Annotated in this window: 55 protein-coding genes and 2 pseudogenes (1 of these 57 running past the window's edge); 37 read left to right on the top strand and 20 right to left on the bottom strand. The window is 66.4% G+C overall.

Annotation, left to right across the window (positions count from 1 at the left end):
- The 13 genes from ACFVWR_RS07550 to ACFVWR_RS07610 all read left to right on the top strand — a co-directional run.
- Nucleotides 1-1,202, top strand: partial view of an ABC transporter substrate-binding protein gene (locus ACFVWR_RS07550; protein ID WP_387209660.1) — the 3' portion only. Its footprint begins 112 nt before the window's first position; only the last 1,202 of its 1,314 coding nucleotides appear in the window; its start codon lies off the left edge, out of view; it ends in the stop codon at nt 1,200-1,202.
- Nucleotides 1,203-1,267: 65 nt separating this feature from the next.
- On the top strand, nt 1,268-2,200 hold the full coding sequence (locus ACFVWR_RS07555; protein WP_387209662.1) for a carbohydrate ABC transporter permease: 933 nt from the start codon (nt 1,268-1,270) through the stop codon (nt 2,198-2,200).
- Nucleotides 2,197-3,060 (top strand): carbohydrate ABC transporter permease, encoded by an 864-nt coding sequence (locus tag ACFVWR_RS07560; protein WP_387209664.1) that lies wholly within the window; start codon nt 2,197-2,199, stop codon nt 3,058-3,060. Before ACFVWR_RS07555 ends, ACFVWR_RS07560 begins: the two co-directional genes overlap by 4 nt.
- Nucleotides 3,057-4,016 (top strand): Gfo/Idh/MocA family protein, encoded by a 960-nt coding sequence (locus ACFVWR_RS07565; RefSeq protein ID WP_387209666.1) that lies wholly within the window; start codon nt 3,057-3,059, stop codon nt 4,014-4,016. The genes ACFVWR_RS07560 and ACFVWR_RS07565 overlap by 4 nt, the downstream gene beginning before the upstream one ends.
- Before the next feature lie 14 nt (nt 4,017-4,030).
- Entirely contained in the window at nt 4,031-5,008 is a 978-nt protein-coding gene (locus ACFVWR_RS07570; protein ID WP_387209668.1) for a Gfo/Idh/MocA family protein, read from the top strand.
- Nucleotides 5,009-5,012: 4 nt separating this feature from the next.
- Nucleotides 5,013-5,981: a LacI family DNA-binding transcriptional regulator gene (locus ACFVWR_RS07575; protein ID WP_387209670.1), complete on the top strand. Its 969-nt coding sequence runs from the start codon at nt 5,013-5,015 to the stop codon at nt 5,979-5,981.
- The gene (locus ACFVWR_RS07580; protein ID WP_387209672.1) at nt 5,978-6,529 is read left to right on the top strand and encodes a VOC family protein; all 552 of its coding nucleotides are present in this window, start codon (nt 5,978-5,980) and stop codon (nt 6,527-6,529) included. The genes ACFVWR_RS07575 and ACFVWR_RS07580 overlap by 4 nt, the downstream gene beginning before the upstream one ends.
- Nucleotides 6,526-7,416, top strand: a complete 891-nt coding sequence (locus tag ACFVWR_RS07585) for a sugar phosphate isomerase/epimerase family protein (protein WP_387209674.1) — start codon at nt 6,526-6,528, stop codon at nt 7,414-7,416. The genes ACFVWR_RS07580 and ACFVWR_RS07585 overlap by 4 nt, the downstream gene beginning before the upstream one ends.
- Nucleotides 7,413-8,399 (top strand): Gfo/Idh/MocA family protein, encoded by a 987-nt coding sequence (locus ACFVWR_RS07590; protein WP_387209676.1) that lies wholly within the window; start codon nt 7,413-7,415, stop codon nt 8,397-8,399. Before ACFVWR_RS07585 ends, ACFVWR_RS07590 begins: the two co-directional genes overlap by 4 nt.
- A gap of 23 nt (nt 8,400-8,422) precedes the next feature.
- Entirely contained in the window at nt 8,423-9,175 is a 753-nt protein-coding gene (locus ACFVWR_RS07595; protein WP_387209763.1) for an SDR family NAD(P)-dependent oxidoreductase, read from the top strand.
- 20 nt (nt 9,176-9,195) lie between these two features.
- The gene (locus ACFVWR_RS07600) at nt 9,196-10,041 is read left to right on the top strand and encodes a sugar phosphate isomerase/epimerase family protein (RefSeq protein WP_387209678.1); all 846 of its coding nucleotides are present in this window, start codon (nt 9,196-9,198) and stop codon (nt 10,039-10,041) included.
- Between the two features lie 98 nt (nt 10,042-10,139).
- Complete coding sequence (locus ACFVWR_RS07605) at nt 10,140-10,931, top strand: SDR family NAD(P)-dependent oxidoreductase (RefSeq protein ID WP_387209765.1); 792 nt, start codon at nt 10,140-10,142, stop codon at nt 10,929-10,931.
- 55 nt (nt 10,932-10,986) lie between these two features.
- Complete coding sequence (locus ACFVWR_RS07610) at nt 10,987-11,715, top strand: sulfite exporter TauE/SafE family protein (RefSeq protein ID WP_387209680.1); 729 nt, start codon at nt 10,987-10,989, stop codon at nt 11,713-11,715.
- Nucleotides 11,716-12,026: 311 nt separating this feature from the next.
- Here ACFVWR_RS07610 and ACFVWR_RS07615 read toward each other — a convergent pair whose 3' ends face one another.
- From ACFVWR_RS07615 to ACFVWR_RS07630, 4 genes are all read right to left on the bottom strand, one after another.
- The gene (locus ACFVWR_RS07615) at nt 12,027-13,244 is read right to left on the bottom strand and encodes a flavin-containing monooxygenase (RefSeq protein WP_387209682.1); all 1,218 of its coding nucleotides are present in this window, start codon (nt 13,242-13,244) and stop codon (nt 12,027-12,029) included.
- A 114-nt stretch (nt 13,245-13,358) separates the two neighbouring features.
- Nucleotides 13,359-14,195 (bottom strand): MerR family transcriptional regulator, encoded by an 837-nt coding sequence (locus ACFVWR_RS07620; RefSeq protein ID WP_387209684.1) that lies wholly within the window; start codon nt 14,193-14,195, stop codon nt 13,359-13,361.
- Between the two features lie 70 nt (nt 14,196-14,265).
- Nucleotides 14,266-15,666 carry an MFS transporter gene (locus tag ACFVWR_RS07625; protein WP_387209686.1) on the bottom strand — a complete coding sequence of 467 codons (1,401 nt, stop codon included), beginning with the start codon at nt 15,664-15,666 and terminating at the stop codon, nt 14,266-14,268.
- A gap of 254 nt (nt 15,667-15,920) precedes the next feature.
- On the bottom strand, nt 15,921-16,853 hold the full coding sequence (locus tag ACFVWR_RS07630; RefSeq protein ID WP_387209688.1) for a LysR family transcriptional regulator: 933 nt from the start codon (nt 16,851-16,853) through the stop codon (nt 15,921-15,923).
- A gap of 126 nt (nt 16,854-16,979) precedes the next feature.
- On the opposite strand from ACFVWR_RS07630, the gene ACFVWR_RS07635 reads away from it, so the two are divergent.
- The 4 genes from ACFVWR_RS07635 (at nt 16,980) to ACFVWR_RS07650 (ending at nt 19,486) form a co-directional block, all read left to right on the top strand.
- On the top strand, nt 16,980-17,456 hold the full coding sequence (locus ACFVWR_RS07635; RefSeq protein WP_387209690.1) for a carboxymuconolactone decarboxylase family protein: 477 nt from the start codon (nt 16,980-16,982) through the stop codon (nt 17,454-17,456).
- A 50-nt stretch (nt 17,457-17,506) separates the two neighbouring features.
- Nucleotides 17,507-17,797, top strand: coding sequence for a hypothetical protein (locus ACFVWR_RS07640; protein ID WP_387209692.1), 291 nt, complete (start codon nt 17,507-17,509; stop codon nt 17,795-17,797).
- A 134-nt stretch (nt 17,798-17,931) separates the two neighbouring features.
- Nucleotides 17,932-18,837, top strand: a complete 906-nt coding sequence (locus ACFVWR_RS07645) for an arginase family protein (protein WP_387209694.1) — start codon at nt 17,932-17,934, stop codon at nt 18,835-18,837.
- 46 nt (nt 18,838-18,883) lie between these two features.
- Complete coding sequence (locus ACFVWR_RS07650; RefSeq protein WP_387209696.1) at nt 18,884-19,486, top strand: hypothetical protein; 603 nt, start codon at nt 18,884-18,886, stop codon at nt 19,484-19,486.
- Between the two features lie 84 nt (nt 19,487-19,570).
- Here the strand turns inward: ACFVWR_RS07650 and ACFVWR_RS07655 are convergent, their stop codons facing one another.
- A complete protein-coding gene (locus ACFVWR_RS07655) occupies nt 19,571-19,912 on the bottom strand; it encodes a metalloregulator ArsR/SmtB family transcription factor (RefSeq protein ID WP_387209698.1) in 342 nt (113 codons plus the stop codon).
- A gap of 67 nt (nt 19,913-19,979) precedes the next feature.
- Between ACFVWR_RS07655 and ACFVWR_RS07660 the strand changes: the two genes are divergently transcribed.
- Nucleotides 19,980-20,897 (top strand): NAD(P)H-binding protein, encoded by a 918-nt coding sequence (locus tag ACFVWR_RS07660; protein ID WP_387209700.1) that lies wholly within the window; start codon nt 19,980-19,982, stop codon nt 20,895-20,897.
- Nucleotides 20,898-20,944: 47 nt separating this feature from the next.
- On the opposite strand, the gene ACFVWR_RS07665 is transcribed toward ACFVWR_RS07660, so the two are convergent.
- The 6 genes and pseudogenes from ACFVWR_RS07665 to ACFVWR_RS07690 all read right to left on the bottom strand — a co-directional run bounded on the left by ACFVWR_RS07665 (nt 20,945) and on the right by ACFVWR_RS07690 (nt 27,752).
- On the bottom strand, nt 20,945-23,449 hold the full coding sequence (locus ACFVWR_RS07665; RefSeq protein ID WP_387209702.1) for a GH32 C-terminal domain-containing protein: 2,505 nt from the start codon (nt 23,447-23,449) through the stop codon (nt 20,945-20,947).
- Nucleotides 23,450-23,491: 42 nt separating this feature from the next.
- Entirely contained in the window at nt 23,492-24,445 is a 954-nt protein-coding gene (locus ACFVWR_RS07670) for a carbohydrate kinase (protein WP_387209704.1), read from the bottom strand.
- The gene (locus ACFVWR_RS07675) at nt 24,442-24,741 is read right to left on the bottom strand and encodes a putative quinol monooxygenase (RefSeq protein ID WP_387209706.1); all 300 of its coding nucleotides are present in this window, start codon (nt 24,739-24,741) and stop codon (nt 24,442-24,444) included. Before ACFVWR_RS07675 ends, ACFVWR_RS07670 begins: the two co-directional genes overlap by 4 nt.
- A complete protein-coding gene (locus tag ACFVWR_RS07680; RefSeq protein ID WP_387209708.1) occupies nt 24,738-25,517 on the bottom strand; it encodes an ATP-binding cassette domain-containing protein in 780 nt (259 codons plus the stop codon). The genes ACFVWR_RS07675 and ACFVWR_RS07680 overlap by 4 nt, the downstream gene beginning before the upstream one ends.
- On the bottom strand, nt 25,514-26,560 hold the full coding sequence (locus ACFVWR_RS07685) for an ABC transporter permease (RefSeq protein WP_387209710.1): 1,047 nt from the start codon (nt 26,558-26,560) through the stop codon (nt 25,514-25,516). Before ACFVWR_RS07685 ends, ACFVWR_RS07680 begins: the two co-directional genes overlap by 4 nt.
- Nucleotides 26,561-26,642: 82 nt before the next feature.
- Nucleotides 26,643-27,752 (bottom strand): annotated as a pseudogene (locus tag ACFVWR_RS07690) (substrate-binding domain-containing protein).
- 113 nt (nt 27,753-27,865) lie between these two features.
- Between ACFVWR_RS07690 and ACFVWR_RS07695 the strand changes: the two are divergent.
- Both ACFVWR_RS07695 and ACFVWR_RS07700 read left to right on the top strand, forming a co-directional pair.
- Nucleotides 27,866-28,942 carry a LacI family DNA-binding transcriptional regulator gene (locus ACFVWR_RS07695; protein WP_387209712.1) on the top strand — a complete coding sequence of 359 codons (1,077 nt, stop codon included), beginning with the start codon at nt 27,866-27,868 and terminating at the stop codon, nt 28,940-28,942.
- A gap of 69 nt (nt 28,943-29,011) precedes the next feature.
- Complete coding sequence (locus ACFVWR_RS07700) at nt 29,012-29,938, top strand: NADP-dependent oxidoreductase (protein WP_387209714.1); 927 nt, start codon at nt 29,012-29,014, stop codon at nt 29,936-29,938.
- A 161-nt stretch (nt 29,939-30,099) separates the two neighbouring features.
- Here ACFVWR_RS07700 and ACFVWR_RS07705 read toward each other — a convergent pair whose 3' ends face one another.
- A complete protein-coding gene (locus tag ACFVWR_RS07705; protein ID WP_387209716.1) occupies nt 30,100-30,285 on the bottom strand; it encodes a hypothetical protein in 186 nt (61 codons plus the stop codon).
- A 64-nt stretch (nt 30,286-30,349) separates the two neighbouring features.
- Here ACFVWR_RS07705 and ACFVWR_RS07710 point away from each other — a divergent pair, with 64 nt between their 5' ends.
- The 4 genes from ACFVWR_RS07710 to ACFVWR_RS07725 all read left to right on the top strand — a co-directional run bounded on the left by ACFVWR_RS07710 (nt 30,350) and on the right by ACFVWR_RS07725 (nt 33,092).
- The gene (locus tag ACFVWR_RS07710; protein ID WP_387209718.1) at nt 30,350-30,964 is read left to right on the top strand and encodes a hypothetical protein; all 615 of its coding nucleotides are present in this window, start codon (nt 30,350-30,352) and stop codon (nt 30,962-30,964) included.
- A 179-nt stretch (nt 30,965-31,143) separates the two neighbouring features.
- On the top strand, nt 31,144-31,656 hold the full coding sequence (locus ACFVWR_RS07715) for an RNA polymerase sigma factor (protein ID WP_387209720.1): 513 nt from the start codon (nt 31,144-31,146) through the stop codon (nt 31,654-31,656).
- Nucleotides 31,653-32,468: a hypothetical protein gene (locus tag ACFVWR_RS07720; protein WP_387209722.1), complete on the top strand. Its 816-nt coding sequence runs from the start codon at nt 31,653-31,655 to the stop codon at nt 32,466-32,468. Before ACFVWR_RS07715 ends, ACFVWR_RS07720 begins: the two co-directional genes overlap by 4 nt.
- An 87-nt stretch (nt 32,469-32,555) precedes the next feature.
- Complete coding sequence (locus ACFVWR_RS07725; protein ID WP_387209724.1) at nt 32,556-33,092, top strand: hypothetical protein; 537 nt, start codon at nt 32,556-32,558, stop codon at nt 33,090-33,092.
- Between the two features lie 28 nt (nt 33,093-33,120).
- On the opposite strand, the gene ACFVWR_RS07730 is transcribed toward ACFVWR_RS07725, so the two are convergent.
- A complete protein-coding gene (locus ACFVWR_RS07730) occupies nt 33,121-33,696 on the bottom strand; it encodes a dihydrofolate reductase family protein (protein WP_387209726.1) in 576 nt (191 codons plus the stop codon).
- Between the two features lie 36 nt (nt 33,697-33,732).
- Complete coding sequence (locus ACFVWR_RS07735; protein WP_387209728.1) at nt 33,733-34,413, bottom strand: winged helix-turn-helix transcriptional regulator; 681 nt, start codon at nt 34,411-34,413, stop codon at nt 33,733-33,735.
- A gap of 78 nt (nt 34,414-34,491) precedes the next feature.
- Here ACFVWR_RS07735 and ACFVWR_RS07740 point away from each other — a divergent pair, with 78 nt between their 5' ends.
- On the top strand, nt 34,492-35,979 hold the full coding sequence (locus tag ACFVWR_RS07740) for a DHA2 family efflux MFS transporter permease subunit (RefSeq protein WP_387209730.1): 1,488 nt from the start codon (nt 34,492-34,494) through the stop codon (nt 35,977-35,979).
- A 50-nt stretch (nt 35,980-36,029) separates the two neighbouring features.
- Entirely contained in the window at nt 36,030-36,500 is a 471-nt protein-coding gene (locus tag ACFVWR_RS07745; protein WP_387209731.1) for a hypothetical protein, read from the top strand.
- 108 nt (nt 36,501-36,608) lie between these two features.
- Here the strand turns inward: ACFVWR_RS07745 and ACFVWR_RS07750 are convergent, their stop codons facing one another.
- Together ACFVWR_RS07750 and ACFVWR_RS07755 are read right to left on the bottom strand one after the other, a co-directional pair.
- The gene (locus tag ACFVWR_RS07750; RefSeq protein ID WP_387209733.1) at nt 36,609-37,073 is read right to left on the bottom strand and encodes an NUDIX domain-containing protein; all 465 of its coding nucleotides are present in this window, start codon (nt 37,071-37,073) and stop codon (nt 36,609-36,611) included.
- Between the two features lie 9 nt (nt 37,074-37,082).
- Nucleotides 37,083-37,955: a helix-turn-helix transcriptional regulator gene (locus ACFVWR_RS07755; protein ID WP_387209735.1), complete on the bottom strand. Its 873-nt coding sequence runs from the start codon at nt 37,953-37,955 to the stop codon at nt 37,083-37,085.
- A gap of 100 nt (nt 37,956-38,055) precedes the next feature.
- On the opposite strand from ACFVWR_RS07755, the gene ACFVWR_RS07760 reads away from it, so the two are divergent.
- Entirely contained in the window at nt 38,056-38,736 is a 681-nt protein-coding gene (locus ACFVWR_RS07760; protein WP_387209737.1) for an SDR family NAD(P)-dependent oxidoreductase, read from the top strand.
- Here the strand turns inward: ACFVWR_RS07760 and ACFVWR_RS07765 are convergent.
- From ACFVWR_RS07765 to ACFVWR_RS07775, 3 genes are read right to left on the bottom strand one after another with little or no spacing between them, the layout of a single operon-like run.
- On the bottom strand, nt 38,730-39,299 hold the full coding sequence (locus ACFVWR_RS07765; protein ID WP_387209739.1) for a dihydrofolate reductase family protein: 570 nt from the start codon (nt 39,297-39,299) through the stop codon (nt 38,730-38,732). The two genes, ACFVWR_RS07760 and ACFVWR_RS07765, sit on opposite strands and share 7 nt — an antisense overlap.
- Before the next feature lie 44 nt (nt 39,300-39,343).
- Nucleotides 39,344-40,003, bottom strand: coding sequence for an AraC family transcriptional regulator (locus ACFVWR_RS07770; RefSeq protein WP_387209741.1), 660 nt, complete (start codon nt 40,001-40,003; stop codon nt 39,344-39,346).
- Nucleotides 40,004-40,045: 42 nt separating this feature from the next.
- The gene (locus ACFVWR_RS07775; RefSeq protein WP_387209743.1) at nt 40,046-40,333 is read right to left on the bottom strand and encodes a hypothetical protein; all 288 of its coding nucleotides are present in this window, start codon (nt 40,331-40,333) and stop codon (nt 40,046-40,048) included.
- Between the two features lie 78 nt (nt 40,334-40,411).
- Here ACFVWR_RS07775 and ACFVWR_RS07780 point away from each other — a divergent pair, with 78 nt between their 5' ends.
- On the top strand, nt 40,412-40,996 hold the full coding sequence (locus ACFVWR_RS07780; protein ID WP_387209745.1) for a hypothetical protein: 585 nt from the start codon (nt 40,412-40,414) through the stop codon (nt 40,994-40,996).
- Between the two features lie 2 nt (nt 40,997-40,998).
- Nucleotides 40,999-41,118: pseudogene (locus ACFVWR_RS07785) on the top strand (LD-carboxypeptidase); the annotation flags it as partial.
- Here ACFVWR_RS07785 and ACFVWR_RS07790 read toward each other — a convergent pair.
- Nucleotides 41,103-41,339 (bottom strand): hypothetical protein, encoded by a 237-nt coding sequence (locus ACFVWR_RS07790; RefSeq protein WP_387209769.1) that lies wholly within the window; start codon nt 41,337-41,339, stop codon nt 41,103-41,105. The pseudogene ACFVWR_RS07785 and the gene ACFVWR_RS07790 sit on opposite strands and share 16 nt — an antisense overlap.
- A 113-nt stretch (nt 41,340-41,452) precedes the next feature.
- On the opposite strand from ACFVWR_RS07790, the gene ACFVWR_RS07795 reads away from it, so the two are divergent.
- The 8 genes from ACFVWR_RS07795 to ACFVWR_RS07830 all read left to right on the top strand — a co-directional run bounded on the left by ACFVWR_RS07795 (nt 41,453) and on the right by ACFVWR_RS07830 (nt 51,414).
- Complete coding sequence (locus tag ACFVWR_RS07795; protein ID WP_387209747.1) at nt 41,453-43,498, top strand: cell wall-binding repeat-containing protein; 2,046 nt, start codon at nt 41,453-41,455, stop codon at nt 43,496-43,498.
- A 119-nt stretch (nt 43,499-43,617) separates the two neighbouring features.
- The gene (locus tag ACFVWR_RS07800; protein ID WP_387209749.1) at nt 43,618-43,755 is read left to right on the top strand and encodes a hypothetical protein; all 138 of its coding nucleotides are present in this window, start codon (nt 43,618-43,620) and stop codon (nt 43,753-43,755) included.
- 148 nt (nt 43,756-43,903) lie between these two features.
- Entirely contained in the window at nt 43,904-44,077 is a 174-nt protein-coding gene (locus tag ACFVWR_RS07805; protein ID WP_387209751.1) for a hypothetical protein, read from the top strand.
- An 87-nt stretch (nt 44,078-44,164) separates the two neighbouring features.
- Nucleotides 44,165-44,986, top strand: coding sequence for an ABC transporter ATP-binding protein (locus ACFVWR_RS07810; protein ID WP_387209767.1), 822 nt, complete (start codon nt 44,165-44,167; stop codon nt 44,984-44,986).
- Nucleotides 44,983-45,954: an iron-siderophore ABC transporter substrate-binding protein gene (locus ACFVWR_RS07815; protein ID WP_387209753.1), complete on the top strand. Its 972-nt coding sequence runs from the start codon at nt 44,983-44,985 to the stop codon at nt 45,952-45,954. The genes ACFVWR_RS07810 and ACFVWR_RS07815 overlap by 4 nt, the downstream gene beginning before the upstream one ends.
- A 2-nt stretch (nt 45,955-45,956) precedes the next feature.
- A complete protein-coding gene (locus ACFVWR_RS07820; protein WP_387209755.1) occupies nt 45,957-48,014 on the top strand; it encodes an iron ABC transporter permease in 2,058 nt (685 codons plus the stop codon).
- 94 nt (nt 48,015-48,108) lie between these two features.
- Nucleotides 48,109-48,639, top strand: coding sequence for a hypothetical protein (locus ACFVWR_RS07825; protein WP_387209757.1), 531 nt, complete (start codon nt 48,109-48,111; stop codon nt 48,637-48,639).
- A gap of 396 nt (nt 48,640-49,035) precedes the next feature.
- Complete coding sequence (locus ACFVWR_RS07830; protein ID WP_387209759.1) at nt 49,036-51,414, top strand: lamin tail domain-containing protein; 2,379 nt, start codon at nt 49,036-49,038, stop codon at nt 51,412-51,414.
- The last annotated feature ends 49 nt before the right edge of the window (nt 51,415-51,463 follow it).

A 51,463-nucleotide genomic window follows, 5' to 3' on the forward strand; every position in this document is an offset into this window, starting at 1 on the left:
TCGCTGGATGCTCCCCCACATCCGCCCCTGCCGAATCGAAAGGACCGGTGACGCTCTCGTATTGGGACTTCATCGATCCCACTCAGGACAACCCGCGCTCTGCTGCGTTGAAGGAGAACATCGCCAACTTCGAGAAGGCGAATCCCGACATCAAGATCAACCTTTCGGTGGTGTCGCTGGGTGACATGCTTTCTCGGCTGCCGCAGGCGGCGGCGGCGGGCACTTCGCCCGACGTGTTCAAGATGTTCTCGCCGGTGGTTCCTCAGATGGCTGCCGCAGGAGCGTACTCGCCACTGCCCGCCGACGCCTCGAAGATCACCGACTGGCTGCATCCGACCAACAACCTGGCAGGGCCGGACGGGAAGCAGGTGGCGGAGCCATACGAGTACCGCACCTGCACCCTGTACTACAACCAGAAGATCCTGAGTCAGATCGGCGCCACGGTTCCGACGACATACGACCAGGTCGTCGATGTCGCCAAGAAGGCCGCTGCCGCCGGGTTCACCGGGTTCGGAACTGGATTCTCGGACACCGACAACTCGGCCGTCATCGGCACCTTCTTCGATTGCTTCATGAACCAGATCGGTCAGCAGCTTCAAAAGAACGGAAAATACGACTTCGCCACGAACAAGGGCGACGAGTTCGGCAAATTCCTTGCCGACCTTCGGGATGCCAAGGCTCTCGGTAAGAATGTCGTTTCCGATACCTACAGTTCCGTCGCCGACGGGTTAGCGAACGGGACCGTCGCTATGGCAGTGCTCGGTACCGAGCGCATCGTGACGTTCGGCAAGACCGCGCCGGACGTGAAGTCGACCTCGCTTCCGACGGCCTCCACCGGTGGAACGACCGGGACCACGTTCGGCTGGACCCTCGGCGTCGGTGCCGGCAGCAAGCATGCTGACGCCGCGTGGAAATTCATTCAGTACATGACCGGCCCCAAGGCTGGTGCGGTCATGGCCACTGGCGGTGAAGTACCTCCTCGCGCGGCGACGTACAAGCAGCCGTTCTTCTCCACGGCGGACGCGAAGACGATCAATGACATCGCGGACTATGTGAAGAGCAACAGCAAGCCCCGCATGTATCCCGACAACTGGAACACGTTGTCCACAGGGTTGGCCAACGCCGGCCAGGCCTTGATCCTGAAAGGCAGTTCTGGCACCGAGTTCATCAAGTCCGCGCAAGACGCCGGAAACAGCAAATAGCACCTCCGACCCGAATAGCTTGGGGGAGCCTGCGCCAGCCGGCTCCCCCAGGAAAGCAGGACATCATGTCAACGACGACTGTGGCGTCGCGCAGCTCAGTTCAGCGGCCTCCGCGACCACGAGACTCGACCGGGCGACGACGACGGAAAGACCGCGTTCTGTGGCTGTATGTCGCCCCTGTCTGCGTGGTCTTCCTTTTCGTCTTCGTAGGGCCTCTTTTCTATACCGCGTGGACAGCCCTCCACGAGACCACCTACTACCAGATCGGAACGTTCAGCGGGCTGGACTCCTTCGTCGCGCTCTTCTCCGACCCGAACCTGGCGAACAGCATCGGGATCACCGTCGTCTTCTCGCTCGGGTCGCTCGTGATCGCGCTACCCGCCGGACTATTGTCCGCGATGGTCCTGAATAACCTGCACCGATTCAAGCGCACGGTACGAAGCCTGTTCCTCCTGCCCTGGCTGCTGTCCCAGGCAACAGCCGGGACGATGTGGGTCTGGTTCCTCAACCCGAACTACGGGCCCGGGAGCGCCATCACCGAAGCTCTCGGGTTCGGCCCATCCGACGTCTTTTCCACGACAGGGGGCGCGCTGGTCGCCGTCACCCTCATCACGGCGTGGTGGTCGTATCCGCAAGCAATGCTGCTTTTCCTCGGTGCGCTCCAGACTGTGCCCAAGGAGCTCTACGAAAGCGTTCGGGTCGACGGGGGTGGCGTCTGGAGAAGCTTTGCCAACGTCACGCTGCCCTATCTCCGGAACACGATCGTGTCCGTGGTGGTAGTGCTGCTCATGCTTTACGTGCAGATGGTCACGATCATCCTCGTCACCACACGAGGCGGACCGCTCCGAGCCACCGAGACGCTATCCATGCGCGTCTTCAATCAAGTCTTCCAGCAGTACAACCTGTCCGGCGCTTCCGCGACAGCCATTCTCCTCTTCGCCATCAACGTCGTCCTCACCTTGATCGCGCTGCGCTTCCGACGGAGGGAAAGCTTATGACCACGTCACCGACCGCTCGCCGGAGTAGCCGGTGGGGCACCATCCTCCGGGGCGTCCCGAGATGGGTGTTCATCGTCCTTTCAGCCCTGGTGGTGCTCCCGCCCGTGGCCTGGATTCTTTCGACTTCTCTGAAGCTCCCGGCCGACACCATCCAGTTTCCGCCGAAGTGGATCCCGGACCCGTTCTCCTTCGCGAACTACGCCGGCATCTTCACACCGACGAACATGCGGTTCTTCCTCAATTCGTTGATCTACTCCTGCGGTTCGATCGTTCTCGCCCTCGCGATTTGCGTCCCCGCGGCCTACGTCGCGACCCGGTTCCGCAGCCGCCGCATGGAAACCGTGATGACCGGCATCCTTGTTCTCTCCATGGTCCCGGCGATCGTCGTCTTCATCGCCCTGTACTCCATGTTCGTGAAGACGGCGCTGATCAACACGTACCCTTTCCTCATCGTCGTGTACGCGGCGATCATCTGCGGGCAGACCATCCTCTTCATCCGAAACTTCATCGAGAACATTCCTCTGGAGATCGAAGAAGCTGCGGCGATCGACGGATGCTCGCGTGTGCAAATCCTGTGGCGGATCGTGCTCCCTCTCATCCGCCCCGGCATCGCTGCGATCGCCATCTTCATCTTCGTATTCGTCTGGAATGACTACCTCGTGGGCACCGTCCTCGCCACGACTCAGGACATGAAGACGGTTCAGAATGGCATCGTGCAGTACCTCCAAACGGGATATGGCGCATTCTGGGGTCTCTTCGCAGCCTTCGTCACGGTCGCATTCATTCCCGTACTGGCGCTGTTCGCGCTGTTCCAGCGCTGGTTCATCGCCGGACTGACATCCGGTGGGGTGAAGGGATGACCGTGGCGACACGGGTGGCGGTCATCGGCGCGGCCGGGTGGGCCGGGAGCCGTCACGTACACGCATTCCATGCCATCGGCGCCCGCGTCGTGGCTCTGGTGGACCCGAGCCCGCGTACGGCCGAGCTCGCACGGGAAGTCGGCGCCAGGGTGCTGGAATCCGCGCGTCAGCTCCACCCGTCGGAGGCGGACCTCGTCGTGGTGTCGCTGCCGAGCAGCATGCAGCCGGGCGTGACGGCAGAGCTGTTGCGCCAAGGGCTGCGTGTTCTGGTCGAAAAGCCGGTCGGCTCCTCGCTTGCGAACGCCGAGCTGTTGTCCGGGGTGGAGAACGTCGACCAGAACCTCATGGTCGGGTACACGCTGCATCACCATCCCGTCGCCCAGAGGCTGGCGGAATGGATCGCCTCCGTGAACGTGATCAGTGTCAGCGTTCGGTCCGCGGCTCGCAAGACGAGCGTCGACTCGTGGCGCGCCGCGCCCGACGAGGGCGGTGTCGTCGTCGTCAACGGCATCCACGCCATCGAGTATGCGGCGTCACTCTTTCCTGGTGAGGCGACCGTGCGGTCCACCTACGTCAGCGACGAATTGCACCGCGCGGGCGTTGCCGACTACACCGCCACGACGCTCACCTTCCAGGACGGGCCGATTCTGAGGCTGGAGACGTACTGGAACCCGTGGGAGCACACGACCGGCCTCAATCGCAACGACTGGTCCCTCGAGATCGACGTCGTCGCGCATGAAGGCCGGCGACTCTGGTCCAACTGGTCATATCACGAGTGGGATCGGTACGGGTCGGAGACGGTGCGGCACTTCCCCGAGATCGACCTCTTCCGCGAGCAGGCGGAAGCGGCGCTCCTGTTCGCCGGAGGTCGGCCTCCGACTGTCGGGTATCGGCAAGCGCTGCGAGCGACGGAGATCGCGGACGCGATACTGGCAAAGGTGCGAGAGCGGATATGAGCAAAGCAAGAACAGTGATCATCGGCGCCTCGCACTGGCACCTGCCGCTCTGCGCCCAGGCGATCGCGGATCGGCACCACGTGCTTGGCAGCTCGGATCCGGATACCTCTCGGGTGGAAGTCCTGAGTCGGCTGTGGGGTGGCACGCTGCACTCCTCGTGGGAGGAGTTGCTGTCCGCCTACGACGACATCGAGTTGGCCTACGTCTTCGCACCCCATGACACGATGCGCTCGATCTGCCTGGCGCTGATCGAGCGCGGGATTCCGGTCGTCGTCGAGAAGCCCGCCGGCATCGCGCTCCGCCAGGTGGAGGAGGTCCGGCAGGCCGCTGAGGCGGCCGGCGTACCGATCGCCGTCCCCCTCGTGCAGCGAGGCGGCCCCGTGGAGCAGTGGCTCTGCAAAGCGGGAAGCTCTGTCTATGAGAGCACTCAGTTCATCGCCGGACCCCCCAACCGGTACCTGATCAGCGGTAATCCGTGGATGGTGGAGCTTGAGCGCGCTGGAGGCGGATGCATGATCAACCTGGCTCCCCACTTCGTCGACCTGTTCCTGCAGTCCTCCGGAGCTCGAGAGGTCACCGTGACAGCGGCGATCTCTGCCAAGCTGCATAGCGCGGAGGTCGAAGACTATGCCTCGCTCACCCTCGCCACCCCCGACGGGCGAGTTGCGACCGTGCAGGTGGGCTACGCCTTCCCGACCTCGCCGCTGAAACGCCACTGCGCGTACATGCGGATCGGCGCTGAGGGAACGGCGACAATATGGTCGGATGGTCGCGCGTCATTCACGTCCACGGGCGGTGTCACGGAGACATCGCAGTTCAACGTGGACAGCGACCCCCTCTACGCACTGTTCGTCGACACCGTGGCCGACCAGCTGAGCCACGGGTTTGCGGGCCTGCCTGGGATTCGTGATCTGGAAGCGACGATGGCCATCATTTGGGATGCGTATTCGAAAGCAGGACGAGGGAGTATCGGTGTCCAACCACAGCATTGACGAAGTGGCAGCCGCGGCCGGCGTGCACCGTTCCACGGTTTCACGCGCGTTCTCGCGTCCCGAAGCTGTGAAGCAGCAGACCCGGGATCACATCCTCAAGGTCGCTGCATCGATGGGCTACACGATGAGCCCGCTCGCGCAGGCGCTTCGGACCAAGAGCAGCACCCTGGTGCCGCTCATCGTGCCAGACATCACCAACCCCTTCTTCGCAGAACTCGCGAAGACGATGACCGCCGTTGCAGGGGAGCGAGGCTACCAGCTGGTGCTTTGCGTCACCGAGAACGATCCAGGGGCGACCGCTGGATACCTTCACGCGATGCAGTCGATGTACGCTCCGTTCGGCGTGATCGCACCCTCGACGCGGGTGGACCCCGCCGAATTCGAGCCGTTCGGTTTCGGTAACCGTCTGGTCGTCATCGACCGGATCGAGTCGGACGTTCAGGTGCCGACCGTGACTGTCGATAACGCGAGGGGAATCGAGCTCGCGTTCGACCATCTGCTGGACCTCGGCCACACCTCGATCGCCTACGTCTCCGGTATCCCCGGAACGCACACGGCCGCCGATCGGCGCGCCGCCTACCAGGACCTCACTGCGCGGCATGGGATGACACCGATCGAGCTGGACAGCGAGATCGGTGCAGAAGCCGGAGAGCGCGCCGCACAGGAGCTGGCGACGATGGACGACCGGCCTTCAGCGGTGATCGCGGCGAACGACATGGTCGCGTTCGGCGTCATCAGCGCGCTCGGCAAATACGGCCTCTCCGTGCCCGATGACGTCTCGGTCGTCGGCTACGACGGCCTTCCCCTCGGCGCGCACATAAACCCACCGTTGACGTCTGTGCGACAGCCGATCGCCGAAATGGGCCGGATCGCCATTGGGCTGGCCGAGCGTGCCTCCCAGAACGGCGAGGTCGAGCACGTGATCCTACAGCCGGAACTGCTCATCCGTTCCTCGACGAGGTCTGTGCGATGAGCTCGACGCGAATGCCCGGACTCCAGTACGTGGACCACGCGGCCTACACGGTTCCGGATCTCGACGAGGCGGTGTCGTTCTTCGTCGACGTTCTCGGGGCGGAAGAGCTGTACCGCTCCACCCGCGGTCCGGATACGGAGTTCATGCCGGCCAACTTCGATGTGCCCTCCGACGCCGCCCTCGAACTGTCGATGCTGAGAATGCCGCCCAACCTGAATGTCGAGTTGTTCCAGTGGCAGACCGCGGACCGACGAACCGAGCATCCCCGGCATAGCGACCGAGGTGGGCATCACCTCTGCTTTGCCGTGGAGGACGTGGATGGGGCCGTCAGTCACCTGAAGCAGATCTCCGGCGTGCGCATCCTCGGCGAACGCAAAGAGGTCGCCGGGGACAGCCCTGCCGTGTCGGGCAACCGCTGGATCTACTTCCTCACCCCGTGGGGTCTCTTGATGGAGCTGGTCGACCGTTCCCGCGTGCAGAGCCCCCCGAACTTTGTCGGACCGGCGGACTGGAACCGCCCCATCGAAAGAAGAACCACCTCCTCATGATCATCGCCGGACACACGCTCGGAACGCCGGGCATGACACTCCAGGAAGCGATCCGCTTGTTCAAGACGGCAGGACTGGACGCTGCGGAAGTCATCTATCAAGATGCGTACCCCGCCGCAATCTCTCCATCGGACAAGAAGGCGGCGCAGCAGGCGGCCGCTGTCGCCCGCGATGAAGGCCTCCCCATCGTCGCGCTGACCCCATACACGACGAGCATCAACAGCCTCGACGCAGACAGCTGGCAAGCCGGCATCGACGAGTTCCGGGGATGCATCGAGGCTGCGCACGAAGTGGGGGCCACGCGCGTCCGGGTCTATGCGGGCGCCTGGCAGCCAGGTTCCCCCGAGCACACTGCGCACTGGGAGCGGCTCAGCGCGGCGCTGAGCGTCCTGGCGGTCGACGCGCAGCAGGCCGGCGTGGTGCTGTGCGTCGAGAACCACTTCGGAACCATGACGCAGACGGCGTCCGACACCGCCCGACTGGTTCGCGAAGTCGACTCACCGGCTGTGCGCGTGCTCTACGACCAGGCCAACCTGACGTTCACACACGACGAGGATTGGACTCAGGCCTTCGCAGTTCAGGGTGACCTGATCGGCCACGTCCACGTGAAGGACCTGGTCTTCAAGGACCGCAACGCTCCGTTCCGGGCTTCGGACACCGCTCGGGTCAAGGCGGATGAACGCGCGATCCGCTCTCGTGTCGTCGGCACCGGCATCGTGCCCTGGGCGGACATCATCCAAGAGCTAGCGCGCCGCGGATACGACGACGTGCTGACCCTCGAGTACGAATACCGTTGGCACCCGCAAGACCTCCCTGACCCTGCGACAGGATTCGCCGAATCAGTCCGGGCGGTGCGCGCGATCCTCTCCGACATGGTGTCCCAATGACCTCTGGGACGCTCCGCATCGGAGTAGCCGGCGTAGGCAACATCGCGACGATCGCACAGCTGCCGACCCTGGTCGCGCGCGATGACGTGGAACTGAGTGCCGTGGTCACGCGTAAATCGGATCCCCAGCCGCTGATGCGCCGGTGGGGGTTCGGACGGGCATATTCGACAGTTGACGCGATGCTGGAGGCGGAGACCCTCGATGCGGTGTTCATCCTGACGCCGCGCTCGGAGCACGTCGAGGCCACGCGTTCTGTCTTGGCGGCCGGAGTCGACGTCTTCTGCGAAAAGCCGCTGGCCACCCGCGCGGAAGACGCACTGTCCCTCGCGCAGCAAGCAGACGAGAGCGGTCGCATCCTGATGGTGGGTTTCAACAGACGCTTCGCCCCCGTCTACCAGGCCGGCCGGGAAGCATTCGGTTCGAGCGGCGCATCCTTCTGCGTCGCGCAGAAGAACCGGGCCGGCTCTGAATACCGCGCAACGTTCGAGAACGCCATCCACATGGTCGACCTTCTGCGCTGGTACTGCGGAGGCGAACCCGTGGAGGTGAACGCCCACGCAGCCGGGGATGACCCGTGGCAGGAAGACGGAGTCATCGCGCTCATCCGCTTCGACAATGGCAACACCGGCGCACTGATGGCCGCGCGCAATGCAGGCGCCTGGAGCGAGAAGCTCGACGCCTACGGCGACGGCGTGACGGCAACCATTTCAGCCCCCGACAGCGTCGCGATCACGCGCGACGGCCAGACGACTGTTCGGGAGATGTCATCGGAGGCGTTCGGGTGGGCCACTGCGACGCAGACCTTCGGCTTCGCCGGCGCGGTGAACCATTTCCTGGATCGAGTGCGGGATCGCAGGCAGCCTCTCACCTCGGGTGCAGAGGCAGCCAAGACTCAACTGCTGCTGGATCGCATCCTGTCGGCCGCAGGATTGCCGGTTGAGGAACAACCGGGACGTCTCTGGTCCAGCCACGCAAAGAAGTAACACGGAAGGAGCTCACAGTGTCCATGCAAGACCAAATCGTCTTCGTCACGGGTGCGAACGGCGGCATCGGCAGCTCGATGGTCTCGGCCTACGCAGCAGGCGGCGCAACAGTGATCGCTTCGGATCGCGGCGGGGAGAAACCCGAGGCCGCAGTCGCCTACTACGACCTCGACGTGACGGATGAGACCGCGACGGCAGCTGCGATCGTCGACGTCATCGCCCGCTTCGGCCGGATGGACGCCCTGGTGCACGCCGCCGGAGTGCTGGGGGAAACGCCTGACCCTCTGAAAACCAGTACGTCGGAATTCGCACGGATCATGACGATCAACGCGACCGGCACCTTCACCGTCGTCCGGGAGACCGCGCAGGCGATGTTGGATCACGAGATCAGGGGGACCATCCTGCTCTTCTCGTCGGTCGCAGCGAAGGAGGCCCGGCGGACCTATCTGCCGTACAACGCGAGCAAAATCGCCGTCCTCCACATCATGTGGTCCATGGCTCAGATCCTCGGACCGTCCGGCATCTCGGTCAACGCGATCACTCCGGGCCCGGTGGAGACGAATATGTGGGCTCAACTCGCCAACGCCTCGGGGGACGCTGCTGACTCGGCCACGCGGGCACGGGCCGAGCGCGCCGCCCAGCTGCCGATGCAGCGGTTCGCGCAGCCGGACGAGGTCGCGAGCGCAGCGCTGTTCCTCACGGATCCCCGGAATCGTTACATCACCGGTGTCAGTCTCGACGTTGCGGGAGGCGCGCACTTGGGGATGGGCACGTAACCCTTCCATCCGTCGCCCGCGTGACCGACTTGAAAATACTGATTGGAACCGACATGAACATGATTATCAACACATTCTCCTATCTGTGGTCGGCGACTGCCGTCGAGGCGATCGCGGAACTGTGTGAGAACGGGTACGACACCTTCGAGGTGCCGATCAGCTCACCGCACTGCTGGCCCGACGAGATGTCAGGCTCGAAGCGGTCCGAGTCGTTTGAGGACCTGAAGCGGCGTGGAGCCAAGATCAGGTCTCTGAACGCTGGTGGGTTCGACATCAACCTCGCGAGCCCTGGCGCCAACATGCGACGAAAGAGCATTGACCACATCACGTCGGTTATCGAACTGGCCGAGGTCTGGGAAGCCTCCGAGATCGTGATCTCTCCTGGCACAAGGCGCCCGATGATCTCGCCACCGCTTGAAAGCGTCCACGATTGGCTTTACGAGAGCCTGAACGACCTGCTTCCACTGGCCAAGCGGGCAGGTGTGCGCCTGCTATTCGAAAACACCCCCTATTGCTTCACTCCTACGATCCAGGAGCTGGCAGGCATCGTCGAGACGGTCAACGATGATTCGCTCAAGATCGTGTACGACGTCGCGAATGCCGCGTACATCGGCGAGGATCCCGCCGTAGCTCTGCGCTCCAATCACGACTGGATTGCCCTCGTGCATGTCTCCGACACAGGAACGGACGTGTGGGGTCATGATCCGATCGGCACCGGCGTCATCGATTTTCGTACGGTGGGCAACGCTGTAGCGGCGACGGTCGGAACGGACAACGCCGTTCTCGAAGTGATCCGTGAAGAAGACACTCTGCACGAGTTCGAAAAGGCCCTCAGTGCCCTCAGAAACGAGGGATGGAACGTCTGAGAGCCGACGGAACCGGCGATGCATCGACCCGATTGGGGCACAAAGGGGCGCACTCAGTCGAGGGGATGCCCCTCTTGAATATGAATGGAGACCGTGTGATGAGAGCTTTGGTCAGTGGCGGTACCAGCGGTATTGGCGCGGCGGCATCCCTGAGGCTGGCAGAGGCAGCGCTAGCTCGGGGTAGCAAGCCGATGATTGCGGTGTGCGGGCATGAGCCGAGCCGTCTCCAGGAGGAGATCGTTCGCTCAATACGATCGATGGGCGGTACCGCCATCGCATTGTCGGGAAACCTGGGCGACCCGGATGTACCGGCCCGGATGGTAGCGGCAGCGGTGGAAGAATTCGGTGGTCTGGACGCACTGGTCTCGAATGCCGGGGTTGCAAATCCGGCCCTCCTGAATGAGCTGTCCGTCGAGGACTGGGACGGCATGTTCTCCGTCAACGTGCGCGGCGCGTGGCTTCTCGCGAAAGCCAGTTACGCGCATCTGGCCGCCAGTCAGGGTGCTGCATGTTTCACATCGTCCATGTCCGGCCAGATGCCGCACGCTGGGTCGGGGGCATACAGCCCGGCTAAAGCCGCATTGACGCTGCTCGCTCAAACACTCGCATTGGAGTGGGCATCGGACGGGATCCGCGTGAACGTGGTCTCTCCAGGAATGACCCGCACGCGGATGACCGAGAAGATGTACGAAGATCCTCAGATCAAACTGCAGCGGGAAAGCATAATTCCGCTGCACAGGATTGGGGACCCGATGGACGTCGCGAATGTCATCGAGTTCCTCGTCGGTCCGCTATCGGGCTACGTCACCGGTCAAGATATCTGCGTCGACGGCGGATTTTCGAAATCGATCCTCAGCCACATCCCAGGTCGACCGAGCTCAAAAGCCTGATGCTTGCCCGGGTGCCTTTTGACGACGATCGTGACTCCTGTGAAGCGCGATCCAGGTGATTGAGTGGCTTGATGTCGCAGTGCTGGTGGTGGCTGTAGCGGGATCAGCCTTCCAGGTTCTCTCCGGAATCGGGTTCGGGCTCATCGCCTCACCGCTTCTGATCTTGGCGCTGGGCCGTGAAGACGGGATCCGGATCGTCCTGATCATCTCGATCGTGCTGAACGCAGCCGTGCTGGCGCGCTCCATCCGATTCGTGCGCCTGGGCGATACGGTCAGGCTGCTCATTCCTGCGGCACTACTCGTCGTTCCTGCCGTCTTCGTCTTGGGCAGCGCCCACGCGCCGTTCTTGACAGTGCTTGCAGGGTCGGCAGTGCTCTTCGGCACTGTGCTTGTTGCTCGAGGGCGTCCGCTGAACTGGATGCTCGGCAGTCGCGGCGCCGTCATCACGGGCGCTGCAAGCGGGCTGCTGACCGCTCTGACAGGCGTGGGCGGTCCGCCTGTCGCGCTGTTCGTATCAGCGCGGCGATGGTCGGCTGCGGTGGCGCGGGGGACGATGCAAGCATTCTTCCTCCCTCTGAACCTGGTCACACTCATGGCTCTTGGACCGTTCGTCAATGGTGCCTCGAAACTCGGGTGGGCGGTCGCTGGGGTGGTTTTGGGAGCTGGCATTGCCCTTCTCCTCACCGGTCGGATATCCGAAACGCTCATCAGGCGCACCACTCTCGCTCTGGCCGGCGTCAGCGCGGCAACACTTGTGGCGAATGGCATCGTCTCACTCCTCTGATCCCGCGAAGAAAAAGCCAACTATGGCTGATCGAGTCAACGCCGCATTTCTGGGGACAGGGCCTTATGCGCGCGGGTACGCCCCATCCGCGGCTCGCGAGAGACGTCGAGAGCCGGGGCGATGCTCATGCGTGGTCCTCGATCCGCAACTCGTTTGGTTACAGCGTCTATTCCGGCACACGCTCGTCGACGGCAGCATCGGGGCCGGATTAGTGACGCCTGGGCGCGATACGGACCAATCCGGCATGACGTTCATTCTCGGCTCTCCGCTTTTCGCCTTCCAGCCGACGACCCTTTCGTTGACATCGTTGCTCAATTCTCGCCACCCGGGTAGGCGGTCGGCTTGGAAAGCCGGCGCCGCTTTGCCGCTTGCCTCGGGGAAGTGCCCGAGCTCGCGATCGCAATCTTTCTGCCATCGATTCCGAGCTGGCGGAGGTTGCCAGTCAGCGGATTCGAGTACCCGAGGAAGAAGAGGCCTGGATACGCGGGCAGTTGCGCCTCTGCGTTGATGAGGGGACGACCGCTGCGGGCGAGAACGCCGAGCTCGCCGACCAGCGGCTCGAGACCACGGCGGAACCCGGTCGCGAGCACAACCGCGTCGGGGTGCAATTCGGTGCCGTCGGCGAGCACAACGGCATCCGGGGTGAACCTCGAGACCGCAGCCACGACCGTGACACGACCGGCTTTGAGGGCGCGCAGCAGACCGACGTCGAGCGTCGGCGTGACATCGTCGCGGGCCTGTTGGGTGGCGATCCCGCGTGGCGCTTTCGGGATGCCGTACTTGCGCAGGTCGCCGACAGCCACTCGTTGCATCGCACCCGCGAGCGCGTCCTGCACCTTCAGCGGGAATGCCGCCATCGACAGGATGAGGGCCTGGCTGGGGATGCCAACCACCGCGCGGCGCACGATATTCGGCGGTGTACGCACCGCCAACGAGACCGTGGCACCCGCCTCGGCGAGGTCGGCCGCGATCTCCGCTCCGCTGTTGCCGGGTCCGACGACGAGCACATCCCGAGCACCGAGGGACTCGGGGTTGCGGTATGCGCTCGAATGCAGGACCGTGCCCGTGTAGGCGTCGAGCCCGGGCCAGTCGGAGATCTTGGGGCTGTGGTTGTAGCCCGTCGCGATGACAACGGTGTTGGCTGCAATGACACCGTGCTCGTCGCCTCGACTCCAGGCGACCTGCCAGCCGTCTTGGCCACGCTCAACAGCCGAAGCGGCAACCCCCAATCGGACGTCGAGGTCGTGCACGACGGCGTACTGGGCGAGATAGCGCAGCACGTCGTCGCGCGCGACCCAGCGACCGTAGCGGCGCGGGATGCGGAAGCCGGGCAGCCCGGAGAGTCCGCGCGAAGTGTGCAGGTGCAAACGGTCGTAGTGGCCGGCCCAGCTCGACCCGACCCGGTCGGCCTTGTCGAAGACGATAGCTTCGACTCCCGCGCGTTTCATCTCAGCGGCCGCGGCGAGACCGGCGGGGCCGGCTCCGATAACCACCGTGGGAATACGAGTAGGGAGGGCGTAGTCGCTCACGGGGGCCACCCTAGCTCGTCGAGTGTCAACTCCACAGACCCCCAAGTCCGTATCGCTGGCGGTCGGGGCGGACTGGAAACAACTCGCTTTGCTGGTCAGCTTGGCAACGTTGCGCTACGACGACCACGTTCGGAACACCGGCCACACCACCTCCGTCAGGAGATCCTGCACGCGATCGGTCTGCAGCGGAGAGACGACGAAGTCTTCCCGAATCGGGCCCGCGACGCCGATCGCCCGCTCGGCCACGTAGGAACCGAGTAGACCATAGACGGTATCCATGTCGGTGTGGCGTCCGCGATGGACCATCACCGCGCTGTCGCTGGCCGGAAGCTCGCGCCGCACTACGCGGCCGGCGGGGAGCTGGCTGCCCTGCGCCTCCCGCACCGGAAGAAAGACGACGAGCCTGCCGGAGCCCTCCTCGAACAACTCCCGGGGAAAGAGTGCGCCGACAGATCCAGAAGCATTCAGTCCGACAGCTTGTGCCACTTGGGTGAGTTCCCTCATAGCGGCCAGCAGCCAGGGGCCGCCCCCATCGAAATCGACGTCGCCCTCGATCGCGATCGTCTGCTGAGCGGGTGTGGAGCGGAACACGACGTCTCTCGAAGGATCCGCCGCCGGATCGAGCAGGCTGCGGAGGGACGAGACGGCCGAACTCGTCTGCGCGAGCTGCTGTTCCATCCGCTGCAGGTGCGCGGCGATCGCGAGGTTGCGCGCCCCGACGTCTGGTGCGGCAACGACGTCGCGCACCTCCTCGATCGGCATGGAGAGGGCCCGCAGCCGCTTCACCACCTGCGCGATCGGCACTTGATCGGTCGCGTACTGCCGATATCCGCTGGCGGGGTCGATCGCGCGCGGCTCGAGCAGCCCCACCTCGTGGTAGTACCTCAGCGCCTTGATGGTCAGATGCGTCATGCGGGAGAAGTCGCCGATCGACACCAGAGTCTGCGTCACGTGGTCGATCCTGCCACCAAGCACTGACACGATGGACGCCCGTTCCTTCGTCTTCTCACATCGGGGTCGCTCACTGTGCACCGCGTGTCCGCGGCAACGCGCTGATCAGCACCGAAGCGACCAGGCTGAATGCCGCCAACGGGATGATCGCGGCCGCGTAGGCCGCTGGCGCACCCGACCCGAGCGCGCCGAAGTACACGCTCGAGACGACGGCGACGCCGACGCACCCGCCTACTTGTTGCATGGTGGACAGCGCGCCTGAGACCGCGCCCGCCTGACTCGGGTCGGCTGTGCCGAGCACGATGGCCGTCGACGGTGGGATGCTGAGGCCCTGCCCGATACCGCAGAGCACGAACCCGATCGCGAGCCACCCGGCGGACGAACCGCTCAGCGCCACGCTGGCGAGTGCCGCGAGACCGAGCAGGTTCGCGACCCCACCCAGCACGAGCACACCGCGTCCGAGCCTGCGAACCAGTCGGGGCGCCACGAAGGTCGAGGCGACGTACGGCACGGCCATGATGACGAACAGGCATCCGGCGCCGAACGCGCTGAGCATCAGCCCCTGCTGCAGAAACAGCGTCAGCACCACGAAGAACGACGACTGCCCGCACCAGAACACGAGCTGCCAGGCCAGCCCGGACCGGAAGGCGGGAGTGGCGAGGAGCATCCGAGGGAAGAGCGGCGCCCCGCCACGCGCCTCGAGCGAGCGCTGCTGCACGACGAAGACGGTCACGAGCACAGGAACGAGACCAAGGCTGACCCACGTCCAGGGTGCCCAGTCGACCTGTCTGCCCTGGATAAGCGGCAACACCAGGGCTAACACAGTGGCCGTCATCAGCGCCATGCCGACCACATCCACTCGAAGGGAGCTCGCCGCGCGCGTACGCGGCACGAGAAGCAAGGCAAGCACAAGCGCCAGGATGCCGATCGGCACGTTGATCGCGAAAATCGCGCGCCATTCCATACCGAACACATCGGCAGCGATCAGTGCGCCGCCGATGACCTGACCCGCCGCAGCACCGAGACCGAGCACGGCCGCGTAGAAGGCGACGGCCTTCGCCCGCGCCGCGCCCGGGAAAAGCACCCCGATCGTGGAAAGCACACTTGTCATCACGAACGCGGTCCCGACTCCCTGGATGAAGCGCGCGACGATGAGAACGGGGGAATACGGAGACACGGCGCATAACACGGACGCTGCGGTGAACACGGCGATCCCCAGCAGGAAGGCGCCTCGTCGGCCGAATCGGTCACCGAGCCGCCCTGCCGCCATCAGGAACACCGCCACACCGAGCGCGTACGCTGCCACGAACCACTCGAGATCGCTGTCAGTAGCCTTCAGATCGTGCTGCATCGACGGCAGGGCGACATTCACGATGAAGAAGTCGATCGCGATGATGAACACGCCGATGAGGAGTGCCACCAGGGCGCGCCACGGCGGATGTTCGGCAGCAGGCGTGTGCACCGCGGGCATCGCTGGTTCAGTGCGACGTGTTTCAACTCGAGTGTCATCGGTCATGACACTGTTCTCGAACCTCCCGTGGGGGGAGAGTCAAGCACGGCGGCGGACTAACGCGGATCGCAGTGATGGTTTCGGCGGCGGGTGACGACGAGGACTCCGCTGACGGCAAGCATGAGGAGGGCGATCCAGGTGGATGGGGGGATCCGTCGATCCCGCAGGGCCTTTGCGATGTCGTGACGCCCCGGCGATCACGCTCGACGGGGTGCTCACCCGGCCAGATGGAGGCGGTGCAGTCGTTCCGGGTCGAGTTCGAATTCGAGGTCGATGGGGCCGAGTTCCTTGGCGATTCCGACGAGTTCGCGGGCCCAGCGGCCGATCTGGCCGGTGCGATGGACCATGCCCCAGCTGAGCGTCGGCCTTTCATCGATGGGGATGTACACGGCAGTGCCACGGTCGTAGTACTTGAGCCCCTGACCGCAGGCGAACGCCACCGACTCACTTCCGTTGGTGACGGACCAGAGCACCTCCTCGCGGGTGGGTGTCGGCGCGTCGCTCTCGGTGACCTGGCCTGCCGTTGGAGAGACTGCCGCCTCCCAATAGTCCGGGACAGGCAGGCCGGACGGGAGGATGTCGTAGGCGGCGAGTTCGTCGAGAGAAACGGAGGCGCGGCCGGCGAGTTCATGGGCAGGCCCGGCCATCAGCACGATCGGCTCGGTGAAGGCGATCGGCCCGACGTGAAGGTCGGGCTCTTCGATCGGCAACCAGAGGAGCGCGACGTCGACGTCGCCGTTCCGGATGGGGGTGAAGGGGTCGTCGATGCGGATTTCGCGGAGGCGGAAGTCGACCTGCGGAAAGCGACTTCGGAAGACGGCGGTCATCGGCGCCAAATCTTGCCACATCGGGCCCATCACACCGAACGTCAGGGTGTCCGGACCGCGGTGCGCGGTGTTCCTCGCATCCTCGACGCCTTTCAGGATGCGCCGGTAGCCCGCTTCGAGGTCGTCGCGCAGCTGGACGCCGAGCGGTGTCAACGTCACTTTGCGGCTGGTGCGCTCGAACAGTGGAGCGCCGATCCGCTTCTCCTGCTGGGCGATTGCCTGACTCACTCGGGGCGGTGAGATGTACAGCTTCTCGGCGGTGCGACCGAAATGCAGCTCCTCGGCGAGGGTCAGGAAGATCTCGATATCACGCAGCTCCACCCGCGTCATTCTCCTCGATCGTTAACTCCGGGCGCAATGGTCGTTTCGTGACCGGACATTGTTCGGAATCTGCTGGTCCACGAGGCTGTGAGACATACCGAACCAGCCACAAGCAAGGAGATTGAAATGACTTCGACCATGACCACTGCACCCCGGATGTCCAACCCGGTCGCTATCCTCGACGGTGCTTCGGGGGCGATCTTCGGGCTGATGAAAGCCGCCCGGCAGACCGACGTCGCGCACTCGACCCTCGAACTCGTGCATCTGCGGGTCAGCCAGATCAACGGCTGCAGCCCGTGCGTGGATTCCGGCGTGAAGTCTGCGAAGCAGGCGGGTGAAACCGACGAGCGCCTGCACGCGGTGGTGGCCTGGCGCGAGATGCCGTACTTCACCGACGAGGAGCGCGCGGCGCTCGCCCTGGCGGAGAGCGCGACCCGGCTGGCCGACCGGCCGGACGCCGTTTCGGACGAGGTGTGGGACGAGGCGGCGAGCTTCTTCGACGAGCGGCAACTGGCCGCCCTCGTCCTCTACATCGCGACGACGAACCTGTTCAACCGGCTCAACGCGACCACGCGTCAACTCGCCGGCAGCTCCTGGAACTGAGCCGGCCGAGCACTACCCCTCCCGAACGACGAACGACGAAAGGCACGACGATGGCTACAGTACGAACTCACCGATACACCGTCGAGACCGGCAACCTGGCTGCGATGTTGGAGCACCGCACGAACCTGATCAACGGCATCCGCTCGGCGAACCCGGCTTTCACCGCGGCGACCCTGATCCGGCTGGGAGACGGTTCTTACCTCGACATCTGGCGCTGGGACTCCGCCGAGGACATGCAGAGCGCGGCTGCGGCCGCGGCGAACTTCCCCTTGGTCGGCGCCACGCTGTCCTTGACCACCGACCGCACGACCATCGACGGAGAGATCCTGGACGAACGCTAGGTCCGCACCGAGCGCCGGCGCCTCCCGCCCGGCGACTCGATGCGGTCGGCGATCAGGCGGGCCGCGTGAACGATTCCGGGCTGCCCGCTAGGCTCCTCCTCAAACAAGGGTGCGGTGACCAGTAGGAGGCGAAAATGAGGGGTCGGGTGCATGTGGTCGGTGCGGCCACTTCTGCGGGTGCGCATGGCCCTGGGCAGGAGCTGGCCCCTGCCGCCTTTCGCCGTTACGGCCTTCTTGAGGGGCTGGCAGAGTCTGGTCTGGAGGTCATCGACCACGGCGACGTAGTGACAGCCCGGATGCGGCCCGACCCGGATCATCCGCGATTGGCGGATGCGAGCCGTGTGATCGAGGCCGCGCGCGCCGTTTCACGAAGTGTGCAGCAGGTGCTCGAGTCAGATCCCGACGGGCGGATCCTCGTGCTCGGCGGCGACTGCACGGTTCAACTCGGGGTGATCGCCGGAGCAAAGGCGGCTCAGGGCGACTCCGTCGCCTTGGCCTACGTCGACCTCGACTGCGACCTCACTTCTCCCGCCGATGGCAATGGCATTGCCGACTGGATGGGCGTCACTCACTTGCTGGACGCTCCCGACGCTTATCGACCACTCTCAGGCATCGACGGAAAGCCGCCGTTACTGACATCCGACCGGCTCAGGCTCATCGGCGCTGATCGCGCCACGCCTTATGAGGAGCAGCGGCTCCAAGAGCTCGGCCTCATCCGGTACACCTCACAGCAGGTTTCGGCGAACACCGAGGACATCGCCACGGAAATCGGCGCTTGGGCCGACGGCGTGGATCTGCTGTCGGTGCATGTCGACGTCGATGTCCTCGACCAGACCGAGTTCCCGATCGCTGAGGAGCAGCGCGACGTGCCAGGACTGACTCTGGCGACCCTTGCTCGTCTCGTCTCTGCTCTCATGGCACACCCGGCCGCCCGTGTTCTCACCATCACCGAAATCAACCCCACCCGTCCGCCCGACCCGGCTGCAGCCTTCGACTCTCTGAATCACTTGTTGATCGAGTCTCTTGCCCGCAGCCGCTGAAGGCGGCCGGTCGGGGGCTCCCGTTCGCTCGCAGTAGTGTGCGTATGTGGAAGACGAGGGTGACGCGGCGGAGCCAGAGTTGGCGGTGCCGGCTGGTGCGCCCATCCGGGTTTCCGAGTGGTTGACGCCGCCGCTGAATCTGGTGGGACTCGCTGCGATCCAGGTCTACGCCGTGACGAGCGCTGGGTCGCGCGGCATCTCCGCCTTGTCGATCGCTGAAGCGTCTCTTCTGTCGCTGACGGCCATCGCGCTCTGGATCTTCGGGTACCGTGCCTATCGCGATCTCACCGCGCAGGCCGTCGAGCGATATGTGCTGACGTGGGTGGTCTCGCTCTTCGTCGTCGGCGCCCTGCTCTCGTTCGCGACGTCCGGATTCGGATGGGTCGCTCTCGCCTGGTCGGGCAATCTGCTCGCCAGAAGACAATTCAGGTCGGTGAAAGCGGTGAGACGTGTGATGTCGGGCCGTCTGCGGCTGCGCACGGTGGTCGTAGCCGCCATCGTCGGTGTCGCCTGCCTGCTCCTTCTGCCCGTCGCAGTCGGCCTAGGATTCGTGCCGCTCGTCGTGCTTGTCGTCGCGGGCCGCATCATCGCCCCGTTCGTCTTCGGGTTCGCATTTCGACTTCGGCCGGGCGCATCCGGAATTTTCTGACTTGTTCAGGAGAGCCAGGAGGCGTGGCGAGCCTGGAAGCGGCGCTCCACGAGGACCACGACGATCGCGCGGTACCGGCGCTTCTCAGTCGGCTCGAGGAGTGAGGGTCTTCGCCCGGCCGGTGCCGCGCTTGCGAACCTCGCGCAGCACGATCTGCTCCGGGCACACCGTCGACAGGAAGTCGCCGACGGACAGGGCGAGCCGGTCGCTGACGAGCGAGTACAGAATCCGGTTGGCGTCGCGTCTTTCGGTGACGAGGCCGGCCTGACGCAGCACGCTCAAGTGCCTCGAGATCGTGGGCCCGGTGGCCTTGAACCGCGCGGCGATCTCACCCGCGGCGAGCTCGCCGTCTTTGAGGTCCTGCAAGATCTGCCGCCGGGTGGGATGCGCGAGCGCGGCGAAGATGTCGCTGGCGGTGTCTGTCATGTTTGCAATATAGCACTATTGCTAGATACAGTTTAGCTTCATTGCTAATAAGCGAAGGAGCAAGGTCATGCGCGTAGCCATCACGGGCGGTACCGGATTCGTGGGTCGTCACCTCGCCGAGCGGTTGGGCCGGGCGAACGCCGTGATCATCTCTCGCCGCACAGGGGTCGCCATCGACGATGTCGACGCGCTGACCGAGGCGTTCACGGGATGCGACGTGGTCGCGCACTGCGCAGGGATCAACCGCGAGATCGGCGATCAGACCTTCGAGCACGTTCACGTGGAGGGCACGCGTGCCGTCGTCGAAGCCGCGCGCCGGGCCGGCGTGAAGCGGATCGTCATGGTCAGCTTCTTGCGCGCGCGACCGGACTGCGGGTCGGGCTATCACGAGTCGAAGTGGGCCGCCGAAGAACTCGTGCGGCACTCCGGCATCGACCACACCATCCTCAAGTCGGGGATGATCTACGGCGCCGGCGATCACATGATCAATCACGTGACTCGCGCCGTGCGCACGCTGCCCCTGTTCGCGACCGTCGGGTTTCAGGAGCGGACAGTGCGACCGATTCCCGTCGAGGATGCGGTCGACGTCTTGGTCGCAGCCGTCGAGGGTCGCATCCCCGAGCCGACGGTCGCGGTCATGGGAGCAGAGGAGATCACCCTGGGCGAAGCGGTGCGCCGGATCGCGCGGGTCGCCGGGCGCCGACCGGTCTTCTTTCCCGCTCCGGTCTGGACCATTCGAGCGCTCGCACACCTGACCGAGTGGACGATGGTCGTGCCTCTCGTCGCGAAAGCGCAAGCGCGGATGCTGGCGGAAGGCGTCAGCGAGCCGGCGCCGTTCGCTCCCGAAGTGCCCGAAGACATCCGTCCCTGGCGATTGTTCGACGACGACCGGATCCGCGCAGCACTGCCCGCCGGCCGCTTCGGCCTCGACGACCTGCGGGCCGTGCAGTGGTGGTCGAACCGGAGCCGGAGGTCGCGCCGGTAGGGGTGCATCCCCGGTCGCGCCCCGTAGAGTCGCGCCCGCTGTCGGCGTCAGTCGGAGTACTTGCCGCTCATAGCGTTCGCAAGTGGCGTCACGGTCAAGAACGCCAGGCCCGCGGTGCCGCCCTGAGCTGTCAACGCCACCCCGTTGCTGCCGGCCGCTGGGAAGACCAGGTCGGTGATGGAGGCCCGCCCGCCCTGCGCGAACGTCTCGATCGAGGTCTTGTCCAGATACAGTTCCAGGCGAAGAAGGCCATGATCCAGCGGAACGACCGCCGAGTCCACGCTCGGGAAGGCCGAGCTGAAGCCGACGTTGCCCGCGTGGGTGCGGTCCAGGCTCAGGGTTCTCGTTGCCGTGTCGTATGACACTCCGACGTACTGCGAACCGTCCGCCGACCGGAACAGCTGGAGCCCGAAGTTCTTCGCGGTTCCTGCGGCGAACACGGCATCCACTCGAACGGCGTTCGTCGTCGTTGTCACCTTGAGCTTCTTGGTGCCGGCCGGGATCGTCGTCGGCGGGGCGACCTGCAGCTGCTTCAGCTGAGCGAGGGCGCTCACTTGCGGAGCAACGGTCTGCACGATGCGCGGTTGCCCGTCCACGGTGCGCAGCGAGAGGATCCTGGGCACTGATTGCGTTCCTCGCCAGCCCGCAGAAGGGATGGTGTTGGCATAGTCCCAGTTGTTCATCCACGCGAGCGCGATCCGCTGGTTCGATGGTGCGTCGTTGAAGGTGACCGCAGCGTAGAAGTCACGACCGTTGTCGATCCAGTGAGCCCGCTGCGTCGAGCTGAGAGCCGCCTGGTCTGCCAGGGTGAACTGGTCCGCGATCAGATGGCCCCATCCTCCGGAATTCAGGTCGACGAGTTGCACCTGCGCCTGCTTGCCCTGAAGGTCGCTCAGATCCCAGCTGTGCCAATCCAGGGTGCCGCTGTCGTTGCCCGTCGCCGTGCGGACGACTGTCCCGTTCACGAGCAGGTTGGCTCCGGTTTCGCTGTTCCACCGCTGGGCGATCGTGTCCGAGAAGACGATGTTGTCCACCATCATGTGACCCCATCCGGCGCTCCCGTCGCTCTGGTCGACGACTTGCAGCGTGGCAGTCTGCCCGATGTGCGCGGACGCATCCAGATGCACCCAGTCCATGCTGCCGGAGTCGTTGCCGGTCACGCTGGCCACGACCTGGCCGTTCACGACCAGGTTCACGGCTGTCGGGTTGTTCTGCCCCCACGGGTGCTGGCCGCCGGCCGTCAACAGATCGATGTACGGATGGGTGATGGTGAAGGTCTGTGAGGTGAGCGTTCCTTGGGCGCTGTCGCACCCGGCCTGACAGGTGTCGAGCACCCCTCCGCCGAGCTGGCCGCTCAGGCTCTCCTTCGAAGGCGCGATCTTCGTGAAGTCCCCCGTTCCCGTCCATCCGGGGAGGGCGTCGCCCTCGAAGTCTTGGAACGTCTCTCCCGGGGGTGCGCCGATCGAGCCTCCCTCGACGTACGGATGATCGCCCCCAGCCAAGAGGAAGTTGAGCTTCTTCTTATCGATCGTGAAAACAGACGAGGTCAGCGTGCCGGTCTCGGCGTCCGAATTGTGGAAGGTGTCCACGTAGCCGGCTCCGAGGCTGCCGGAGACACCGGTGTCGTGGGCTGAGCCGTTGCCGAACGCCGTGCCGGTGGTCGTCCATCCGGAGCCGTAGCCGGTCGCCTCGAAGTCATTGAGAACGGTGCCGGCCGGCGCGGCATAGGGCGGCTCATCGTCAGTGAACGTGGTTCCATCGAACGTGCCGACGAAGTACTCCGCCTTGCCGGCGACGTTCACCGTGAGAACCCATTTCGTCGAGCTGGCTTTGCCGTCCAGCTGCAAGGGGAAGAGGTCGGGGCACTCCCACACGGCGGAGGTGACCCCGTCGGGCCCGAACTCGCTCTTCTCGGTCCAGTCCTTGAGGTTGCTCGAGCTGTAGATGGCCGCCTTGCGCTGGTCGGAGAGCGCGACGACCATTCGCCACTCGTTCGCCGGGGCGTACCAGAAGACCTTCGGGTCGCGGAAGTTGTGGGAGCCGATGTCGAGCACGGGATTGGCGGCGTACTTGGTCCACGTCGTGCCGCCGTCGATGCTGAAAGCGATCGACTGTCGCTGGATGCCGGTGGCACGCGGGGCGCTCGTGTACACGGCGACGAGGGGGCCCCTCTTAGCAGTGCCCAGCCCGCTGGTGTTCTTGCTGTCGTCGACGACGCTCCCCGACCAGACCTCTTCATCCGCGTCGGACGGTATCGCGATCGGCAGTTGCTGCCAGTGGGTGAGATCGGTGCTCACGGCGTGTCCCCATGAGGCGTTCCCGCCCGTATCTCCGGTCGCGTTGTACTGGTAGAAGAGGTGGTACTTGCCGCCGTAGTAGATGAGCCCGTTCGGGTCGTTCATCCAGTTCTGCTGCGGGGTGTAGTGATAGTTGGGTCGCGTGTCGCTGGTCGTCGCGGGCTCGGCCGCGGCCGGAGCCATGCCCGCGGCGATACCTGCGAGGGAGAGTAGGGACGCGGCGATGAGCGCGAATGCCCGTTGTGATGTCTTCATTGACTGAAACCCTCTGTGGGTGATGGATGGTGCTGACGATCGTCAGCGTGATGTCGTGGCGATTCCCTCGCTGTGCCGATCGCGTCGGACATGCTCGATCTCCGCCAACGTCGGAGGCATCGCGCCGGCTCTCGCCACGGTGAGCGATGCCACGGTCGACGCCATCTCGCCCATCGATCGGAGCGAGGTCTCGGTCACGGTGCGGGTTCGGAGTTCGGGCAGAACGTCGGCGAAGACGGCGCCGGCGATGAGGCCGGCCATGTACGCGTCTCCAGCGCCGATGGTGTCGACGACCGATGTCGGCCGTGCGTCGATTTCGATGTCGGCCGTGTGGCTTCGAAGGATGCTCCCTCGTTCGCCCAGCGTCAGCACCGCGACAACGGCACCGTGATCGACGATCCACTCCAGCACCGCGCGCTCATCCCATCCCGGGAACAGCCACGCTGCATCCTCGTCGCTGAGCTTCACCACGTGTGCGCGTTCGACGTACCAGCCGATCATGTCGAGGGCGTGGGCACGGTCCGGCATGAGCGCCGGGCGGATGTTGGGGTCGAAGGTGACGACAGTATCCGGATGCAGACCATCGACAAGTCGTCTCACCGCGGTCGCGCCCGGCTCGAGAAGCGCGCCGAGTGAGCCGGTGTGGAACAGAGCTGTCTCCGGCGTCGCGAGTGCCGGGAGGTCCCAGTGCAGGTCGAAATCGTAGCGAGCGATTCCGTCCGCGTCGATCTGCGCCCGGGCGACGGATGTGCCACCGTCGGCAGCCTCGACGATCGTGACAACGCCCGCCGTCGCCAAGTGCGTTCTGAGCAGGCGTCCGTTGTCGTCGTCACCGAAGCTGGTCGCGAACGTGGTCGGAAGACCGAGGCGCGCCAAGCCGAACGACACGTTGAGTGGGCTCCCGCCGGGATGTGTCGTGCGCGTCTCTCCTCGCTCGACCACATCGACGAGAGACTCCCCGACGACGAACGCAGAGGATGCCGGGTCTGCCGTCACTCGACGGGCTCCAGCCAGGTCAGTCGCGACTGCCCGCCCGCGGCCAGAGTCTCGAGCTGTCGGTTCAAGACGGCGCAGTAGTCGGCTGATTCGTGCGCCTGGAAAGCGGCAGTGGACTCGTACTCCTCGTACACGAAGAACCTGCCTTCGCGGTTCGCCATGGTGAAGACGTCGAACCGGCGATTCCCGGGCTCGGCCCGAACCCGCAGCGCGTAGTCGGTGAGCAGCGAGGCGACGTCGTCTTCCGCGCCGGGTAGCGCGTCGATCTCCGCGTAGAGGAATCGGGCGTCGCTCATCCCTTCTGCGCTCCGGTCATGATGGCCACCGCATCCGTCATGGAGTGCGACTGAGGGGTGATGGTCGCGGCGCGCTTGCCGAGGCGCTGGATGTGGATGCGATCGGCCACCTCGAACACGTGGGGCATGTTGTGGCTGATGAGGATCACCGGAACGCCGCGGTCGCGCAACCGCTTGATCAGGTCGAGCACCTGGTTGGACTCCCGCACGCCCAGCGCTGCGGTCGGCTCGTCGAGCACGACGACCTTGGAGCCGAAGGCAGCCGCACGGGCGACCGCCACGGCCTGACGCTGACCGCCGGAGAGGTTCTCGATCGGCACGGTGACGTCTTGCAGGGTCGAGATGCCGAGCTCGGTCAGCTCGGCGCGCGCGTGCTGGCGCATCGTCTTCGTGTCGACCATCCGCAGCACGGAACCGAGGAACCCGGGCCGACGCAGTTCGCGGCCGAGGTACATGTTCGCCGCAACATCCAGCGCGGGGGAGACGGCCAGGGATTGGTAGACGGTCTCGATTCCGGATTCGCGGGCATCTTGCGGGCGACGGAAGTGGACGACGTTCCCGTCGAGGCGGATCTCGCCCTCGTCCGGGATCTCGGCCCCCGTGAGGCATTTGATCAGCGTGGTCTTTCCCGCGCCGTTGTCGCCGATGATGGCCAGCACCTCGCCTGCGTAGAGCTCCAGGCTCACGCCGTCGAGGCCCACGACGTGACCGTAGGTCTTGACCAGCCGCCGGGCGGAGAGAACGGGCGTGCGGGTTTCCTGGATGAGCGAGTTCACTTTCGTACCTTTCGGATCCACTGGTCGATGGACACAGCGACGATGACGAGGATTCCAACGGCGAGCGTCTGGTAGAGCACGTCGAGTCCGGCGAGGGCGAGCCCGTTGCGGAACACCCCGACGATCAGCGCGCCGAGGAGGGTGCCCCAGACGTTTCCGCGCCCGCCGAACAGGCTGGTGCCGCCGATGACGACGGCGGTGATCGCGTTGAGGTTCGCATCCACAGCGGCGTTGGGGCTGGAACCGAAATCGCGGCCGATCTGGATCCAGGCCGTCAAGGCGACGACGCCTCCGGCCACGAGGTACACGCTCAGCAGCACGCGGCTGACCCGGATGCCCGTGAGGCGAGCCGCTTCCTTGTCGTCGCCCACAGCGTAGACGTGACGACCCCACGAGGTTCGCGCGAGCACGAACGCCATGACGAGGTAGAGGAGGATCATGAGCAGCACACCGAAGGTGATGTCCACCCCGAGGATGCGCACGGTGAGCCCGGTCGAGGTGAGCAGTGCGGGCATGGCGTTGCCCTGAACTGTGGCACCGTTCGAGATGAGCAATGTCACCGCGGTGAAGATGCTCAGCGTCCCCAGTGTCACGATGAACGGTGGCAGGTTCAGCCTGGTCACCAGCAGACCGTTGATCAGACCGGTCGTGAGCCCGGCGACGAGGCCGAGCAGCAGCGCGACGATCCCGGGGAGGCCGAGGCCGACGGCCGCGTTGCCCATCACGATGGAGCTCACGATCATCGCCGCGCCGACCGACAGGTCGATTCCGGCAGTGAGGATGACGAGGGTCTGGGCGACGCCCAGGGTGCCGATCACGGCGACCTGCTGGGTGATGAGGGACAGGTTCGTCGGTGCGAGGAACCGTGGGTTGATCACGCCGAAGACGATGATCGAGATGACGAGGACGATCGCGGGGCTGATCGCCGGGTAGCGATGCAGAATCCCGCGGACCCGTGCGAGGGGGGTCTGGCGATTGATGAATTGGTCGGCCAGGTTCAGCGATGAGGTCGGCGGCGACGTTGTTGAGTTCGGATTGGACACGAAATCTCCATTTATCTTGTGTGAACGGGCCATGCAGGCCGGGGATGGAGGGCGCCCTCAGCACGGGCGCCCTCCCGGTCGATCAGTTCTGCCAGCAGGTCGTCGCGCCTTTGGACGCGTCGACGCTCTCGAGGCCCGAAACGGGCTTGTTCGTGATCAAGGCCGAGCCGGTGTTGAAGAAGTCGAGACCGTCGGAGGCCTTCGGCTTCTCCCCGCCGCGAGCGATCTTGGCGATCGCTTCCATGCCCAGCGAGGCCATCTTCGAGGGATACTGCTGAGCTGTGGCGCCGAGGATGCCGTCCTTCACGTAGCCGACGCCGGTGCAGCCGCCGTCGATGCTGACGATCGTCACGCTGTCCTGCTTGCCGGCCGCTTTGAGCGCCTGGTAGGCGCCGTATGCCGCCGGTTCGTTGATCGTGTAGACGACGTTGATGTTCGGGTTCTTGGAAAGCAGGGTCTCCATGGCCGTGCGGCCGCCGTCTTCAGCGCCCTGCGAGGCCTGGTGTCCGACGATCTCGTACTGACCGCCCTTCCCGCCCGTGTATGAGCCCGTGCCGGCCTCTCCGCCGTTCTTGCTCTTGTCGCCGACGTCGATCCCCATGCCGTTGAGGAAGCCGTGGTCGCGGTCGACGTCGACGGAGACGATCTGGTCGGAGAAGAGATCGACCATCGCGATGACGGCCTTCTTGCCGTCCAGCGTGTCTGCCGTCCACTTGCCGATCGACTGGCCTGCCGCGTAGTTGTCGGTCGCGTAGGTGATGTCGACGGTGTCGGCGGGGTCAGGAGGCGTATCCAGTGCGATCACGTAGAGGCCGGCTTGGCGCGCCTTGCCGATCTCGTTGTTCACCGCCGGCCCGTTCGGCGTGATCAGGATGCCCTTGTCGCCGCGGGAGATCGCGTTCTCGATCGCCTGGATCTGGGTGTCGGTGTCGCCGTCCTTCTTGCCCGCGGCGAGTGTCAGCTTCACGTTGTTCTTCTTCGCGTCCGCCTTGGCGGCGGTCTCCATCGCGACGAAGTACGGGTTGCTCGTCGTCTTGACGATGAGCTAGACGCCGACTTCTTCATCCGGTGCAGCGGTGGAACCGCCGCCGCTGCCGGACGAGCAGGCGGTCATGGTGGCGGCGAGGGTGGCAGCCACCGCGAGGGATGCGAGAACGACCTTGCGCGGTCGCAGTGTGGATCGGGTGGGCATCTTTGCGGCCCCTTCCTGTTCGAGGGCCTTCGCCCTGACAACGGTGTCATCAGGCATACTGACACAACGCGATCGAATTCGCTACATCCATACAAAAGACAGGACGATTCGCGATGACATCGTTATCGGCTGCCGCCTCGCCGGACGCTCGCCGGGTGACCATCCGGGATGTCGCCCGCGAAGCCGGAGTGGGAATCAAGACCGTCTCTCGCGTGATCAACGACGAACCGAACGTGGCACCGCTCACAGCGGAGCGCGTGCACGCTGCGATCAAGCTGCTGCGCTGGGAGCCGGACAACCTGGCCAGCAACCTGCGGCGCACCCACGCGCGCACGAAGTCGATCGGCCTGCTCCTGGGAAGCGTTGACAACCCGTTCGCTGCCGTCATCCATCGCGCCATCGAAGATGTGGCGGCGCATCACGGCGTCGCGGTTCTGGCGTCGAGCCTCGACGAGGATCCTGTTCGCGAGGTGTCCGCGGTCGAGAACTTCCTGCGCCGCAAAGTGGATGGGCTCATCCTGACCTGCTCGACCGGCAGCCAGGCCTATCTGGCCGACCTGATACCCGCGAAGGTCCCCGTCGTCTTCATCGACCGCGAGCCTTCCGACTACGTCGCCGACGTCGTGCGCTCAGACAATTTCGGTGGCGCCGCGATGGGCACCCGCCACCTCCTCGGCCGTGGCCACCGCCGCATTGCCGGAATCTTCGACCAGACCGGGATCTGGACGGCGAGGCAACGCAAGGCGGGCTTTCTCAGTGCCGTCGACGAGTTCGGGGTGGACGAAAGCCTCTGCACCATCATCGACGACGTCACGACATCGGCCGCGGCAGAGGCGGTGGTGCAGAACCTCCTCAGCTCCCCGCGACCGCCCACCGCCATCTTCAGCGGTCAGAACCTGATCACGGTCGGTGTCGTCCGCGCTCTCCGCAAGTTGGGCCGACAGCACGAGGTCGCTCTCGTCGGCTTCGACGACATCGAGCTGGGCGACCTTCTGGATCCCGGCATCACCGTCATCGCCCAGCATCCGGCAGAGATCGGCACGATCGCCGCGGAGCGCATGTTCGAGCAGCTCGAGAATCGCGCCTCGGAGTCGGCCCACGAGACGGCGGACTTCGTCTCGAGCGTCGATCTCGTGATCCGCGGCTCAGGCGAGATCGCGCCGCCCATCGCCGACGTTTCACGGCCCTGACGGATCCGGGCTGGCCGGATGGGCGCGCGACGCGCATCCTGGATGCAAGCAAACCGAGAAAGGGCGCTCATGAAAGCGATCACCGTTTCAGACCAGGCCGCGGGGGTTGCGGGGATGACGCTGGAGGAGCGGCCCGCTCCGCATGCCGCCGAGAACGACGTCGTCGTCGAGGTGCGTGCCGCGGGTTTCACTCCGGGCGAGCTCGCGTGGCCCGCGACCTGGACGGACAGGGCCGGCCGTGACAGAACACCGTCGATTCCCGGGCACGAGGTCGCCGGCGTCGTGACCGCGCTCGGCTACGGGACGACCGGACTGACGTTGGGCCAGCGCGTCTTCGGTTTCGCGGACTGGGCGCGGGATGGGACGCTGGCGGAGTACGTCTCGGTCGAGGCCCGCAACCTGGCGCCGCTGCCGGCGGACATCGACTTCGTCACCGCCGCGAGCCTGCCGATCTCGGGGCTGACCGCCTGGCAGGGACTGTTTCAGCACGGGCGCCTCCAGGTGGGGCAGACGGTTCTCGTCAACGGCGTCGGCGGGGGAGTCGGATCGGTCGTCGCTCAGCTGGCCAGAGACGCCGGCGCGTTCGTCGTCGGTGTCGGCCGACCGGCGCACCGCCAGCGCGCGATCGAAGCCGGGGTGCACCGGTTCGTCGACACCGACGGTGACTGGTTCGACGACGTCGAGCAGGCCGATCTCGTGTTCGATGTGATCGGCGGCGAGATTGGCGTGCGCTCAGCTTCCCTGGTTCGCGACTTCGGCACGTTCGTCACCATCGCCGAGCCGCCCCGGCCGGAGGCGCAGAGGCCCGGGGTCAGTGCGATCTTCTTCGTGGTGGAGCCGGATCGCGCGCAGCTCGCCGACCTCGCTCGTCTCGTCCGCGCCGGCAGGCTTCGCACCTTCGTGGGCGATGTCATCGGACTGGATGACGCGCCGGCCTCGTTCGGCGCTCCGACCAAGGGCCTGGGAAAGACGATCGTGCGCGTCCGCGAGGAATGACTCACCACCGCGCCGAGCCAGACCGCACCGCACCGCACCCGGCCGTGTGACCGGTGACCGCCCGATCGACATGCGGCAAAGTGTTGTTCTCGACGCCCGAGAACCCCACTTCGACGCAACTCGCCAACGAAATCAGAGATTGCTCGAGATTCAGACCGGGGTCAGACTCCCGGTGACTTGGGGCCGGCCTTCTTGGACGCGGCCGAGCGACGGATCGCTCCGATGATGATCGTTGCGATGACGAGAACGATCCCGATGATGCCGAGCCAGAGCAGCCCTTTGATCGCGAACCCCACGATCGCAAGGATGACCCACAGCACAATGAGGACGATGACCAAGATCAGCATGTCACCACCGTACGCCCGGTCTGTGGCGGGGCAAGGCGTGCCAGGCAATCGGTAGGGTGCCGGAATGCAGGTATTCGAGGTAGACGACCGCGCTCCGTCTTGGGAGAGTCACTCTCCGCGGTTCCGGATGTACGTCTTCGAGGGTGCGACCGGCCTGACGACGAGGCTCGACTTCGTGGATGCGCGTCTCAAGGATGTGCTCGATGCCGGCGAGGTGGCCGAGCGCGACGGGCGGCTGTGGTCCGTCGCCGCCGTGGTCGACGACGCGAACGGTACCGGCCTCGTATGGCTGATCGGGATGGACTACGACAGCCCACCTGCCACGGCTGCCGAACGCCGCGCGCGGGCCGAGATGCAGGACCGGTACCTCGCCAGGCGTTCGCAGCACGTTCAACCGCTCACCCTGCCCGACGGCCGCCGGGTGATCCGCTTCTTCGTCGACCACGGGCACCGTTGGCCGCTCTGGGAGAGCTTCGCCGATGAGTACACCAGAACGCCCGACGAGCTCGGCCTGTCTGCCGACCTCAAGGCGGGTCTGCGCCGCTGGTACGACGAGTGGGAGCCCGTCGCGCTCGACGATGGACCGCCGCCCGAATGGTATGTGGAGGGTCGCCGGCTGGCCGCGGCCACGCAGAAAGAGTTGGGCGACATCGCCGAGGTGCGGATCGAGTTCGAGTAGGGCCGCTTCAACGCCGACGGCGCCAGCGCGGACCGACGCCGCATCGCCCGCCGAGCTGTCCGCCCGCATCCGGGAACCGCGACGTTGCGAGCGGACACTATAGGTATGTGAGGGTAATACAACTCGGTGAGCCAGAGGCGCTGCAGCGCGTGCGGTCCGGTGATGCGGACGCGTTCGGGATGCTGTTCGATCTGCACCACGATCGTGTCTTCCGGCAAGCTCTGAGACTGACCGCGTCGGTCCACGATGCAGAGGACATCACGGCGGTGGTGTTCCTCGAGGCATGGCGTAAGCGCGATGTGATGCGGGTGGTCGACGGCTCGGTCGTCGGCTGGTTGCTCGTGACCACGAACTACGTGTTCAGGAATTCCGTGCGGTCATCACGACGGTATCGTCAAGCGCTCGAGCACCTGCCCGCGCCGGAACACGCCCCCGACCATTCCGGGGTCGTCGACGAACGCATCGACTCGGATGCCCGTCGTGGGGCGCTACGTGCCGCGCTTGCGACGCTGCCGCGCCGCGACCAGGACATCCTCACCCTCTGCGTGCTGGAGGAGTTGAGTACGGCAGACGCCGCCGAGGCGCTCGGGATCGCGCAGGGCACCGTGAAGTCGCGGCTCTCGCGGGCGAAGACGAGGTTGTCCGAACTTTTGAATGACGCGGCGATGACAAGCGAAGGAGGAGAGCGATGAACCAAGAGCCGACCTTCGACCCAGGCCGGAAGGACGCCATCCGTCTTCTGGTCGTGACAACAGCGCGCAACAACCCGTCACGGCAGGGCCGCAAGCGCGCCACCCTTCTAGTCGTGCTGGTGCTCTTCGCACTCGGGATCTCCGGCGGCACCGTGGCGTATGCACTCGGCGCGGGGATTCTCATTCCGGCCCCTGTCGCGACCGAGACTCCGACGGCACCGCCGGTTTCCACACCGACAGCCACCCCGACACCGACGCCGACCCCGATCCCGGCAGCCACGGGCAGCCCTGTCGACCCGTCGGACCCTTCGACGTGGATCATCGACTTCGACGGTGTCGGTCCGGTGACGCTCGGATCGTCGTTCGACGCTCAACGCCAGCTCCTTCCGGCGTTTACCGACGTCACCTATTCGATCTGCTCCGCCGCATACCTTGATCTTCAGGCCCCGAACGAGCTGAGCTTCCTGTTCATCCGGCCAGGTGACGGGTCCGACGTCACGGCTGGGATCGCGATCGGCAGTTTCGAGGCGACACGCGACAGCGGTCCGTACACCCCGCGAACGATGGAAGGCATCGGCCTCGGCTCCACGGAGCAGGAACTGAAGGCCGCATACCCGGACATCCAGCAGACCGGCACATATGGTGACGGTGCCATCACCGTGTTCTACGGGATCACGGATGGCAACGGTGGATGGATCGTGTTCCGCGTCATAGACGGAAGGGTCAACGACATCCAGATCGCGAATGAGGCCCACATTCCCAACGAGAATCGCAGGGTGCAGACCATCCCGTCTGAACGCTGCCCGGCGTAGCGGCGCGGCCGCGACCGCATCCACGGGCAGCATGGCCTCCGACGCGCGCGCATGCCAGGATGGCAGAACCGAGTCGAGGGGGCGTCGATGGAGCTGGAATCACACGCGGAGCAAAGCAGGGGCGCGGCAGCGGCGGTGGGGGCGACTGCTGAGCGCGCCGGCACCCCCGGGCGGCCGCTGTTGCGGCGGGCGCGGTCGCTCGTGCTGTGGGCTTCCGGCGCGGCGATCCTCTACTCGTCGTTGGTCGCATCCAAGGGCAGCTGCCCGGGCGGATTCACGGCCGACGGCGGCTACCTCGACGCAGCAGGCGACCCGACGACCGTGCAGCCTCAGTGCGTGCAGCTCACGCTGCACCCGAGCCCCGTGGGCTATCTCGCGATCGTGCTGACCGTCATCATCGCGCTGAGTCGTGCCGCGCGCGCTGTGGATGTGGAGATCGCCCTGCGCACGATGAACCGCGGGGCGATCGTCGCCGTGAGCATCGCGGTGGTGTCGATGCTCGTCGCGATCTTGTGGTTCCAAGGTTCCCCGATGCCGACCGTCGGAGGCACAGTGCTGTTCCCGTTCCCGTTCGGGAGCGGCACGATGACCGTGACCCCGATGGAGCCCGGCCCGGCGGGGTGAGGCGGAGAGAATCCGCGGCGGTCGACGACTACCGGCGCACGCGGTAGGTCAGATGGGTCGCTGTCGCAGTGACCTGGGCCTCGATCCGTTCGAGCGCGATCGCCGATTCCAGGCTTCCGAAGAGGGCCGTGCCACCGCCGAGAAGCATCGGCATCACATGCACGCGGATCTCGTCGACCAGGTCGAGAGGCAGCGCTTGCTGCAACGCGGTGGCGCCGAACAGATGCACGTCCTTCTCCCCGGCCAACTGTCGCGCTCGCGCGATGGCGCTCACGATGCCGTCTGTCACAAAGGTGAACGTTTCGGGGTAGGGATGCGTCGGCGCGCGATGCGTGAGCACGAGACACGGGACGTCGCCCATGGGCCCGGCGTTCCCCCATCCACCGTCGCCCTCGTTCTTCTCGAATGACTTGCGGCCCATCACGATCGCCCCGACTTCTTTGACGGCGCGCTCCAGAACTGCTCGATCTTCGTCGGTGGCCGTGGGATGGAGCCAGGCGTGAAGGCTCTCGGCGCCGTCCCCGAAGGGGTTCTCGCGGCTGTCGTTGGGGCCGGCCACGTAGCCGTCGAGCGAGATGGACATGTCGGAAATCACGAGTCCCATGAGGGCCTCCTTGTCAGGTGAAGGTGTCGGGGTGGATCATGCCGGCGCTTCGGCCGGAACGTTGGGGCTGTAGGGAACGTGCAGCGAGTCCGCGAACCGTTCGAACAGGGATGCGTCGCCCTCCAGCTGCACGGCGCCCGTGCTGATCGCGGTGTGTGCATCCAACTCGCCGGCTAGCAGGTCCCGGATCTGCGGGCCCGCAGCGATGACGAGGTCAGGGTTCTCGGCGGGACCGGGGCCGGCCGTGATCGTGCCGTCTCGCATGATCAGGTGCGTCTCCACGTCGCCCACCCTGACCGTGTATGCGACGTCCCACTCCGCCGGAACGACGCCGTCTCCTGCAGCGACCCGCAACGCTGCGGTGATGGATGCGGTGGTGACGATCTCCCCTTCCCGCGGTGTGCGCATGCCACCCGCGCCCCAGCGACCGAGCGCATCCAGCGCAGGGCCGAGCTCTGCACCACGAGGCGTGAGTTCGTAGACAACCGCGCGCTCTGTGCCGGAGGGCGCCAGGCGCGCGACGATGCCAGCCTCCTCCAATTCCTTCAGGCGGGAGGCGAGCGTGTTGGTCGGGATGCCGGGGAGCCCTGCGACCAGGTCGGAGTAGCGACGCCGACCGACGTTCAGGTCGCGCAGGATCAGCAGCGTCCACCGCTGTCCCACGATCTCCGCGGCGCGCGCCAGTCCGCAGAACTGGCCGTAGTGCTGGTTCGTCATAAATCTCACTTTACCACTTGACTTCATTATTTGCAGTGTGCTTTATTTTTTGAAGCACATCCATTGAAGGAGATCGACATGACCGACACCATCGACCGTGCAGAGCTCGCCAGCGAGCCGGCCTCGGCCGCATCCGACGCCCCGGCCGCCAACGCCGCCCGCAACCGCACCGCGCTCGCGCTGCTTCTCTCCGCCGTCTTCGTGGTGTTCCTGAACGAGACGATGATGGGTGTCGCGCTGCCGCGCATCCAGGAGTCCCTGCACATCGACGCCACGAAAGGCCAGTGGCTGACCACGGCGTTCGCTCTCACCATGGCCGTCGTCATCCCGGTCACCGGCTGGCTGATGCAGCGGCTCAACACACGGCCCGTCTTCACGGTCGCCATGTCGAGCTTCGTGCTCGGCACGCTCGTGGCCGCCCTGTCCCCGACCTTCGAGATGCTCGTGGCCGGGCGCGTCATCCAGGCGATCGGCACCGCGATCATGATGCCGCTCATGATGACGACGGTCATGACGATCGTCGCGGAAGACCAGCGCGGCCGCGTCATGGGGCGCGTCTCCATCGTCATGTCGGTGGCGCCCGCTGTTGGCCCGATCGTCTCCGGTGCGCTCATCCAGGTGCTGCCGTGGCAAGGGCTGTTCTGGGTGATGCTGCCCATCGGCTTGACCATGCTCGCAATCGGCGTGCGCCGCGTGCCCAATGTCTCGGAGACCCGGAAGGTCCCGCTGGACACGTTGTCGGTCATCCTCTCGGCGCTCGCCTTCTCGGCACTCGTGTTCGGCCTCAGCCAGATCGGTGCAGCCGCGGTCGGTGAAGCGGCGGTTCAGCCCTGGATCCCGGTCGTCGTCGGGGCGGCGGTGCTCGCGGTGTTCGTCTGGCGGCAGCTCGTGCTGCAGCGCACGGATTCCGCCCTGCTCGACCTGCGGACCTTCCTGTCGAGGGACTTCGCGGTCTCGGTCGCGATGATGACGGCCGCGATGGTGGCACTGTTCGGCGCCTTCATCGTGTTGCCGCAGTTCGCGCGCTACACGCTCGGCCTCGACCCGCTCTGGGTGGGCGCCATGCTGCTGCCGGGCGGGCTTCTGATGGGTCTCGCCGGACCGACCGTCGGCAAACTGTACGACCGATTCGGCCCGCGTCCGCTGGTCATCCCGGGCTCAATCGGCCTCGCTGCGGCGATGTGGACGTTCGCTTTCGGACTCGGCGAAGGCTCATCCTGGGTCGTACTGCTCGGCGCGCACATCGTGCTGATGCTGTCGCTCGCCTTCCTGTTCACGCCCGCGTTCAGCGCATCCCTCGGCTCACTCGCACCCCAGCTCTACTCGCACGGCAGCGCGACGATCGCCACGCTGCAGCAGGTCGCGGGCGCCGCCGGAACTGCCATCTTCGTCGCCCTGTACGCAACCGGAGTCGCGGGAACAGGCGACGCGAACCCCGACCTGCCGTCGGCGGCTGCGGCGGCTGCCGGCTCGCACCTCGCCTTCCTCGCCGGTGGCATCCTGTCGCTCGCGGTGGTCGCGCTCGCGCTGTTCGTCCGCAAGCCGGTCACGGGACATCAGCAGTAAGCGCGCCCTCCGAGCGTCGGTCCGGATGCAGGGTGGAGGCAATTGCCGGTATGAATGACAGCATGGCGAGCGCGAATCCGACACCTGACGTAGTGAAGCAGATCCGACGGCGCGGGCTCCTCGGGACGTTGCTGTGCTTCGAAGGCGTCGCGATTCTCTCTGGCTTGACGACGTGGATGGTCGGATTGGGTGGATACCTACCTGTCTTTGTCGCTTTCGACGTCGTGGTGTTCGCTCCCTTCTCGGCGTTGATCAGCGGCGGGGCGGTGTACGGAATCAATCAGTTCTTCGAAGGTCGCTCCCACCGACTCGGGCGCATTCTCGGTGCTTTGGCGGGGATGATTCTGGCCGGATTGTTGTGGGCGATCAGGGTGGAAGACACTTGGTCGTTTCCGGAATACCGGCTCGTGTTCGTCATCGTCGTCAGTGCTGCGATCGTGCTTCCGGCGGTTGTATACGTGGTGTGGCCGCCCGGCAGTGGACGCGGTCCGAAATGGCGGGGGTCTTTCGGCGGCGCGTAGTCCATGGATTGGGAATCGATCGACTTGGTGGCAAAACAAGAGGGGGGCGCTTGAGGAGTTCTTCACCGTGCTCGCGGAAAGTCGATACTCCGACAAGTTGGTGAATCGCTATGGCGCGCCAGGCATGGGTCCGACGGCCGCGATGACTCTGTCGATCCAGTCGCGCCGCGGCAGCTCGGCGATCGCCGCGCGGTCGAACCAGCGCAGTTCGAGCAGTTCTTCCATGTCGGGGGCCGCGGGGCTGAGCAGTTCGCACTCGTACGCGACAGTGACGTAGCCGACGCGGTCGCCGTTCGGGTATTCGACCATCATCGGTTCACCGCCGTAGGCGCCGACGATGCCGGTGATCCGCACGTCGGCGCCGGTCTCTTCGAAGACTTCGCGCACGAGGGCGTCGGCCGGCTCCTCGCCCGGTTCGATCCCGCCGCCGACGAGACTCCAGAGGCCCGAGTGTGCGTGCCGCGCGAGGAGGAACCGATCGCCGTCCCGGATGACCGCAGTCACGCCCGGCAAGAGCAGGAAGTCGTTCCCTATTCGATCGCGGATGGACTGCACATATTCGGACAGCGGCATGCCAGCAGCCTACGCAACGGTGTGCTCGCGGCCGGCGTCCATCCCCGAGTCGGCCGTGAGCGCCTGCAGGCCGGTGACTCGCAGGAGGTCGAGCTTGGCCTCATCCGCGCTTCCCGGTGTCGCCGTGTAGACCACGATGCGCAGGTCGCTGCCCGGAACGGTGAGCACGTCGCAGTCGACCGTGATCGGCCCGGCCGGCGTGTGCAAGATCGTCTTGCGACTCGATCGATGCTCGGCTACCCGCGCTTCGGCCCAGCGGCGCTCGAATTCGGGTGACGCGGCTCGAAGGCGCGACACGAGCTGCGTGAGCGATCCGTCGTGCGGATAGCGGCCCACGGCCGTGCGGAGGTCGGCGGCCAGGTCGCTCGCGAACTCCTCCTCGTGCTGGGCGTCGAACTCGATTCCGTCATGACCTGTCGTGAAATGCCGCCACACCAGGTTGCGGTCGAGGCCGACGTGACGCGACGGATCGCCGGTCAGGGCGGCCCAGAGCGGATTCCACAGCAGGATGTCGTGGGTGGCGGTGAACACCGCGATCGGCACATCGCCGAGTCGGTCGACGATGCGCTGCACACCCGGGGTGACGAAGCGCGGAACGACCCCTCGCGACGGTGGTGCGACGCCGGCGACGCGATACAGGTGATCCCGTTCGTCTTCGGTGAGCCGGAGCGCCAAGGCAAGCGCTCCGAGCAGCTGGGCCGACGGATGCGTCGCCCTGCCTTGCTCGAGCCGAACGATGTAGTCGACGCTCACGCCCGCGAGCGCCGCCAGCTCTTCACGGCGGAGTCCGGAGGTGCGGCGCCCGGAGCCGGCCGGCATCCCGACATCCGCAGGACTGACGCGGTCGCGCCAGGCTCGCAGCACGCTGGCGAATTCGGTCATACTCCATCATGCTCCCGCTCAGGCGTCGCAGAGTGGTACTCGCGGTCCCACCGTCGACGGGTGCCTGGACTCCGCCCACCGCCGCCCGCAGTCTTGGGGCATGACAACCACACTCATCACCGGGGCCAACAAGAGCCTCGGTCTCGAAACCGCCCGCCGCCTGCTCGAGGCCGGCCACACCGTGTACGCCGGGATGCGTGACCCGGCGAAAGGCGACGAGGCTCGCGCTCTCGGCGCCGAGGTCGTGCAGCTCGACGTCACCGACCAGGCGAGCGTCGACGCGGCGTTCGCCACCCTGCCCGAGCTCGACGTGCTCGTGAACAACGCAGGGATTCTCGGCACCTCGTTCGGGGTCGCCGACCTGACCCCCGAGGCGATGGCGAGCGTGCTCGATACGAACGTGCTCGGCATCGTGCGGGTCACCCAGGCCGCGCTGCCGCTGCTCGGCCGCTCGGCGCATCCGGTGATCGTGAACGTCGCATCTGGAGTTGGCTGGCCGCGCTTCCTCAGCACTGAAGGGCATGACGAGTTTCCGGTTCAGGCCATCCCGTACGCCTCGTCGAAGGCTGCTGTGATCGCGCTGACCGTGCAGTACGCGAAGAACCTGCCCGCCTTCCGGGTCAACGTGAGCGACCCCGGCTACACGGCGACCGACTTCAACCACCACGGCGGTCACCAGACTGTGACCGAGGGCACGGATGCGACAGTGCGGCTCGCCCTCGTCGCTCCCGACGGGCCCACGGGCGAGTTCCACAACCGGTTCGGGCGCATCGACTACTGACGGCGACGGTAGGTCAGCAGAAGGCATCCGCCCGAGCGCTCGGAGTCGGCCAATTCGAAGCGCTGCAGGTCCCCGTCGCTGGCGAACAAGCGCTTGCCGCGGCCGGCCAGGCTGGGTGCCAGCACGATGCGGAGCTCGTCCACCAGGTGCGCAGCGAGCAGGGCGCGCGCAAGCGTGAGGCTCCCGTGGACGCCGATGTCGCCGCCGGGCTGCCGCTTCAGCTCGGCGACGAACGGCACCGCCTGCTCGGTCACCTGGCTGGATTGCGCCCAGCCGAGTTGCAGCGGTGAGGAGGCGAAGACGTATTTCGGTGTCGCATTGATGAAATCGGCGAAAGGCTGAACATCTGCGCTCGGCCAGTATGGCGCCCACTTCTCGTAGGTGCGTCGGCCGAGGAGCACCGCATCCTGCGTCGCGATCGTGTCGGCGAGGAAGTCTCCGAGCCTGGAGCCGGTGTCGGCCAGCCACTCACCCTCACCGGGATCGTCGGCGAAACCGTCGAGCGACATCAGCTCGTAGAGAACGACGCGTCGGGAGGTCGGTTCGGCTTGCGTGGCATCCACAGTGGTCTCCTGTCTCAGCGCCCCGGAACGGGCTTTGCTCGAAACTATTGCGCGCGCACCGGCTCCGTCTTGTACAGCAACGACAGCGGGCTCCCCGGGTGGTTGGCGTCAGCGAGTTCCGTCGCTGAAGGGCCGATGAACCGGCGCAGGGAGCGCGCCATGTGCGGCTGGTCGAAATAGCCGGTGTCTTGCGCGACGGCGGCCGGCGCCTGACCTTCCCGAAGCCGGACCGCCGCGTCGTTCGCGCGCTCGATCTGCTGCACGGTGCGCTGTGGCAGACCGACCGAAGCGAGGTAGCGGCGCTGGCGCGTCCGATCAGTCGCCGCGGCGTCCCGCACGTCGGCGCTGTCGAGCAGGCCACGGCGCACGAGAAGGGCGACGAACTGTTCCGCGTCGGTGAAACGAGGTTTTCGGATGCGGTCACCGGCGAGCGTGAACCAGTCCCGCTCGACAGGAAGCTCCACGAAACGGTCGACGAGCTGCGGCATGGAGAAGCCGGGCACGAACGCCCCGAGCGCCAGCCGAATCCCCAGAAACTCGGAATTCGAGGGTACCGGCGCCTGCGACGCGCGCGACTCGGGCCCTTGAACGCCGGCATGGATGCCGTCCGCTCCCTGCCAGAAGACGAAGTCCCAGTGCGGCCTGGACACCGACGTCATCGTTGCCGTGTCGACGCCTCGGCTGCGCCAGACCCGCTCGATCAACGGCGAGTCAGACGACCGATGCTCGAACTCGAGGCCCAACGGTCACTCGTTTCCGAGCTGGCGGCTCGCGGTCGGCGCCGATCTGCGTCCCAACACCCAGCCGAGCGCACCGGCGACCAGCAGAAGTCCGGCGATCGCGCAGGCGAAGCCGACTGCCCGTTCTGGCGTGAGCGGATACATTCCATGGAAGTCGAACGATACCGAGCCGCCGCCCGCGGTGTAGGAGAACCATCCGGTCGAGAACGGCGCGAACAACACCACCGCTACGCCGGTCACTACCAGAACCGCCGCAGCCCCAAGCACCACCCGCAACCCGATTCGCCCCCGCATGCGCTCAGGTTATCGGTTGGGGCATTCAACGGCGGATGGCTGTTGCGGGCGACTCGCGCCGTGTGGTCGTCTTGTCCCATGAGCTTCTTTCCGCCAGACCCTCCCGACGATCGGACGGACACGCCGGATCAAGCACCGACTCCGTGGTGGAAGCCGTCGGATGAAGAACTGCCGGCCGTGCTCCCGGTGGGCGAGACGATCGCCTCGAACGACACTGTGGCGCTCATCCTCTCGGCCGCCCGTGTGTTCAGCAACGGCGTCGAGTTCGTGATCGACCGCCGTCTCAGGCGCGGCGGTTCGAGCGTGAGGGAGTGGCGGCAGATGCAGTTCGAGATGCACGGTCACTACGCCGAGTCCGACGAAGAGCGGTTGCGCTACGGGGTCGTGCTCGGCGACGGAGAGAGATTGATCCTGGATGTGTCAGCCGGCATGTTCGGTGACGCGTCCGACACCCATCGCCTCACCCCGACGGGCGGCGGGGGCGGAGGATCCGAAGACTTCTACCGGTTCGAAGACGGGATGTGGCTCTGGCCCCTTCCGCCCGAAGGGCCGCTGGAGGTGGTGGCCCAATGGCCGGCCTTCGGCGTGCCCGAGTCGCGGGTCGTGATCGACAGCGCTTCGCTGCTCGCGTTGGCGACGCACGCGCGGCCCGTTTGGCCGTGAGGATGCCCGGAGGCCACGAGTTCGTGTCGATTCCCAAGCTGAGGGCGGGGGATCGCGTCGCCGTCCTGTCGCCGTCGTTCGCCGCTCCCGGGTTGGCGCCCGAGATTCACGAGCAGGCGATGACCATACCGTCAGCGCCCGGCGCGTCTGCCGGCATGCCGAAGCCGGCATACGTCGCGATGGTGAGCCGGCCGCCGAACACGGACTGGTAGAACTCCAGTGCCGATCGAGTGTGGCCGCCGCAAACGACTGTGACCGGTGCGGTCGAGTGTGCCCGGCGCACCGGCCACGCTCGACCGGAGGTGGCGCGGTCGAGCGCGAGGGCAACACTCGGCGCCGGCATCCTCGCGATGTGTGCAGAGCGGCCCCGCGAAAGGGGGGATACCGCGCGCCCGGAGTCGGGCCGGATCGATGCAATAATCACGATTGGCTCAAATGAATAGTGGGGGAATCATAGTGAACACACGACCGACCGTTAGACGGCTCGTCGCTGGAATAGCCGTCGCGGCAACGGTCGTGGGAGCAGCCGTCGCGGCGGCGCCGGCGACCGCGGCGACATCGCAGCTCGCTGCCGTCGCAACGTCGACGCCGCAGTCCGCAATAGTCGCGGCGGCGTCGCTGCCGCCCGCCGGTGACCCCTTCGCTTCACTGCCGAACCTCGCGATGGATGGGGGAACGAACGCACTGTACGCCATCGTTTCGGGCAGCCCGCACAGCAACCTGGCAGTCGTGGACCCGTCGTTGTCCGGGAAGCCGACAATGATTCCGCTGCCGAGAGTCGTCGGGGATGTGGCAGTCGACGCGACCCGAGGTCTCGCGTACGTATCCTCCCAGGACCTCCAGACCGGCATCGGAAGCGTGTTGGTGATCAGCACGTCGACGAAGGCTGTCGTCGCGACCGTCTCGCTCGGCGCTTTCACACCAACCAGCAGCGGCGGCACCGCGGGTATCGGTGTCGATACCGTCACAGGATCGATCTACCTGGCCGGCGTGGACGCCCAAGCGGCAGCTCAGCTCAAAGTGCTCACGGCAGCGCAGATCGCGGCGGCGATCGGCGGCGCGGACGTCACACCGGGGTCGATAGAGCTGCCGTTTGGCAACCAGGTCACCGTCGCGGTCGACTCGTCCGGCGGGATCGTCTACGCGACTGGAACGAGCTTGTCAGGGTCGGCGCTGTTCGCCGTCAATGCTTCGACGGACGCCGTCGTCGAGACGATCACGCTCTCCGCGCAGCCGCAGACCGTCGCCGTCGATCCCTCCACCGGCACGGTCTACGTGGCACAGGGATCGACTGCAAGCAAGAGCATCGCTGTGGTGACCCGAGGCGCCTCGGCCATCGGCGCGACCATCGCGGTGCCTGCCTGGGCCAGAGGCCTCGACGTCGATCCGAATTCTGGAACACTCTTCGCGGCCATCGCCCAGCCCTACGAGAACGGGACCGTGAACGAGCTGATCACCATCAGCACGGCAACGAACAACATCCTCACGACGAGGCCGCTCGCGACCCCGTCCGACGTCGCAGTCGACCCGTCGACAGGAACCGCCTACGTTTCGATTGCGAGTGCGGGCAACCCGACGGTCTTGGCAGTGCGGGAGTTCGGCGTCGAAAGGGTTTCTGGCACCGACCGCTACGCGACGTCGGTGTCTGTGTCGCAGCGCCAGTTCCCGGGTACAGCACCGGTGGTGTACGTGGCGTCAGGAGCCGACTACCCGGATGCGCTCGCCGCCGGGCCCGCCGCCGCGAAACGCGGTGGACCGCTTTTGCTGACAGCTCCCGGCGCACTACCGGCGATCGTTGCGGCTGAGATCACTCGGCTAGCCCCGGGTACAATCGTCGTCGCGGGTGGCGCCGCGCCGGTGTCGGATGCGGTTCTGAAGCAACTGCATCAGGCTGCGCCGTCGGCGACGCTCACCCGAGCGGCAGGTATCGATCGGTACGCAACGTCGCGGGCGGTCGTGTCCGACGCGTTCACCACGGCGGACACTGTCTACCTGGCGTCTGGAACGAACTTCCCCGACGCCCTGTCCGGTGGAGGAGCAGCGGGATCGAAGGGCGCACCGACGCTCCTTGTGAACGGTTCCGCGACCTCGGTCGACGCGGCGACGTCCGCGCTGTTGTCGTCGCTGGGCGCCAAGAACATCGTGCTGGTCGGTCGGGTCGTGTCGGGCGGCATCGAGTCGTCGCTGGAAGACGCGGGGTACTCGGTCGCGCGGTACGGCGGCGCAGATCGCTACACGACAGCGCTGTTGGTGAACCTGAACACGTACACTCACGCATCCTCGGCCATCATCGCCTACGGTCTGAACTTCCCCGATGCGTTGTCCGCGACCAGTTGGGCGGGAATGACGTCATCCCCGCTGTACCTCGTCTCAAGCAACTGCATGCCGCAATCGATTCTGTCGGAGTTCGTGCGCCTCGGTGTCAAGACCGTCAGCCTGGTTGGAGGTGCGGGGGTGCTTACGGCGAACGTCGCCGACCTCGTGCGCTGCACCAACCTCTAGCGGCGGCACCCAATCGCACTGAGGGTTGCCTGCCAATACGCGGATCGTGCGTCGGATCCGGCGCGTGGGGGATAGCCTTCGACTAACCGAGCCACCGTGGCTCCGATGGAGGAACCACCATGGCCGAGAAGTCTTCGCGTAAAGCGACCGCCAAACCCGCCGCTCGCTCTCTCAAGGAGAAGCGGGCCGACAAGAAGGCGAAGAGCGACGCTCAGAGTCACTCCGCCGACGCTGTGTCGAACGCCAAGAAGCGCTAGCGCGCCTCCGCTTTCCCGCATCCCTACGCCGCGAGGGGCGAGTTCTTGCGACCGGGTACTGAGCCCAGGTCACAAGAACTCGCCCCTCGCGGTCTTATTGTGCGGGGGTGTCAGGGGGAGCAGACTCGGTGTCGGATAGGAGCGCAAAATGGACGACCTCACAGGATCAGCGGAAGAACGGGCCCGACAGCTCGAAGTCATCGAGGCGCAGGGAGAACCGGATCGAGACTGGCTGCGTCGTCAGCTCGCGCTCGTGCTCCAAGCGTGGGGCGACGACGAGACGATCATCGTCATCGAGGCCGAGGGCCGCGAAGACTTCTGATCCCGGAGTTGCCACTTAGGTAAGGCTGTCCTAAGCTTGTGCCCCGTGGCTTCCAGCACTCCGACGCAGACCGATCACGCCGCAGGCATGGACGCTTCGTCGATCACCGTCGCCTACGACGGGGTCGACGTCGTGCACGACGCCGACCTCTTCCTCCCGTCCGGGCAGGTGACGGCTCTGATCGGACCCAACGGCAGCGGCAAGTCCACGCTGCTGCGAGCCATCGCCCGCCTGCACAAAGCGCGAACCGGCACGGTGACGCTGCACGGTGCGAAGGTCGATCCGGTCGACGCGCTCACCCTCAGCCGCATGGACTTCGCCCGCCGCATCACTCTGCTCGCCCAGAGTCGCCCGACGCCGGCGGGCCTCAGCGTGAGGGATGTGGTGGGCTTCGGCCGCCACCCCCACCGTCAGCGTTTCCGCGGCACCGACCCTGACGGCGCGAGCACGGTCGAGCGCGCCATGTCTCTCACCGGCGTCTCCGAGTTCGCCGAGCGGGGTGTCGAAAGCCTCTCGGGCGGGCAGTTGCAGCGCGTCTGGCTCGCCTGCTGTCTCGCACAGGACACGGATGTCCTGCTGCTCGACGAGCCGACCACCTACCTCGATCTCCGCTACCAGGTGGAGATCCTCGACCTCATCCGCGACCTCGCCGACCACCACGGCGTCACGATCGGCGTCGTGCTGCACGACCTCGATCAGGCGGCCGCCGTCGCCGACCAGGTCGTGCTGCTGTCAGCCGGCCGGGTGATCGCGGCGGGTTCGGCGGTCGACGTCTACGACCCGCAGCGGCTGACCGACACGTACGGCATCCGCATCGACGTGGACACGAACCCCGCGACGGGGCTCCCCAGAACGCACCCGATGGGCAGCCATCACCTCAGAACCGAAAGGATCCCCACCCCCTCATGACCACACGCCTGATCCCCGCAGCGATCGCCGTTGCCGCCGTGCTCGCGCTCGCCGGCTGCGGCACCACCGAAGCGTCTGCGGGCAGCTCCTCGAGTTCCGGCGCCCTCACCGTCACGGATTCCCGTGGGGAGAAGGTGAAGCTCGACGGCCCGGCGAAGCGCGTCATCGGCACCGAGTGGGGCGTGGTCGAGACGATGATCACGCTCGGCGTCGACCCTGTCGGGGTGGCGGATGTGAAGGGCTACACCGCGTACGACACGGCCGCGCCGCTGCCGAAGGGCGTGAAAGACATCGGAACGCGCGGCGAGCCGAGCCTCGACACCGTGGCGGCGCTCAAGCCGGACCTGATCGTCGCGACGACCGACCTGACCGATTCGGCGATCGCGCAGCTCGAGAAGGTCGCGCCCGTCATCGTCGTGCGTTCGGCAGACGCGAGCAAGCAGATCGACCAGATGGTCGACAACGTGAACCTGATCGCCGAGGCGACCGGAACCGAAGCCAAAGCGAAGACGGAGATCGCCGGATTCGAGAAGACGCTCAGCGAGGCCAAGACCAAGCTGGCCGACGCCGGGCTCGCCGGCACGAAACTCGCCTTCGCCGACGGCTGGCAGGAAGGCAACCAGGTCTCGGTGCGGCCCTACGTGAAGGGCTCCCTGATCGCCGACATCAACACCGAGCTGGGCCTCGTGGACCCGTGGGATCTCGAAGGAGACAAGGCTTACGGCCTGGCCTCCACCGATGTGGAAGGGCTGACCAAGATCGGCGACGCGCACTTCGCGTACATCGCCAACTCGTCCGACGGCGGAGACCCGTTCGCCGAAGGACTCAAAGACAACGCCGTATGGACGTCGCTGCCGTTCGTGCAGAAGGGCGAGGTCTACCGCCTCCCCGACGGCATCTGGATGTTCGGGGGCACCGCATCCATGGAGCAGTACATCGCCGCGATCGTGAAGTCTCTGACGAACTGACCGTGGAAGCCCGCTCGCATCGAGGCGGGAGGATTCTCGCCCTCGCAGCCGTCTCGCTGCTTGCGGTGTGCATCCTCGCCGTCGTGCATCTCAGCCAGGGCACCGCATCCCTCGACCCGGCAGCCCTCTGGAGAGCGCTGACCGGGGCGGGGAGCGGAATGGCGGCGTCGCAGGCGGATGCCGTGCTCCTCTCCTCCCGGCTGCCCCGCCTCGTGGTCGGCCTGGTGGTCGGCTGCACGCTGGGCGCCTCGGGCGCCGCTCTGCAGTCGGTGTCGCGCAACGTGCTCGCATCCCCCGACACGCTCGCGGTCAACGCCGGCGCGTACCTCGCGGTGGTCGCCGTCGCCGCGTTCGGCATCGCGCTGCCCGCCCTTCCCGCGGGCGGAGCGGCCTTCGTCGGCGGCATGATCGCCGCGGTCATCGTGCTCGGGCTCTCCCGTGCGGGCGCCGGCCCCATCCGGCTCGTGCTCGCCGGGTCTGCCCTCACCCTCGCCTTCAGCGGGATGAGCGGGATGCTCCTCCTGCTGCACGCGCAGCAGACGACCGGTCTGTTCGCCTGGGGGAACGGCTCGCTCGCGCAGATCGGAATGCAGGGCGTCGAACAGCTCGCCCCCGTCGCCATCGTGGCGCTCGCCGGGTTGCTCGTTCTGGGCCGTCGGCTGGACATCCTGTCCCTCGGCGACGACAGCGCGGCCGTGGTCGGCGTGAATCCGCGCTTCACGCGCAGTGTCGCGGTCGTGCTGTCCGTGCTGCTGGCAGCCGTCGCCGTCACGCTCGCCGGGCCGATCGGCTTCGTCGGGCTCTGTGCCCCCGCGATCGTTCGGTTGATCGGCTCGCGGGTGCCCGGTCTCCTGCGGCACCGGGTCTTCATCCCCGCCTCCGCCGTTGCCGGTGTGCTCGTGGTGCTCGGGTCGGATGTGCTGCTGCGCGCCGTGTTCGGCGCTCAGGCCGGGGTCGCGGTGCCGACCGGAATCGTCACCACAATCCTCGGCGCGGTCGTGCTCGTCGTGCTCGCCTACCGGTCGCGCGACACCAGCTCGAACACCGCGACGACGGCCTTCACCCGATTGAGGAGCCGCCGCGCCTTCGTGCTCACCGTCGTCATCGCATCCGCCGCCCTCGTCGCTGCCGTGATCGCGGCCGTGCTGCTGGGGGATGCGAGGCTGCTGCTCGGCGACGTCGCCAACTGGGCGACAGGGCAGGCCGGGCGCGTCGTCTCGTTCGTGCTGGAGACCAGAGTTCCGCGGGTCGACGCCGCCCTGCTGGCGGGCGCAGCGCTGGCGGTCGCCGGTGCCGTCGTGCAGGCGGTGTCGCGCAACCCGTTGGCGGAGCCGGGCATTCTCGGCGTGGTCGGCGGTGCGGGGGTCGGCGCGATCGCGATCATCACCGTGGTGCCGTTGGCGAGCTTCTGGCTGGTCGGGGGAGCCTCGCTCGTCGGCGCCGCCGCGGCCGCTGCGCTTGTCTTCGGGCTCGCCGCGCGCCAGGGCCTCGAACAGAACCGGCTGGTGCTCATCGGCATCGGTGTCTCGGCCGCAACGACGTCGATCGTCAGCCTGCTGATCGTGCTGACCGATCCGTACAACGCGGCGAAAGCCCTGGTCTGGCTCTCGGGCTCGACCTACGGACGCACCTTCCCGCAGGTTCTTCCGGTGCTGGTCGTGCTCGTCTGCACCCTGCCCATCGTGGCTGCCATGAGCCGGCAGCTCGACCTCATCGGCCTGGATGCGGACACACCCAGGCTTCTCGGCATGCGGCTCGGCACGACCCGGCTCGGCCTGCTGAGCATCTCCGTGGTGCTGACCGCTGCCGCGGTCGCCGCCGTCGGCGTGATCGGGTTCGTCGGGCTGGTCGCCCCGCACGCTGCGAGAGCGCTCGTCGGGCAGCGGCACTCGCGGGTGATCCCGGTCGCGGCCATCCTCGGCGCCCTGCTGGTGTGCGTCGCCGACACGGTCGGCCGCACCCTCATCGCTCCGGCACAGATCCCCGTCGGGCTGGTCACCGCGGTCATCGGCGCCCCCTACTTCATCTGGCTCCTCTGGCGCTCCCGCCGCGAGGCCTGACCCGGGCCCTGCATCCCCCACCCCACCCGCGCCGCCTCGTCCGCCCGCATCCTCTACCCCACCCGCGGCGGACGGAGGGTGATAGGAAGGGAGGGTGAGTGACGACAGCGGTGAGCGGATCGTTCCCGTGGCGGGAAAGCGGATCGAGCTCGAGACGGAGATCCCGTTCGAGACGTTGCGCCGCGCGTTCGAGCGGGAGGTGCCTCCGCTCGACGAGGCGGCGTTCGACAAGCTCCTGAACGACGGCGCGGAATGGCGACGCTTCGTGCTCGAGGCCGGCGGCAACGGCATCCACAGTTTCGTCACGTTCTGGCGCCACTCTCCGACGCCCGTCATGACCGTCGGAGGCTCGGATGCTCCGAGCGCCGTCTACCTGATCGGCGACTACGCCACCGCGGCGAGGATGTTCCGGCACGATCCCGGCGTCATGCTCTACGTACCCCTCAGGGTGGAACTGCACGTGAACCGCTCCGGACGAACGGTGTTCAGCGTCGAACAGCCGAGCTCGCAGCTCGTGAGCTTTCAGAACAACAAAATCACGCAGACCGGCTACGAGCTCGACCGGATGCTCGGCGACCTCATCGAAGAGCTCGGCCTCCCGCGCCCCTCGGTGCTGCGCCGCTGAGCAGCGCAGCTGTGCCTCCGGCCGTCGCTACTCGAGGCGGCGGTCCTCCGCGGCCTGCTCGCGCTCCTTCTCTTCGTCGCGACGCTCCTGCTCCTTCTGGATGGCCTCTTCTTTGGGCGTCTTGTTGGTCATCGCATCCCCTTTCGTCACGGGTCTCGGTGATTTGAGACTAGTCCCCTGCGGGGCTCATCCACCGAGGAGGACCCCGACGGTTTCTTCGGGGAGGCGTCCGCGCGCGGGTGACTTCGCGGGCGGCCGGTTCAGCTGACGTTCGTCGGGCGTTCATCCGCGATTCGCCGGGCTCCTCGAAGCTGGCAGCGGTGCAGCGCCCGACCGCGTCGAATCGGGGCAAGGGTGCGGCGCCTCACCCACCCGACCTCCAGAAGGAGCCCCCGCGTGCCACTCCACCGGCGCCTCACCTCGTGGCGCGGCATCGCCGCCGCCGTCATCTCCGGCCTCGTCGTCGCCGCCCCGCTCGTCGCGGTGGCCGCACCCGCCACCGCCGCACCCGACCCCATCCCTTCGGTGGTGATCAACGAGGTCGAGTCGAGCGGCGGAACGCCCGGGGACTGGGTCGAGCTCGTCAACACGGGGAGCGCATCCGTCGACCTCACCGGATGGTCGGTGCTCGACAACGACGACGCGCACACGGCGGTGCCCTTCGCCGCGGGCTCGACGATCGCGGCCGGCGGCTTCTTCGTGGTCGACGAAAGCACGCTGGGCTTCGGGCTCGGAGCGCCCGACTCGGCTCGCCTGTACGACGCGAGCCACGCGCTCGTCGACTCCTACAGCTGGACGCAGCACGCCGCGACGACCTACGGGCGCTGCCCGAGCGGCACCGGCGCGTTCGTCCTGACCACCTCGTCGACCAAGGGCGCCGCGAACGACTGCGGCGTGCCGGTGAAGATCAACGAGGTGGAGTCGAGCGGGGGAGACCCCGTCGACTGGATCGAGCTGATCAACAACGGCGCTTCGGCGGTCGATCTGTCGGGCTACATCCTGCGGGACGACAACGACGGCCACACGTTCACCGTCCCGGCCGGCAGCACGATCGCCGCGGGCGGATACCTGACCGAAGATGTGGATGTGACCGGCGGGTTCGGTCTCGGAGCCGCCGACTCGGCACGCCTGTTCGCTCCCGACGGCACCACTCTGATCGACTCGTACAGCTGGACGGCGCACGCGGCGACCACGTACGGGCGCTGCCCGAACGGCACCGGCGATTTCGCCACCACGGCCGCTGCCACCAAGAACGCTCCGAACGTGTGCGCCGGAGACGTCACCACCTCGCCGTGGCCGGGTGGAACCGCCGTCGCGACCGCCGACGACGCGAACGTGCTCGGCGGCAACATGAGCGGGCTGATGTACCAGCCCTCCGGAACGAGCGCGCCGGGCGTGCTGTGGGCCGTGAAGAACGGGCCGAGCACCCTGTACCGCCTGATCTGGAACGGCGCGAAGTGGACACCGGACACGGCGAACGGTTGGGCCGCCGGCAAGGCGCTGCACTACCCGAATGGCACCGGCGACCCCGACTCCGAGGGTGTCACCTACACGGCTGCCGGGCCGGATGCGGGAATCTACGTCTCCACCGAACGTGACAACTCGAACAACGGCGTGAGCCGCCCGGCCGTTCTGCGGTTCGATCCCACACAGGCCGGCACGTCGCTCAACGCCACCGCCGACTGGAACCTCACCGCAGACCTCCCGGTCGTCGGCCCGAACCTCGGGCTCGAGGCCGTGACCTGGATCGCCGACTCGTACCTCGTGAAGAACGGGTTCAGGGATGGGAAGACCGGCGCCGCGTACAACCCGGCGACCTACGCGAGTCACGGTGACGGCCTCTTCTTCACCGGACTGGAGGCCAACGGTTCGATCTACGCGTACGCACTCACCGCATCCGGTGGCTACACCCGCGTCGCCACGATCGTGAGCGGCATGACCGGCGTGATGGACCTGCAGTTCGACCAGGAGACCCAGAAGCTGTGGGCCGTCTGCGACGACACTTGCAACGGTCAGGTCGAGACCCTGAGCATCGCGAGCTCGGGCGGGGATGCGGGAAAGTTCGTGGTGGACAAGGCGTACGGCCGCCCCGCCGGCATGCCGAACATCAACAACGAAGGGTTCGCGATCGCGCCCCAGGCCGAGTGCGTGAACGGGCTCAAGCCGGTGTTCTGGTCGGACGACACCAACGACGACGGACACGCGCTGCGGTCGGGAACCATCGACTGCACCGCGGCGACGAACCCGGGCGGCGGCGACGGCGGGCCGGATGCGGCCACGGTGACCATCGACGCCGGCACGGTGGCTGCCGGGGCGCGACTGCACCTCGCCGCGACCGGTTTCACGGCCGGTGAGACGGTGGAGGTCTGGCTGCACTCCACGCCGGTGAAGCTGGCGGGCGTCACCGCCTCCGGCGCCGGTTCGATCGACACGACCGTCACGATTCCGGCGACCACGGCCGCAGGCGCGCACACGCTGGTGGTCACCGGGGTCGCATCCGGTGTCACGGGATCGGCCGCGTTGACCGTGACGGCAGCGGCTGGGGCGGTGGTGGATCCGGCTGCCGGCTCGTCCGCGAACGGCTCCGCGAACGGCTCCGCGAACGGCTCCGCGAACGGCTCCGCCGCGGCGCTCGCTGCCACCGGCTCCTCGGTGACCGTGCCACTCGCGATCGCGATGCTCGCAGCGCTCGCCGGCGTCGGCCTGATCTTCGCACGACGCCTTCGCCGCGCTCGCCGCGTTCGCCCCGTCCGCCCCGCCCGCTCGGGTCGCTGAGCCCCCCAGTTGCGGGGCGCGGGGCCGGGCCGCCGCGCGCGCCGGCCCC

Source organism: Leifsonia sp. NPDC058292 (assembly GCF_042880955.1).
In the GTDB taxonomy this organism is placed as follows: domain Bacteria; phylum Actinomycetota; class Actinomycetes; order Actinomycetales; family Microbacteriaceae; genus Leifsonia.

Bases quoted from the DNA above. Each gene is read 5' to 3' on its own strand.
- ACFVWR_RS07555 (WP_387209662.1), top strand. From the start codon at position 1,268: ATGTCAACGACGACTGTGGCGTCGCGCAGCTCAGTTCAGCGGCCTCCG.
- ACFVWR_RS07560 (WP_387209664.1), top strand. From the start codon at position 2,197: ATGACCACGTCACCGACCGCTCGCCGGAGTAGCCGGTGGGGCACCATC.
- ACFVWR_RS07565 (WP_387209666.1), top strand. From the start codon at position 3,057: ATGACCGTGGCGACACGGGTGGCGGTCATCGGCGCGGCCGGGTGGGCC.
- ACFVWR_RS07580 (WP_387209672.1), top strand. From the start codon at position 5,978: ATGAGCTCGACGCGAATGCCCGGACTCCAGTACGTGGACCACGCGGCC.
- ACFVWR_RS07585 (WP_387209674.1), top strand. From the start codon at position 6,526: ATGATCATCGCCGGACACACGCTCGGAACGCCGGGCATGACACTCCAG.
- ACFVWR_RS07590 (WP_387209676.1), top strand. From the start codon at position 7,413: ATGACCTCTGGGACGCTCCGCATCGGAGTAGCCGGCGTAGGCAACATC.
- ACFVWR_RS07595 (WP_387209763.1), top strand. From the start codon at position 8,423: ATGCAAGACCAAATCGTCTTCGTCACGGGTGCGAACGGCGGCATCGGC.
- ACFVWR_RS07605 (WP_387209765.1), top strand. From the start codon at position 10,140: ATGAGAGCTTTGGTCAGTGGCGGTACCAGCGGTATTGGCGCGGCGGCA.
- ACFVWR_RS07625 (WP_387209686.1), bottom strand. From the start codon at position 15,666: ATGCCCGCGGTGCACACGCCTGCTGCCGAACATCCGCCGTGGCGCGCC.
- ACFVWR_RS07635 (WP_387209690.1), top strand. From the start codon at position 16,980: ATGACTTCGACCATGACCACTGCACCCCGGATGTCCAACCCGGTCGCT.
- ACFVWR_RS07640 (WP_387209692.1), top strand. From the start codon at position 17,507: ATGGCTACAGTACGAACTCACCGATACACCGTCGAGACCGGCAACCTG.
- ACFVWR_RS07645 (WP_387209694.1), top strand. From the start codon at position 17,932: ATGAGGGGTCGGGTGCATGTGGTCGGTGCGGCCACTTCTGCGGGTGCG.
- ACFVWR_RS07655 (WP_387209698.1), bottom strand. From the start codon at position 19,912: ATGACAGACACCGCCAGCGACATCTTCGCCGCGCTCGCGCATCCCACC.
- ACFVWR_RS07660 (WP_387209700.1), top strand. From the start codon at position 19,980: ATGCGCGTAGCCATCACGGGCGGTACCGGATTCGTGGGTCGTCACCTC.
- ACFVWR_RS07665 (WP_387209702.1), bottom strand. From the start codon at position 23,449: ATGAAGACATCACAACGGGCATTCGCGCTCATCGCCGCGTCCCTACTC.
- ACFVWR_RS07675 (WP_387209706.1), bottom strand. From the start codon at position 24,741: ATGAGCGACGCCCGATTCCTCTACGCGGAGATCGACGCGCTACCCGGC.
- ACFVWR_RS07695 (WP_387209712.1), top strand. From the start codon at position 27,866: ATGACATCGTTATCGGCTGCCGCCTCGCCGGACGCTCGCCGGGTGACC.
- ACFVWR_RS07700 (WP_387209714.1), top strand. From the start codon at position 29,012: ATGAAAGCGATCACCGTTTCAGACCAGGCCGCGGGGGTTGCGGGGATG.
- ACFVWR_RS07705 (WP_387209716.1), bottom strand. From the start codon at position 30,285: ATGCTGATCTTGGTCATCGTCCTCATTGTGCTGTGGGTCATCCTTGCG.
- ACFVWR_RS07710 (WP_387209718.1), top strand. From the start codon at position 30,350: ATGCAGGTATTCGAGGTAGACGACCGCGCTCCGTCTTGGGAGAGTCAC.
- ACFVWR_RS07715 (WP_387209720.1), top strand. From the start codon at position 31,144: ATGCTGTTCGATCTGCACCACGATCGTGTCTTCCGGCAAGCTCTGAGA.
- ACFVWR_RS07720 (WP_387209722.1), top strand. From the start codon at position 31,653: ATGAACCAAGAGCCGACCTTCGACCCAGGCCGGAAGGACGCCATCCGT.
- ACFVWR_RS07725 (WP_387209724.1), top strand. From the start codon at position 32,556: ATGGAGCTGGAATCACACGCGGAGCAAAGCAGGGGCGCGGCAGCGGCG.
- ACFVWR_RS07730 (WP_387209726.1), bottom strand. From the start codon at position 33,696: ATGGGACTCGTGATTTCCGACATGTCCATCTCGCTCGACGGCTACGTG.
- ACFVWR_RS07735 (WP_387209728.1), bottom strand. From the start codon at position 34,413: ATGACGAACCAGCACTACGGCCAGTTCTGCGGACTGGCGCGCGCCGCG.
- ACFVWR_RS07740 (WP_387209730.1), top strand. From the start codon at position 34,492: ATGACCGACACCATCGACCGTGCAGAGCTCGCCAGCGAGCCGGCCTCG.
- ACFVWR_RS07745 (WP_387209731.1), top strand. From the start codon at position 36,030: ATGAATGACAGCATGGCGAGCGCGAATCCGACACCTGACGTAGTGAAG.
- ACFVWR_RS07750 (WP_387209733.1), bottom strand. From the start codon at position 37,073: ATGCCGCTGTCCGAATATGTGCAGTCCATCCGCGATCGAATAGGGAAC.
- ACFVWR_RS07755 (WP_387209735.1), bottom strand. From the start codon at position 37,955: ATGACCGAATTCGCCAGCGTGCTGCGAGCCTGGCGCGACCGCGTCAGT.
- ACFVWR_RS07760 (WP_387209737.1), top strand. From the start codon at position 38,056: ATGACAACCACACTCATCACCGGGGCCAACAAGAGCCTCGGTCTCGAA.
- ACFVWR_RS07775 (WP_387209743.1), bottom strand. From the start codon at position 40,333: ATGCGGGGGCGAATCGGGTTGCGGGTGGTGCTTGGGGCTGCGGCGGTT.
- ACFVWR_RS07780 (WP_387209745.1), top strand. From the start codon at position 40,412: ATGAGCTTCTTTCCGCCAGACCCTCCCGACGATCGGACGGACACGCCG.
- ACFVWR_RS07790 (WP_387209769.1), bottom strand. From the start codon at position 41,339: ATGCCGGCGCCGAGTGTTGCCCTCGCGCTCGACCGCGCCACCTCCGGT.
- ACFVWR_RS07800 (WP_387209749.1), top strand. From the start codon at position 43,618: ATGGCCGAGAAGTCTTCGCGTAAAGCGACCGCCAAACCCGCCGCTCGC.
- ACFVWR_RS07805 (WP_387209751.1), top strand. From the start codon at position 43,904: ATGGACGACCTCACAGGATCAGCGGAAGAACGGGCCCGACAGCTCGAA.
- ACFVWR_RS07810 (WP_387209767.1), top strand. From the start codon at position 44,165: ATGGACGCTTCGTCGATCACCGTCGCCTACGACGGGGTCGACGTCGTG.
- ACFVWR_RS07815 (WP_387209753.1), top strand. From the start codon at position 44,983: ATGACCACACGCCTGATCCCCGCAGCGATCGCCGTTGCCGCCGTGCTC.